Annotated in this window: 30 protein-coding genes; 14 read left to right on the forward strand and 16 right to left on the reverse strand. The window is 69.6% G+C overall.

The window, feature by feature from the left end; translation table 11 throughout:
• The first annotated feature begins 111 nt into the window (after positions 1-111).
• Entirely contained in the window at positions 112-1,758 is a 1,647-nt protein-coding gene (gene ffh / locus D7V80_RS14620) for a signal recognition particle protein (protein ID WP_014395398.1), read from the forward strand.
• Positions 1,759-1,923: 165 nt separating this feature from the next.
• A complete protein-coding gene (locus tag D7V80_RS14625; protein ID WP_120588744.1) occupies positions 1,924-4,047 on the forward strand; it encodes an Ig-like domain-containing protein in 2,124 nt (707 codons plus the stop codon).
• Between the two features lie 87 nt (positions 4,048-4,134).
• Here D7V80_RS14625 and D7V80_RS14630 read toward each other — a convergent pair whose 3' ends face one another.
• The 12 genes from D7V80_RS14630 to D7V80_RS14680 form a co-directional block, all read right to left on the reverse strand.
• Positions 4,135-5,235 (reverse strand): TIGR04552 family protein, encoded by a 1,101-nt coding sequence (locus tag D7V80_RS14630; protein ID WP_120588745.1) that lies wholly within the window; start codon positions 5,233-5,235, stop codon positions 4,135-4,137.
• A gap of 102 nt (positions 5,236-5,337) precedes the next feature.
• A complete protein-coding gene (locus D7V80_RS14635; RefSeq protein ID WP_120588746.1) occupies positions 5,338-5,820 on the reverse strand; it encodes a toxin-antitoxin system YwqK family antitoxin in 483 nt (160 codons plus the stop codon).
• Positions 5,821-6,047: 227 nt separating this feature from the next.
• Positions 6,048-6,932 carry a hypothetical protein gene (locus D7V80_RS14640; protein WP_120588747.1) on the reverse strand — a complete coding sequence of 295 codons (885 nt, stop codon included), beginning with the start codon at positions 6,930-6,932 and terminating at the stop codon, positions 6,048-6,050.
• A gap of 236 nt (positions 6,933-7,168) precedes the next feature.
• Complete coding sequence (gene gltJ, locus D7V80_RS14645; protein WP_120588748.1) at positions 7,169-9,289, reverse strand: adventurous gliding motility protein GltJ; 2,121 nt, start codon at positions 9,287-9,289, stop codon at positions 7,169-7,171.
• Between the two features lie 136 nt (positions 9,290-9,425).
• Entirely contained in the window at positions 9,426-21,701 is a 12,276-nt protein-coding gene (locus tag D7V80_RS14650; RefSeq protein WP_120588749.1) for a tetratricopeptide repeat protein, read from the reverse strand.
• 106 nt (positions 21,702-21,807) lie between these two features.
• The gene (locus D7V80_RS14655; protein ID WP_199738630.1) at positions 21,808-23,541 is read right to left on the reverse strand and encodes a DEAD/DEAH box helicase; all 1,734 of its coding nucleotides are present in this window, start codon (positions 23,539-23,541) and stop codon (positions 21,808-21,810) included.
• Positions 23,508-23,705 (reverse strand): hypothetical protein, encoded by a 198-nt coding sequence (locus D7V80_RS42240; RefSeq protein ID WP_199738633.1) that lies wholly within the window; start codon positions 23,703-23,705, stop codon positions 23,508-23,510. The genes D7V80_RS14655 and D7V80_RS42240 overlap by 34 nt, the downstream gene beginning before the upstream one ends.
• Positions 23,706-23,739: 34 nt before the next feature.
• Positions 23,740-24,378: an adventurous gliding motility protein CglE gene (gene cglE, locus D7V80_RS14660; RefSeq protein WP_120588751.1), complete on the reverse strand. Its 639-nt coding sequence runs from the start codon at positions 24,376-24,378 to the stop codon at positions 23,740-23,742.
• Between the two features lie 115 nt (positions 24,379-24,493).
• Positions 24,494-26,479, reverse strand: coding sequence for an adventurous gliding motility protein GltG (gltG, locus tag D7V80_RS14665; RefSeq protein ID WP_120588765.1), 1,986 nt, complete (start codon positions 26,477-26,479; stop codon positions 24,494-24,496).
• Between the two features lie 84 nt (positions 26,480-26,563).
• Complete coding sequence (cglF, locus tag D7V80_RS14670) at positions 26,564-26,824, reverse strand: adventurous gliding motility protein CglF (protein WP_014395388.1); 261 nt, start codon at positions 26,822-26,824, stop codon at positions 26,564-26,566.
• Positions 26,825-26,966: 142 nt separating this feature from the next.
• Positions 26,967-28,406: an adventurous gliding motility TPR repeat lipoprotein GltE gene (gltE, locus tag D7V80_RS14675; RefSeq protein ID WP_120588752.1), complete on the reverse strand. Its 1,440-nt coding sequence runs from the start codon at positions 28,404-28,406 to the stop codon at positions 26,967-26,969.
• Positions 28,406-31,993 carry a tetratricopeptide repeat protein gene (locus tag D7V80_RS14680; RefSeq protein ID WP_199738641.1) on the reverse strand — a complete coding sequence of 1,196 codons (3,588 nt, stop codon included), beginning with the start codon at positions 31,991-31,993 and terminating at the stop codon, positions 28,406-28,408. Before D7V80_RS14680 ends, gltE begins: the two co-directional genes overlap by 1 nt.
• Positions 31,994-32,287: 294 nt before the next feature.
• Here D7V80_RS14680 and D7V80_RS14685 point away from each other — a divergent pair, with 294 nt between their 5' ends.
• Both D7V80_RS14685 and D7V80_RS14690 read left to right on the forward strand, forming a co-directional pair.
• Positions 32,288-32,941 carry a hypothetical protein gene (locus tag D7V80_RS14685; RefSeq protein WP_120588754.1) on the forward strand — a complete coding sequence of 218 codons (654 nt, stop codon included), beginning with the start codon at positions 32,288-32,290 and terminating at the stop codon, positions 32,939-32,941.
• Between the two features lie 80 nt (positions 32,942-33,021).
• Positions 33,022-33,963: an ATP-binding protein gene (locus D7V80_RS14690; RefSeq protein ID WP_120588755.1), complete on the forward strand. Its 942-nt coding sequence runs from the start codon at positions 33,022-33,024 to the stop codon at positions 33,961-33,963.
• Here the strand turns inward: D7V80_RS14690 and D7V80_RS14695 are convergent, their stop codons facing one another.
• Together D7V80_RS14695 and D7V80_RS14700 are read right to left on the reverse strand one after the other, a co-directional pair.
• Positions 33,964-36,549: a N,N-dimethylformamidase beta subunit family domain-containing protein gene (locus D7V80_RS14695; RefSeq protein ID WP_120588756.1), complete on the reverse strand. Its 2,586-nt coding sequence runs from the start codon at positions 36,547-36,549 to the stop codon at positions 33,964-33,966.
• Between the two features lie 165 nt (positions 36,550-36,714).
• Positions 36,715-37,908, reverse strand: coding sequence for an aspartate kinase (locus D7V80_RS14700; RefSeq protein WP_120588757.1), 1,194 nt, complete (start codon positions 37,906-37,908; stop codon positions 36,715-36,717).
• A 42-nt stretch (positions 37,909-37,950) separates the two neighbouring features.
• Here D7V80_RS14700 and D7V80_RS14705 point away from each other — a divergent pair, with 42 nt between their 5' ends.
• The 4 genes from D7V80_RS14705 to D7V80_RS14720 are packed head-to-tail and all read left to right on the forward strand — an operon-like array spanning position 37,951 to position 42,529.
• Entirely contained in the window at positions 37,951-38,694 is a 744-nt protein-coding gene (locus tag D7V80_RS14705) for an ABC transporter ATP-binding protein (protein WP_199738642.1), read from the forward strand.
• A gap of 18 nt (positions 38,695-38,712) precedes the next feature.
• Positions 38,713-39,516 carry an ABC transporter permease gene (locus tag D7V80_RS14710; protein ID WP_120588758.1) on the forward strand — a complete coding sequence of 268 codons (804 nt, stop codon included), beginning with the start codon at positions 38,713-38,715 and terminating at the stop codon, positions 39,514-39,516.
• A 2-nt stretch (positions 39,517-39,518) separates the two neighbouring features.
• Complete coding sequence (locus D7V80_RS14715) at positions 39,519-41,072, forward strand: GldG family protein (RefSeq protein ID WP_120588767.1); 1,554 nt, start codon at positions 39,519-39,521, stop codon at positions 41,070-41,072.
• Positions 41,069-42,529, forward strand: a complete 1,461-nt coding sequence (locus D7V80_RS14720) for a DUF4340 domain-containing protein (RefSeq protein ID WP_120588759.1) — start codon at positions 41,069-41,071, stop codon at positions 42,527-42,529. The genes D7V80_RS14715 and D7V80_RS14720 overlap by 4 nt, the downstream gene beginning before the upstream one ends.
• Positions 42,530-42,536: 7 nt before the next feature.
• Here D7V80_RS14720 and D7V80_RS14725 read toward each other — a convergent pair whose 3' ends face one another.
• Complete coding sequence (locus D7V80_RS14725) at positions 42,537-43,241, reverse strand: metallophosphoesterase (protein ID WP_043322966.1); 705 nt, start codon at positions 43,239-43,241, stop codon at positions 42,537-42,539.
• Positions 43,225-44,049, reverse strand: a complete 825-nt coding sequence (locus D7V80_RS14730; RefSeq protein WP_199738643.1) for a nucleotidyltransferase — start codon at positions 44,047-44,049, stop codon at positions 43,225-43,227. Before D7V80_RS14730 ends, D7V80_RS14725 begins: the two co-directional genes overlap by 17 nt.
• Before the next feature lie 243 nt (positions 44,050-44,292).
• Between D7V80_RS14730 and D7V80_RS14735 the strand changes: the two genes are divergently transcribed.
• The 6 genes from D7V80_RS14735 to D7V80_RS14760 all read left to right on the forward strand — a co-directional run.
• A complete protein-coding gene (locus D7V80_RS14735; RefSeq protein WP_120588761.1) occupies positions 44,293-45,288 on the forward strand; it encodes a hypothetical protein in 996 nt (331 codons plus the stop codon).
• Positions 45,289-45,316: 28 nt separating this feature from the next.
• Positions 45,317-45,859, forward strand: coding sequence for an RNA polymerase sigma factor (locus D7V80_RS14740; RefSeq protein ID WP_233585363.1), 543 nt, complete (start codon positions 45,317-45,319; stop codon positions 45,857-45,859).
• On the forward strand, positions 45,856-46,647 hold the full coding sequence (locus tag D7V80_RS14745) for a DUF4384 domain-containing protein (protein WP_120588762.1): 792 nt from the start codon (positions 45,856-45,858) through the stop codon (positions 46,645-46,647). Before D7V80_RS14740 ends, D7V80_RS14745 begins: the two co-directional genes overlap by 4 nt.
• On the forward strand, positions 46,644-48,287 hold the full coding sequence (locus tag D7V80_RS14750; protein WP_233585364.1) for a caspase family protein: 1,644 nt from the start codon (positions 46,644-46,646) through the stop codon (positions 48,285-48,287). Before D7V80_RS14745 ends, D7V80_RS14750 begins: the two co-directional genes overlap by 4 nt.
• 11 nt (positions 48,288-48,298) lie before the next feature.
• The gene (locus tag D7V80_RS14755; RefSeq protein WP_199738644.1) at positions 48,299-49,267 is read left to right on the forward strand and encodes a hypothetical protein; all 969 of its coding nucleotides are present in this window, start codon (positions 48,299-48,301) and stop codon (positions 49,265-49,267) included.
• Between the two features lie 111 nt (positions 49,268-49,378).
• The coding region (locus tag D7V80_RS14760) for an AmpG family muropeptide MFS transporter (protein ID WP_120588764.1) at positions 49,379-50,609 on the forward strand (1,231 nt) is incomplete at its 3' end.

Here is a 50,609-nt window from a genome sequence, read left to right on the forward strand (position 1 = left end):
GGGCGGAGGCATCCCGGGTGGTGGGGAAAGCCCCTCGATTCCTCCACTGCTGGACGACCGGGGCTTCCGTGACCGTCGCATCCGGCGGGACGCTGTTATAAAGCGCCCCCCATGCTTGAGACCGTCACCAAGGGCTTCCGGGCCGCCAAGAACCGCCTCGCCGGCAAGAGCGAACTCACCCCCGAGCTGGTGGACGAGTCGCTGCGAGACATCCGCGTCTCCCTGTTGGAGGCCGACGTCGCCTTCGACGTGGTGAAGAAGTTCGTCGCCCGCGTCCGCGAGAAGGCCGTGGGCGAGGTCGTGCAGACGTCCGTCACGGACGCGGGGGGCCAGAAGCGCAAGGTCAGCGCGATGGACCACTTCATCAAGATCTGCCACGACGAGCTGGAGGCCCTGATGGGCCCGGTGGACACGAGCCTCCACCTGAAGCCCAAGGGCCAGCTGTCCGGCATCATGATGGTGGGCCTCCAGGGCTCCGGTAAGACGACGACCACGGGCAAGCTCGCCAGCCGGCTCCTCGCGGAGGGGCGCAAGCCGCTGCTGGTCGCGGCGGACATCTACCGTCCGGCCGCCGTGGATCAGCTCAAGGTCCTGGGCGAGCGCCTGAAGGTCCCCGTCTACCACGAGCCCGGCGTGCAGCCGCCCGAGCTGGCGAAGCGGGGCTACGCGGCCGCGCGCGAGCAGAAGTGCGACGTGGTGCTCATCGACACGGCGGGCCGGCTCGCCATCGACGAGACGCTGATGACGGAGCTGGAGTCCATCAAGTCCAACGTGCAGCCGGACACCATCCTGCTGGTGTGCGACGCGATGATCGGCCAGGACTCGGTGCGCACGGCGGCCGAGTTCGACCGGCGCCTGACGCTGGACGGCTTCATCCTGACGAAGCTGGACGGTGACGCGCGCGGCGGCGCGGCGCTGTCCATCAAGGAAGTGACGGGCAAGCCCATCAAGTTCCTCGGCATGGGCGAGTCGATGGACAAGCTGGAGGAGTTCCGTCCGGAGGGCCTCGCGGGCCGCATCCTGGGCTTCGGCGACATCGTCGGCCTGATGAAGGACTTCGAGAAGGTCGTCGACGAGAAGAAGGCCGAGGACGACGCGCGCAAGCTGCTCTCCGGCCAGTTCTCGATGAAGGACTTCGTCGAGCAGATCCGCATGGTCCGCAAGATGGGCCCGCTGAAGGACCTGCTGGAGAAGTTCCCCCTCTTCGGCGACCTCACCGAGCACCTGAACCCGGACGAGAAGGAGCTCACGAAGATCGAGGCGATGTACGACTCGATGACGCAGAAGGAGCGCCTGCGTCCAGACATCATCAACGCCAGCCGCATCAACCGCATCTCCAAGGGCAGTGGCCGCAAGCCGGAGGAGGTGCGCGAGCTCCTGCAGAAGTTCGGGATGATGCAGCAGGTGATGGGCACCATCGGCCAGAACCCGGGCCTGTTGGGCCGCATCCCCGGCTTCAAGCAGCTGGGGCAGCTGGGCCAGATGAAGAACATGGACCTGGGCAGCATGTTCGGGAAGGACCCGAAGGCGCTGGAGAAGGCCATGTCCGCGATGGGCGGAGGCATGGGAGGCATGCCCATGCAGCTGCCGCAGATCGCCCCGGGCTACACGCCGCCCATGGGCCAGGCAGCGATGGCCAAGGCCCGCCTGATGGGCTACGCGCCCCCGTCCGTGAGCAAGCCGGACGACCGCGACGCCATCAAGGAGCGGCGCAAGAAGGAGAAGGAGAACAAGAAGAAGAACCGCAAGAAGAAGTAGTCCGCGGCCTTCTGAAGTCCCTCCCCTGCCCGCGCGTCCCCACCTGAACCCGGGGGCGGCGGGCAGGCGTGTTTCCGGAGCCGGACGCCTGTCCTGTTCCGCGGATGGGCATGGCACTGTTCTCCCTCGGCACCGTCTGGTCCCGACCTTGCTGAACACGCCCCCATGCCCAACCTGAAACACCTGTTGCTGCTCAGCTGCATCGGCCTGAGCCCCGCATGCATCGACGTCCCCCCGCTGGATGACCCGCCCAAGGAGGACCCGGCGGACCCCAACGCGGACTTCACCTTCACGGCGACCGCCGCCCAGGAGCAGATACTCCCAGGGGGAACCCTGGACTGCGACGTCCGGCTCGCGTGGGCTGACACCGCGGGAGGCGCCGTCACCTGGAGCCTCCTCTCCCCGCCCACGGGCATCGAGCTCCAGTCGTTCACCCTGCCCAAGGGAGAAACGCGAGCGACCCTGAGCATCCGCGTGGGAGCGGGCACGGTGCCCGGGGCCTACACGCTGACGCTCCAAGGCAGGAGCGGCTCGGTCACGAAGCAGGCCACGCTGACGGTGACAGTGGGGAAGCCCGGCGACCTGGTGGTGAACTGGGTCGTGCCCACGCCCGGCAAGGCGTACACGCGAGGTCCCCTGCTCCTGCAGTTCACGGTGGAAGGAGGCGCGGCGGAGCAGGTGGAGATCCTGAAGGACGCCACGGTGCTCGTGAAGCCCACCGGGAGCCCCTATTCGTTCACCTGGGACACCACGTCGGAGGCCGAGGGCACCTACCAGCTGTCCATCCGCGCGACCCGGGGTGGATCGGTCTTCACCAGCGCGGCCCGCACGATCATCGTGGACCGGACCGCGCCCACCGTGGCCTCCTTCCTGCCGGCAAAGGACGCGGCGACCGTGGGGGTCCGCGAAGCCATCCAGGTCACCTTCAGTGAGCCCATGAACCCGCTCTCGGTGACGGAGGCGGCGGTGGGGCTCAAGACGGGTACTGGGGAGACCATCGCGAAGTCCGTGGCACTCTCCGCAGACGGCAAGACGCTGACCGTGACGCCCCTGAGCGCCCTGAGCGCACCGAGCACCGTCCAGGTCGACTTCACTGCCGCTGCGAGCGCGCTGACGGATCTCGCGGGCAATGGGGTGGCAAGCGCTCCGACGTGGTCGTTTTCGGTGCCAACCTGGCTACCTGTGGGAGGAGCCATCAGCGCGGAGGCAGGAGCAACGTCCGCGAACGAAGTCGTACTGAAGCTCGACCTTGAAGATCAGCCCGTCATTGCATGGACGGAATCCGATGGCGTAGCCCGAAACGTCTACGTCGCTCGATGGACAGGCACCGCATGGAACATTCTGGGGGGCGCGCTGAATGGTTTGGGCACCACAGGGACAGACGCGGGGCATCCCACCCTGGTCATTGACAAATCAAACCAGCCCATTGTCGCATGGCATGAAAACTCGGGCGACGGCCAGATCAACAGCATTTTTTCCCGCAGATGGACTGGAACAACCTGGGAGACGCTGCCCTCTCTGATTCTTCCCTACTATGAAGGCTACGACTTCCTGGGCACGCCAACCCTTGGTCTTGAGGAAACAGGCACCCTGAGCCTGTACGCCAACTACGCCAATGAAGGCGAGGCCACTGTCAGACATTATCAACTCACCAGCGGGGCTGCCTCCTGGTCGCTATCGACGCTGCCAACCCTCGGGTATTCCCGAGCGCAAGACCCCATCGCCTTGATTTCGGGCACCAAGACCTTCTCTGCCTACAGCATTTTCGACTTCAATGGCGTAGGCGATGGCACTCGCGGAATCGCTGTCAGTGAGAACGATGGACCTCCCCTTGGCAGTCGACTTCTAGGGACAGCAGCAATGTCACCGACCGTTTCCATCGATGGAAACGGGCGCCCTTGGGTCGCCTGGGTTGAATCATCTTCCAACCAGCCATCATCCGATGGGCAGATCTACTGGGCGCGATGGGAAGGCAACGCCTGGAGTGCTACGGCTCTCATCAGCAACTCCACAACAGGTAACAGCAAGCCAGTCCTGAGCATGAAGAAAGGCGCACCCCATGCGCTTGCATGGAGCGGAATTCTCGCTTCAGAGCGAAGCATTTTCATCAGCCGCTGGATTTCCAATCAATGGCAGCAGTTTGGATATCCGCTCACTGCGCTGACCAGCACCAGCACGCCCGCCACATCGCCCTCAATTGAATTGAATGTCGCGGGCACGCCCATCGTTGCATTTGTCGAGGAGGCGGCATCCTCCGCAAGCGTCTACACGTTCAAGCTCAACGATTGATCTTCGGAACGCCCTACTCGCGCGTCACATCGCGACGCGCGAGTAACCCAATACCTCCGAGCCACTTCATCCCTGCGTGAACTCACTTCACCCCTGACGCTTGGGAACAACCAGGCCTCGACTCAGCCGATTGAGGACGCGCCGCTTCTGCCGACGCTTGTAGCTTTCATGAGCGTTGTCACCGAGCTCATTGCGGCGCGCCGTCTCCTCATCCGCCATTTGAAACTCGACAAGCGCGAAGGTGACCCGCCCCTTTCGAGGGCGGGCATCACTTTCGGGCGGGGGCAGGTAGGGGTCCATCCGCAGGGGAAGGTCCACGACGAAGTTGAGGACCCGATAGGAATCCCCAGAGAAGGCGTTCCCCGTCCGATCCTCGCGGTCCTCGAAGTCCCGGTCCAGGTGGAGCTGCGGGATGAACTGCTCGAAGTGTGGGTTCTCCTCCAGCAGTCCCTTGAACGGCAGCAACGTGTTCTCCGTCTGCCCCGGGACGACGAAGTTGAAGGGGAACAGGCGCTGCGTCAGGAAGTAGAGGACCGGCAGCAGGTCCTCCCGCTTGCGGGTGATGACGCGAAACCGCGTGCGGTCATAGACCTGCGCCGCCACGGTCTCCTTCTTCGCGATCAGCTTCGTGACCAGGGAGTCCCGCGTCTTGATGGAGTGGGCGAACTCCACGATGGGCAGGCCCATCTCCTTCATTTCACGAGCAACACCCAGCACCTTCTCCGTGACCATCTCTCCCAGTTCGGCCTCGGAGGCGGCCAGCCGGAAGAGCAGGTCACGCCCTTCGATGTGCTGGATGACGTGCATCACCTTCAGAACGATGCAGGCGATCCGCCGGTAGCGAGCAAGGCCCTTCGCCCCTGAAGCAAAGAGGAAGAGGTCATGGAGCTCTTCCGGCTGGGCCACAGCGTCCGCGACCCGGTAGTCGAAGGTCTTGCGCAGGTACTCCACGGCATCAGCGAGCACCGTCCGGCCCCAGGCATCGTCATAGGGACGCGACACGTCCAACTGGCAGAGGCGCAGGAACCGGTCCACCTCATCCCGCGTCTGGAAGTGCATCCGCCGCCAGTCGATGACCGAACCACCCCTCAGGATGAGCCGGATGCGCTCAAGTTCACGCAGTCCCATCTGCGACACCGCGCGGACAGGGACAGCGGGGAGGACTGGAACGAGAGAGGGGGCCTTCACAGCCTTGTTCCTATCTGGCTGGAGCCCCAAGGGAAAGCCCCGCAATGCGAAGGGCCCCGGCCTGTAAAGCAGGCTGGGGCCCTCGTGACCACGACCGCCTGGCTACTTGGCGGCGACTTCCTTGCCCTTCTCGAAGCGGCTCTCGCGGACAACCTTGCCGTCTTCACTCAGTTCCTGCACCACTCCGTCCTTCAGGCCATTCTGGTACTGCTCGATGAAGTGGGGCTTGCCGCTGGCGAAGTAGAGCGTCCGGGTGCCGTGGTAGTTGTTCTCGCGGAACTCCGTCTTGCCGTACTGGTTACCGGCCTCGTCGTAGAAGTACCAGGTCCCGGTCTTGAAACCATTCGCGTACTGCCCGACTGCGGCCTTCTTGCCGTTAGCGTGGAACGAGCGATAAGGCCCCTCCGCCACGAAGCTCCCACCAGAGAGCGCGCTCTTACGGCAGAACAGCCCGTCCTCTTTGGAACCTGACTGTTTGGTGCCTTGCGGGCAGGTCAATTGGGTCTCTGCATCGCCAGCGAAAGCGACCGGAGCCACCAGAGCCAACCCCAGGGTGAACGTCTGCATCAGCTTCTTTGACTGCATGGAGTCTCCTTTTCGAAGCCGCCGGGATGCCCGTGCGCGCAACCGACAAGACGAAGAGGCGCTACCTGAAATTCATATGCCTCTCGCGCCCCGAGAAGGCCTCGCCGAAGCGTCAGAAATCCTGGCGCGGTTAGAAACGAAGAGCCCCGCCCCTGGATTCCTGGACGGGGCTCCGAACTTGTTCGACGGAAAGGGCCCCTCAACATCAGGGCCCCATCAACCCAGGCTTAGTAGTTGGCCTGGTGGCAGGCGAAGTTGCCGCCCGTGAAGTAGTAACCCAGGGAGACCGTGCTGGACGTCGACGCCACGCAGAGGTTGGCAACGATGTCCGCACGATTGCCGGAGACCGTGTAGTTACCGGTAGAAGAGCTGATGGACGGAGCCCTCGGGGTCCCGTTGACGAGCACATAGAAGAACCCGCTGAGCTCAGCCGACGTGGCCGGCCAGGCAGTGTCGGAGTACGCGGAGATCGTGATCTTCACGCGCTTGGGCTCGCTGGCGGGGCAGAAGTTGGTGTCATTGGCGGCGCTCGTGGTCGCGACCTTGAAGATGATCGGGCCCGTGGTGCCCAGCGCGGCCTTGTTGCCGAAGTTCTGGTAGTTCTCGCAGGTCGGGGTCGGAGGCGCCGAGCAGGTGCCGCTGTAGCAGGCATTGCCGTACGAGCAGGTGGCCTTGCCCTCACCGGTGCAGGTCGTCGCGGCCGGGCTGCACTCACCCGTGGTGGTGTTGCAGGTGTTGCCGGCGCCGCAGTCAGCGTCCTTGGTGCAGGCCGCAGGACCGGAGCCGGGCTCCTCGCAGCGCTTGGACACGGTGCCGCAGACCAGGGTCGAGGAGTCGTCCGTCTTGCACAGCTCGTCGGTCTTGCACTGGCAGACCTTCTGCGTCTTGCTGGAACCGGCCAGCACGGCGCACTCCTTCTCGCTGTCCGGGCAATCCGCGGCGCTCTCGCAGGTCTCCATGCACACACCGGCGGTCGTGTTGCAGAAACCGGAGGAGCAGTCGGTGTCCGACGTACAGGAATCAACCGTCGTCGCATCATCGCCACAGGCCGTCAGGGCCAGGCTCATCGAGCTCAAAGCGGCGAGCATCACCATCATCTTGCGCAGCTGCATTCGGAACATCCTCCTGGATGGGTTACGTCACCCGGTGTCTCCGGCCACCTGACTCCAGACACCGGGTTTGAAGTCGAGCGGCTTTAGTCCTCTCGCTCCAGACGTGTCAACGAGTGTCGACCGACCTTTCCACGGCTCCCACCCGAGGAAATTCACCGCTCGCGAAAGCGCACACCCCTGACGTACGTCACAGCGACATTGCCGTCATATGTGACGGCGATGTCGCTGCTGAATTTTCAGAACGTGAACGGGAAGTCGATGGGCTCGCCCTGCTTCTGGTGCTTCGGGAACGACCAGCTCTTGATGAGGCCCGTGATGCACGTGGCCATGTGGCTCGAGCGGAACTCATCCGTGCGGCACGACACGGCGGTCGTCTTGCCGCTCGTCTGGACCGTCCAGCGCATCACCAGCTTGCCGCTGAGCGACGGGTCCTTCTGCTTCTGCTCGTTCACGCACTTCACGATGGCCGGCTTGTTGTTCAGCACCACCTGCATGATGTCCGACTGCTGCAGGCGATCCAGCGTGCCGCCTCCCGGCTCGGGCGGGATGTACGCCGTCGCCGTCGGCTTGCTCGCGGGCTTCGCGGCCGGCGTCTTCTTCGTGCCGAACAGCTCGTCGAAGTCGTCATCCCCGCCACCGGAGCTCGATGACGAAGACGACGACGCAGCGGAAGGCTTCGACACGGTGATTGCATCGCCCTCGTCGTCATCCCGCGAGGAGCCTCGGCTCCCGCTGGAGCCCGACTTGCGATGGTTGCGCGAGTCCACGCGCGCCACCGCCGTCCCCATGTTGGGCGTCGCGGAGGCAGGCTTCACCTCCGCCGCGGGAGGAGGAGGCGTCGGCGTGGCGGCCGGAGCCGTGGCCACGGCGGGCGGCGTCGCCCCCGCTGCCGGAGTGCCAGCGGCGGCAGGCGTCCCCGCTGCAGCGGTCGCCGCGCCTTCCGCCGGCGTTCCGGCAGGAGGGGGCGGCGTCGCCGCAGGCTGCACCGCCGCCGGAGGAGGCGTCTGCACCGCCGCGGGAGGCGGCGGCATGGGCGGCATCTCCGCCTTGGGGGTCGGCGCGGCCGCGACCTGGACCGGCTGCTCCGCGGGCCGCTCGGACGAATTGCCGCGCGCGACGAAGACGACCGCGGCGCCCGCCATCACCAGCACGCCCGCCGTCACCGCGACCATCATCCCCGTGCGGCCCTTGCCGCCCGCCGGTGCCGCCGCGGGAGGAGGATAGGCCGCCGGATACCCCGGAGGCGGATAGCCCTGCGGCTGCTGCCCGTAAGGCATCTGGGGCTGCTGAGGCGCATAGGCCGCGGGCGGCTGCGGCGCGTACTGCTGCTGCACCGGCGGCTGCGGCGCGTAGCCCTGCGGCTGCGGCGGCGCGTAGGCCTGGGGCGCGGCGGCCATCATGGCTCCGGGCATCGCCGGAGAGGACACCGGCTCCGGCGGCGGCACGGGCACGTCCAGGAGGCGCGACTGTGACAACGGCTCGCGATCCAGCGACGGCGCCGGACGCGGCGGCGGCTTGCTGAGGGCGTCGTTCTCCTCCTTCACCAGCGAGGCCAGCACGCTCGCGGCCGAAGGCTTCCAGCCCACCGGCTCCTCGGCCACGGCCGAGCTGCCACCCGCGCCCGGACGGGAGGCGCCCGCGCTGAACGCGGACTCCACCGGACCGGCGGGAAGCGTGGGCGACGACGTGGACACCGGCGCGGGCGCGACGATGACCGGCTTGGCCGGGCGCGGCGCCAGCACCGACGCCAGCTCAGCCGTCTCCGACAGGGGAATCCAGTCGCTGAAGCCCGAACGCCAGCAGAGGTTGTCCGGGCCCACCTCGCCGCGGTCCCAGGCGTCCTTCACCTTCTCCACCGTCCAGGGGCCCACCTGCTTCTCGTCGATGGCGACGTACCACTCGTGCGACGCGGTGGCGGCCTTCTCCTCCGCGGTCGGCTCGGCGGATTCGGCCTCGGCGAGCTTGCGCACGGCCTCCGCCTTCGCGGCCTTGGCCTCCGCTTCCGCCTCCGCGGCCTTGAGCTTCTGCGAGCCCGTGCTCAGGACCTGGTCGAAGACCGCGCCAATCTCATCCTCTTCCACGTCCGTGAAGAGGCCGCCCTCCGGCGGCGTGCCCAGCGTGGCGGGCAGCCCCGTGCCGGACGACTCCACGATGCGTGGCGCGTTCGCATCCGCGCTGCTCTTGGTCTCGGTGGACGAGGAGGCCTCCGCCCCGCCCTCCTTGGCCGCCGATGCACCGGCGGGCCTCACCAGGATGGTGTGACCGCACTTCTTGCAACGAAGCTTGACCCCCTTGGGGCCAACCTTGTCGTCGCTGATCATGTACTGCGCGCGGCAGCTGTCGCAGACGAAACGCATCGTTCCCGTAAGCCTCAGAAATGACGGGCGAAATCCCGTCTGAATCGTAGAAGTGGCTGCAGGCGGAGATCAAGGACACCTGCCTTGAACGCCTGCCTGCTTTCAACGCGTGAACCCTCGTTGAGGTCTGAGGGCCCTACTTTCTCACCTGGACCTCGACGTGTGTGCCAACGGCCACACGCAGCTCGTGCAGGTCCTCGGAGGTGGCGAACACCAGCAACTCCCGCAGCTTGGTGCGCGGGGCGACGCGGAAGGCGGACCCCGTCTCGCCCTGCACCATGCGGCGTACGGGCTCCAGCTCGCCCGCGGCGAAGAGGCCCGCGCGCGACGCGGTGAGCTCCGCGCCCTCCAGCCACGTGCGAACGTCCTGCGGCGTCGCCGTGGGCAGGTAGGCCCTCGCCACCTTCGCCAGGGCGGCCCGGTCCGGCTCGCTCAGGCTCTTCTGGAGCAGCTGCCGCTCCACGTCCACCAGCCGCGGATCCACCGTATAGCGCACGTTGCCCACCACCAGGCTGAGCGCCGCCTGCACCACGGCCTCCAACCGCTCGGGCGCGACACGCTGGCTGAACGCCAGCTCCGGACGCGCCAGCGCCAGGGTGCGACCCAGGAGGTAGTACACCTCCTTCTGTCCCTGCTCCGCGAAGTACTTGCCGCCCACACGCACACACGCGGGATGCGTCTGGAGCAGATCCACGTTCACGAGCGGCTCGGGGGCCGGTTCGTTGGAGCGCTTCGCCAGCCGCTCGCGCGTGGCCACGAGGAAGGGCGAGTACAGCTCCACCGCCTCCATGCCGAAGAGCCGCGCGACGTAGCGGTAGTGGTTGACGTGGTACTCCTGCGCCGTCGCCACGTCGATGCGGTGGCGCTTGGGCACCAGCTGGTACTGCGGGAAGGGCACCGCGTACAGGTGGCCGGCTTTCTCGAAGAGCAGGCCCAGCAGCTCCGACAGCGGCCCGCGCACCTTCGGGTGGAAGAGCGCGGTCTGCCACAGCCGGTCCGTCAGCGGACGCTGCGCCAGTTCCTTCTTCTTCGCGTAGGGCCCCAGCTTGGTGAGGATCTCCTGCTCGTCCTCGCCCGCCTCGCCCAAGAGGCCCGACACCGCCTGCGCGGCGAGCCACGCGGCGTCGTAGTCCTTGCGCACCGCGGACAGCCGCACCAGGTGGCCCACCACCTTGCGCGGGTTCTCCGTGTTCGGCAGCGCGCGGCGCAGCGCCACGATGGCCTCTTCCTCGCGACCCGGCATCTGGCCCGCGACCTCCGCGAACGTCTCCTGCATGGAGGCGTCATCCGGCAGGCCCTTCGCCGCGACGCCGTAGGCGGCCACCGCGCCTTCCGGATGCTTGAGCACCTGGAGGTACAGGTCGCCCAGCGCGCGCCACAGCGTCATGCGCGCGGGGTGCGTGTCCGGCGTCTTGGGCAGACGCGCGAGCATGCGGGTGTAGTTCTCCTCCAGCACCTTCCACTGGCGCGCGCCGCCGAGCATCGCCTCCAGCGCGCTGAAGGCCTCCACGAAGCGGTGGTCCAGGTCGAGCGCGGCGTTGAAGGCCTGCGTCGCGCCCTCCACGTCCTTCAGCTCGTCGCGGCGGATCTCTCCGAGCGCGAACCACACGCGCTTGGCCTTGTGCGGCTCCAGGGCGAGCGCGGGCAGCGCCAGCATGCGGCCCAGGATGTCCGCGGCCTTCTGGCCCTGGCGCGTCTCGCGCAGCAGCCGGTAGAGCGCGTCCATCACCTCCGGCGCGTCCGGCTGCGTCTTGAGGGCGCCGGTGAAGGCGTCGATGGCCATGTACGGGTCGTGCAGCTCGTCGCGCGCGATGCGGCCCAGCTCCAGGTAGACCTTGACCTTGGCCTCGCCCTCCAGGCTGTTGACGAGCTCCTGGCGCAGCTCCGCGGACTTGTCGTAGTTGCCCGCCTTGTCCATCAGCGTCACCAGCGCGCGCAGCGTCTGCTCGTGCTGCGGGTCGATGGCGAGCGCCTTCTCGAAGTGGTTCTGCGCGCGGTCCGTCTGGCCGAGCGCGGCGTGCACGTCACCCAGCTGCCAGTAGACCTCCACGACCTCCAGGTCCGTCAGCTCCTCGCGGTGGTGGATGAGGATGGTCTGGAAGACCTTGAGCGCGTCCTCGTACCGCCTCGCCTGCACCAGCAGGTTGCCGTAGCCCTCGAGCGCGGGCAGGTACGTGGCGTCCAGGCCGTAGGCCTTCTCGTACGAGGACAGGGCCTTGTCGCGGCGGCCCAGCTTCTCCGTCACGTAGCCCAGCCGGTAGAGCTGGCGGCAGAGGTCCTGCGCGATGGCGGGGTCCTTCTCCGCCATGGCCTTCTCCGCCATCTTGCGCGTGACGATGTCCAGCATCCGCTCCGCGGACGACCAGTCCTCGCGCGCGATGTAGACGTCCGCCAGCGGGCGCGCCGCCTCCAGGCTGTCCGGGACGTGCTTGAGCGTCTCCTCCCAGTAGGGCGTGGCCGTGTCGCGGTCCTCGCGCGTCTCCGCGTGGTAGCGCGCGACGTCCAGCAGGGCCTTGCCCTTGGCGGCCGGATCATCCGTCTGCTGCGCCTCCTGCAGCAGCGTCTGCTCGTAGCCGCTCCAGTCCTGCTCCTGCTCCTGGATGCCCTTGAGGGCGCGAATGGTGGGCAGGTGGCCCGGGTCGATGGCGAGCGCCTGCTGGTACGCGTTCCGCGCGCTCGACATGTCCGAGAGCATGTCCTCGTTGATCTTCCCCAGGCGGTGCCACAGCTCCACCGCCGCCGGGTCGCTGCCCACGACCTGCGCTTCCTTCTGGAGCATCTCCAGCGCGAAGGGCCAGTTGCCGCTGCGCTCGTAGAGGTTGCCCAGGGCGTGCAGCGCCTGACGGGACTCGGGGTCCGTGGCGAGCGCCGCGTGGTAGCTGTTCACCGCGCGGTCCACGGCCTTGAGGTTCTGGTACAGGACGTTGCCCATCTCCACGTACAGCTCCGCCTGCTCCTGCGGGCTGGTGGCGAGCGCGAGCTGCCGCTCGTACGCGAGGAGGAGGTCCTCCCACCGGGACTGCGCGCGGCGCAGCCGGATGAGCGACTTGATGGCCGACACGTTCTGCGGGTCGATGGAGAGCACGCCCTCCACGCACGCGTCGGCGTTGGCCGGGTTCTGGTACGTGTCCTCCCAGATGGTCGCGCTGCGGAAGAGGACGCGGACCTTCTCGCGGTAGTCCTGCGACAGCTCCAGCATCCGCTCGTAGATGGCGAGCAGGTCCGCCGGCTGGTCCAACCGCGTGTGCAGCCGCTCCAGCGCCTCCAGCGCCTCGCGGTTGTAGGGGTCGAACTCCAGCGCCATGCGGAACGCGGAGACCGCGGACTCGTCGTCCTTGAGGTCGCGCTCGTAGACGGTCGACACCTCCACCTGGATGCGCGCACGCTCCTCGTTGGACGCCGCGAGGTCGCGGGCCCGGAGCAGCGTGGTGGCCACGTCGCGGAACGCGTTCCCGCGCCGGTAGAGGTTGGTGAGGACGCCGAGCGTCTCCAGGTCCGGCTCCAGCTCCAGCGCGCGCAACAGGGCGCTGGCGGCCTCGGTGGGGTCGTCCAGCGTCTCGTCCCAGACGCGGGCGATCTCCTTGAGGATGCCCTTGCGCGCCTCGATGGAGCCCGCCGCCTCCAGCTTCTGCTCCAGCGCGACGACGTACTCGCGGTCGCGGCCGCGCCGCTGGAACACCGCCGCCAGCCCGTCCAGCGCGGTGGCGTTGGTGGGGTCGAACTCCAGGATCTTCCGGAACGCGGCCTCCGCGGCCTGCGGATCATCCAGCCGCGAGTCCTGGATGCGCGCGAGCGTGGCGTAGATGCGCTCCGCGAGCGGGCCGCGCGGCAGCTCGTCCGCGACCTCCTCGTAGACCGCCGCCAGCTCCTCGTGGCTGCCCGTCTCGTCCGCGAGGCGCTCCACCTCTTCGCGCAGCGCGTCCTCGGCCGCGTCCAGCTGCAGCGCGCGGCAGAGCGCCAGGAAGGCCACGTCCTTCTGGCCCAGCCGCTCCTCCTGCACCCGGGCGATCTCCCGCAGCGCCGCCATCTTCTCCTCGTCCGTGACGAGGTGGGGCATGTAGCGGTCCATCACCGTGGCGTAGGCGCGCCAGTCGTTGTTCGCGCGGTACAGCGTGCACACGCGCTCGTAGGCGGTGCGGTTGGCGGGGTCGAGCTCCAGCACCTTCTCCAGCGCGCCGGCGGACAGCTCCGGCTTGCCGCCCTGCCCTTCCCACAGGTCCGCGACCGTGAAGTACGCGGCGATGGCCGGGTCGCGCTCTTCGGCCGCCAGGTGCACCTGGACCTTGAGCTCCAGGGCGCGCACGGCGTCGTTCCACGCGCGCAGCGACACGGACAGCGCGTACACGCGCTCCAGGTCGGAGACAGAGTGCGGCTCCACCTCCAGCGCGCGGCGGGCCGCGTCCAGCGACTCCTCCCGCCGGCCCATGCCCGCGAGCACCTCCGCCATCCGCAGGCGGAGCGCCTTCACGCCGTCGCTGCTGTCCTGCAGCGGGATGAGGCGGCGCAGCACGCCCACCAGCTCCTCGCGCTGGCCCGTCTCGTCGTACAGCTCCCGCAGCGTGTCCAGCACGCCGCGGTGGCGCGCGTCGCGGTCCAGCGCCGCCTTGAAGTACGGCACCGCCGCATCCGGCTGCTTGAGCAGGCGGTACACCACGCGGCCCAGGCGCTCGTTGAGGCGCACCACCTCACGCGGATCCAGCGTGATGGCCAGGCGGCCCTCGAGCATCTCGCGCAGCTCCTGCGGACGGTCCGCGCGCTCGTACAGCGACTCCAGCGCGTTGAAGACCTGCTCGTTGCGCGGGTTCTTCGCCAGCAGCTCGCGGTACAGGTCGATGGAGCGGCCCAGGTCCGACAGCCCCTCGGCCGACACCTGCGCCATCTTGCCCAGGACGCGGTCCCGCTCGCTGCCGGTGACCTTGTCCGCCTGGAGCTTCAGGATGGCGTAGAGCTTCTCGGACGCGCCCGCGCCCTCGTAGATGCCCTCCAGCAGCCGTGCCGAGGCGAGGTGCGACGGATCCAACGCGAGGATGGCCTCGTAGGCCCCCGCGGCGCGGTCCGGGCTGTCCATCCGCTCCTGGTAGAGCTGCCCCAGGCGGAAGAGGAAGCCGATCTTGTCCGCGGGCTGGGTCGCTCCGGTGGCCAGCGCCTCCAGCACGCCGGCCAGCTCCGGCCACGCCTCCAGGTGCAGGTAGAGGCGGTCCAACGCGACGAGCGAGCTCTGCTGCACCGACGTGTGCAGCGTGCGCGCACGCTCGAAGTAGGACACCGCGCGGTCCGGGTCGCGCAGGCGCGTCTCCAGCACCTGGCCCAGCTTGAGGCACACCTGGGCCGCGTCGGCGGCCTCGGCGATGCGCGGCAGGGCCTCCTCGTAGAGCACCACCAGCTCGTCGTAGCTGCCCGCGACGTCGGTGGCGTTCTCCAGGCGGCGGCGGACCTCGCTGTCGTTCGGGTCTTCCTTGAAACCGCGGTAGAGCGCGAGGAAGGCCAGCTCGCCTTCGCCCTGCGTCTCGCGCAGCGTGGCCAGCTCGCCGAGCAACTGCTTGCGCTCGATGGCATCCGGCGACACGCCCACGCGCGTCTCAATCAGCTGCGCCAGCCGCGCGACGTCGCCGCTCGCGCGGAAGGCGCGCAGCAGCGTCTCCACCGCGAGCAGGTTCTGCGGCTCGCGCGCCACGATGGCTTCCATGCGGCCCACCGCGCCCGGGTGATTGGGCTGCATGGACAGCACCTCGCCGAACAGCGACAGCGCGCCCGCCTTGTCGAGCAGCTTGGACTCGCGCACCGTCGCCAGGCGGAACTTCAGCTCCAGGCCTTCCTCCGGCGGCATCAGCGCGATGCGCCGCGCGAGGACGTCCGCGAGCTCCGGCCAGCGCTCCTGCTTCTGGCAGAGGCTGTCCATGCGCGCGAGCGCGACAGCGTCGTCCGGCTGCAGCTCCAGGAGCCGCCGGAACGTGGCCAGCGCGCCCAGCGGATCCTTGAGCTGCTCCTCCTGCAACGCGCCAATCTGGTGGAGCACCGCCGCGCGCCGCGCCGGTTCCTCCGACAGCGCGAGCTGACGGCGCAGCACCTCCAGCAGCTCCGAGGGACGGCCCGTCGAGGCCACCAGCCGCGCGGTACCGTCCAATGCCTCGTTGTCCGTGGGCTTGAGTTCCAGCACGCGCTTCCACGACTGGAGCGCTTCCGCCGGCTCACCCAGGTCCACCTGCATGCGGGCGAGCGCGCGGTACAGCTCCGCGCGGGCCGCGTCGCTGGCCTTGGGGGCCACCTCGGTCAGCACCGCGCACAGCTCCTCGGGCGCCTCCGCCTTGTCCACCAGCTGGATGCACAGCTCCAGCGAGCGCGGGTCCTCCGGCAGCTCGCGCAGCGCGCGCGTGGCGGAGAGGAACCCCATCTCCGCGTTCTCCAGCGCGTTGGCGTAGATCTCCGCGATGCGGCGCAGGAGCGCGGCCCGCTCCTGCGGCACGGCCTCCGCGGAGGCGCGCGACTCCAGCATCTCCACCTGCTTCAGGTGGTTGCCCACCGAAGCGAAGATGGGCTCCAGGGCGCTCGCCGCGGCACCACGCAGCGGGCTCTCCGAACGCGCCAGCTCCTCCAGCGCGCCCACCGCGCCCGGGTGACCCGCGCGCCGCGCGAGCACCGCCTGGTACAGCTCCAGCGCGCCGCGCGGATCATCCAGGCGCGACACCTTGAGCCGGCCCAGGCGCACGCGCAGGTCGGACGCCTCTTCCTGCGCGTCGCGCGCGTCCGCCATCTGGATTTCGCGCTCGACGTGCTGCGCGAGCTCCGCCCAGCGCTCCATGTCCGCGAGCACGCGGCCCAGCAGCTTCAGCGCGTTGGCGTTCTCCGGCCGGCGCTCCAGCACCTCTCGGTACGCCTGCGCCGCCAGCGACTTGTCCGCAAGCGTCTCCTCGGCCAGGTGCGCCAGCTCGAAGAGCAGGTTGATCTGCGAAGACGCACTCGGCTCCGCGGCCACCTGCCGGCGCATGACGAGCGCCAGCTCCCGGTGCGCGCCCGTGCGGCGGTGCACGCGGGCGATGGCCTCCAGCACCGGCTTGTTCATCGGGTCGCGCCGGCTCACCTGCTCCAGCGCGCGCACCGCCAGGTCGTAGCGCTTCAGGCGGTTGTCGTAGATGGCCGCCAGCCGCCGCCACAGGTCGCCCGCCAGGGGCTCCGCGGGGTCGCGCTCCAGCTGATCCTCGTAGGCCGCCGCCACCTCCTCGAAGGAGCCCGAGTCCGCCGCGAGCCGCTCCAGCTCGTCGCGCACGCCGGCTTCCGCGGGCAGCTCATTGAACGCGCGCAGGCGCGCGACGAAGGCCAGCGACGTCTGGCCCAGGCCCTCGCGCAGGACGGCGATCTCCTGCAGCCGCTCCAGGCGATTCTCCGGCGGAACGCCCGGCAGGAGCACCTCCAGCACGTCCACCAGCTTCCGCGTGTCGTTGAGGCCGCGGTAGACGGGCTCCAGCAACCGCGCCGCCTCCAGGCGGGGCCCGTCGTGCGCGAGCAGGCGCTCCAGGCCCGCCACCACCTGGCCGTCGCCCGGCGACAGCTCCAGCAGCCGGCGGTACACCGGCAGCGCTTCCGTGGGGCCGACCTCCTTCTCCAGCAACTGCGCGCGGCGCAGCAGGTACGCGCGGCGCCCGGGCTCGTCCGGCGCGAGCTCCGCGAGCTGATCCAGCACGTCCGCCTGCTCCACGAAGTGGCGCGTCTTCGCGTACAGCTTGTCGAGCGCCAGCAGCCCCTCGGGCACCTTGCGGATCGCCAGCGCGGAGCGCAGGACCTCGATGGCCTTCGCGTCCTCGCCCGCGCTCGCGTAGGCCTCGCCGGCCTTGAGCAGCAGGCCCAGACGCGCCTCCGGGTCGGTGGAGAGCTGCGCCTGTCGGGCGTAGACCTCCGACAGGCTCTTGGCGTTCTGGCCCTTCTCGTAGAGCCGGGACAGCGCCTCCAGCGCCTGACGGTCCTGCGGCGCGTCCGCCAGCAGGTTCTTCCAGAGGCGCGTCGCCTCCTCGGGCTGATCCAGGCTCTCGCGCAGCTCCGCCGCGCGGCGCAGCAGGTCCAGCGTCGCCGGGTCTCCCGCGGTGAGCTCCACCGCGGTGCTCTCGTAGATCTCCGCCAGCACCTCGTGGCTGCCCGTGTCGCGGGCCAGCCGCTCCAGGTCCGGACGCACGCCTTCGCGGTCCAGGTCGTTGGCGAACGCCTTCACCGCCGACATGAACGCGAGCGACGGCTGCTGCATGTCGCGCTCGTAGATGCGGCGGACCTCTCCGGCGAGGATGATCTTCTCCACCGTGAGCGCGGACTCCATCCGCGTCTCGCGCAGCGCCACGCGGCGGGCATGGTCGCCCACCTGCTCGAGCACCTTGTCCAGCACCTCCAGCGCCGCGCCGCTCATGGGCACGGCCGCCTTCACCCAGGCCTCCAGCGCGGCCCTCGCGCCCGGGTGGCCGGGGTCCTCGGTGAGGATGCGCTTGTAGAGGCCCAGCGCCGCGTTGGCGTCGTCCAGCACCGTGCGCAGCAGCTCCGCCAGGCGGAAGGACACCTCACGCCCCTGCGGGCTCTGGCCCTCCTGGTTGCGCCGCAGCGTGAGCGTCCACGCCAGGTCCTTGGGACGGTTGAGGTCCGTGTAGAGGCGATCCAGCGCCGTGGCGGCTTCGCGCTGCGCCGGGTCGCGCTCCGCGATGGCGCGCCACGCGGCCGCCGCGCTCTCCTTGTCGGTGAGCTTCGCCTCGTGCAGCAGCGCGGCCTCGCGCAGGCACACGAGCTGATCCGCGGGCTCCTGGATGGCCGCCGCCAGCTTCTCCAGCACCTCCGCCAGCGCCGCCCACTCCTCGCCCGCGCGGTGCAACCGCTGCAACGCCCGCAGGCTGTCGAGGTTGCCCGGCTCCAGCTCCAACAGCGCGCGCAGCGCCTTCACCGCGCCGGGCCGGTCGTCGAGCTTCTTCTCCTGCACCTCCGCCAGCTCGCGCAGCAGCGCCGCGCGCGCGGGGCCCACGTCGCCCTCCTCCGTCAGCTCGGAGAGGATCTCCGCGAAGCTGTCGAGCGCGTCCGCGTCCTCCGCGGCCTGACGCGCGGCGGCCCGCAGGCCCCCGTCCGCCGGGGCCAGGCGCATCGCCCTCGCGAGCGACGCGAACGCCAGCTCTGGCTGCCGCAGGTGCGCCAGGTGCACCTGGGCCGCGTGACGCAGCGCCTGCACCCGCCCGGCGTCGTCGCGAGCCACCTCCGCGAGCACGTCCAGCGTCGCCACCAGCTTGCGGTGCTCCTTCGTGCGCTCGTACGCCGGAATCAGCGCGCGCGCCGCCGCCTCGCGCGACGGGCCCGAGGCCAGCATCGCCTCCAGCGCCGAGAGCGCGTCTGGATCCGACGGACGCTGCCGCAGCAGGTCCGCGTAGCTCTGCACCGCCTCCGCGCTGCCGTCCTGCGAGCCCTGCAGCAGCTGCGCACGGCGCAGCTTCAGCCGGGACACGTGGTCCGCGTCACCGGCCGTCTCCGCCAGACCGATCATCCGCGCCAGGGTGTCCCCCAGCTCGCGCTGCATGCCGGCCTTCTCGTAGAGCTCCGCGAGGCGCGGCAGGTGCCGGCCCTCCTCGCCACCATGCGAGATGGCGGACTGGAGCGCTTCGGCGGCCTGCTGCGGACGGCCCAGCTCCACGTTCAGGTCCACGAGCCGCAGGAGCAGGTCCAACCGCTCCGGCCCGCGCGTGGCGTGGATGCGCTTGCGCAGCAGCGTCTCCGCGTCCGCGGAGCGGCCCGCGCGCCCGTACAGCCGCACGAGGCGCTGGAGCACCTGCGGCGACTCGGGCGAGCGCGACACCGCGGCCTCCAGCGCCGTGATGGCCTCCGCCGCCATCCCGCCCTCTTCCGCCAGCACCGACGCCTCGGAGAGCAGCTGCACGGCGAGGATGGGGTCCTCGGACTCCGTCGCGAGCGTGCGCAGCACGCGGCCCAGCTCCGCGTGCGCGGACAGGTCGCGCGCCAGACGCGCCGTCTCCGAGCGCCCCGCCTCGTCCTTCGGCTCCTCGCGCACCATGCGCAGCCGCGTATCGAAGGCGGCGCGGCTGTCCGCGAGCTGCTTCTCGTGGATGCCGGCCAGCACCGTCAGCAGCCGCTTGCGCGCGGGCGCGTCCGTCGTGGCTTCCAGCTGCTGCTGGAGCGCCGCCACCTGCCGCTGGTGGTCACCCGTGCGGCCGTAGTGGTTCGCCAGGGCCTCGGTCAGCGCGACCGTGCGCACGCCTCCGGCAGCAAGGCGCTCCAGGCCACCCACCACCACGCCCGTGGACACGTTCTCCGCCAAGAGCGCGAGGAACAGGTCCGCCGCGTCCTCCTGGCGGTTCAGCCGCTCCGCGTACAGCTTCGCCTGCCGCGCGGTCCACTCGTTGCGCTCCAGCTGCGACTCGGAGAGCGTCGCCAGCTTCCCTGCCAGCGCCGCCGCCTCCTCGAACTTCGACAGCGCCACGCACAGCGCCTGCAGCCGCTGCACCGCCTGCGCGTCCTCGGGCGCCAGCTGCACCCACTGACGCACGAGCGGCTCCAGCTCCACGGGCGAGGCACCCGCCGCCTCGCGCCGGGCGATGTCCGTCTCCAGCCGCGTCTTCGGATCATCCGCCAGCGCCGCGGCCGCCTGCAGCGACTTCACCGCCTCGCTCGCCGCGGTGTCGCCCGGCGCGCGCGCGAGCACCTCGCGCCATGCCGCCTCCGCCCGCACGGGGTCCGCCAGCGGGCCCTGGAGCAGCTGCGCCAGGTGCCGCCACAGCGCCACCGCCACGGCCGGAGGCGTCGCGCCCTGCGCCGCGCGCAAGAGCGCGTGCGCCAGCGCGGGCTGCGCGTTGGCCTTCTCCGCGTGCTCCACCACCGTGTTGAGCAGGAGCGGCCGCCCCGGCTCCAGCTCCAGCGCGCGCGCCAGCACCTCGAAGGCGCCTCGCGCGTTCTCCTGCTCCTCGAACATCAGCGCCAGCGCTTCGCAGAACGCCACGCGCTCGCCGCGCGGACGCGGGGCGAGCATGGCCAGCTCCAGGAGCGGCAGCACCTCGTCCAGCTTCTCGTCCTCCGCCAGCAGGCGCGACAACTGGAAGGCCGCGAGCGCGTTGGTGGGCTCCAGCTTGAGCGCCGCCTCCAGGTGCTCGCGCGCCGCGTCCGCGTCCTGCAGCTGCTGCATGCACAGGTCCGCCAGGCGCAGACGCAGGCTGGCCTGCTGCGCGCGGTCCTTCACCGTGCCCAGGTAGCGCTCCAGCGTGGCCACCGCGTCCGCGTAGCGCTCCTGGCCCAGCATCAGCTCCGCCGCCAGGCTGGCGGCGTCCGCGCGCGACGCATCCGCCGCCACGGCCTTCTCGAAGGCGGCCAGCGCTCCGGCCGCGTCGTTCATCCGGCCCAGCTTCAGCGTGCCCACGCGCAGCCACAGGTCCACCTGCGCCGTGCGGTCGCGCGCCTCGCCCGCCATCGCCTCCAGCTGCGCGAGCGCCGGTCCGTAATCGCCCGCGCGCCCCGCCATCCGCTCGATGAGCGTGAGCGCTTCCGGCATGCCCGGCCACAGGAGGAAGCAGCGGTCCAGCGCCTCCTTCACCTTGGCGGCGGAGCCCGGGTCGTACCAGGCGAACAGCTTCGCCACGAGCAGCGACAGGCGTGCGGCGCTCTTGCGGTCGCGCTCCTCCAGCGACATGCCGCGCAGCATCCGCACCTTGTCGCGCCACACCTGCTCGAAGCGCTGCATCGCGCGGATGGCCTTGTCCGCGCGCGCGTTCTGCGGATCCAGCTCCCGCGCCACGTCCAGCACCTGCTGCGCCAGCGTGTGCTCGGTGGGGTCGTCCACCAGCCGCTCCGCGAGCGCGGCGTACTCCTCCGCCATGCCCGCGTCGCCCAGCGCGGCGCGCTCGCGCTGCAGCGCCTCGAACGCCGGCTGGAAACGCTCTTCGGACAGGAGCAGCTGACGCACGCGCCGGAACGTCGCGCGGTCCGGCTTCACCCGCGCCGCGCGCTGCAGGCACAGCACCGCGCGGTCGCGGCGGAAGAGCTTCTGCTCGTAGAGGTCCGCGGCCTTCAGGTAGTGGCCCGCGCTCTCCTCGCCCTGCGTCGCGGCGCCCAGCCGCTCCAGCACGTCCACCAACGACGACGAGTCCTGGCGGATCTCATGCAGGCGCTTGAGACCGCGCAGCGCGGGCATCGGGTCCTTGGCGACCAGCAGCGCGCGCTTGAGCAGGTCCTCCGCGCGCGGCGCGTTGCGCTGACGCTCGTGGGCCAGCTCCGCCGCACGGCACAGGAGGCGCGCCGCCTCCTCCGTGGGAACGTCCCGCGAGCGCCCTTCGTACAGGCGGATCAGCTCCTCGACACGGCCCGTCTTCTCCAGGGCCGCTTCGGTTTCAACGAAGGAGCGGTCGTCGGTCACACGCAGCGTGGGACGCGCAGGGGCGGAAGGCTGTTCCATGATGCTCGTTGGCCAAAGGGGGAATGAAACGAGGGCGCCAGCGGCCGGAGTGTACCGGCCGCGGGCGCCCCCGGGCAATCATGCAAAACCCGTCAACCGGCGGGAATTATTGGCTTTCTTGCTCGCCAGCCGAGGAAGCATTTTCCGTCGGCGACGCTGCGGATTCGGCGTCGTCAGCGGCTTCCGGCTGGCTGCCGGCGGGGGGCGTCGCGGGGGCCTCGGGGAGGGCCTTCGCGCGCTCCAGGCCAGCGCTGTCGTTGAGCTGCGTGTACAGGGCGATGGCCTTGTCACGCTGCTGCAGCTCCTCCGCGAGCTGCGCGGCGCGGGGCAGGTGTTCCCCACCGAGCTTCTCGTAGAGGGGCAGCGCCTTGTCCTTGCGGCCCGCCTGCGTCCACGTCTCCGCGGCGGCGGTGATGTCACCCAGCAGCTCCAGCCACCGGGCGCGGCCGGCGGGCTTCTGCTCCTGTTCGGCGCGGGCCAGCTCGCGCTGCGCGAGCTCCTTGGCCTCGTCCTCCAGGGTGAGCCGCTGCATGAAGTGGAACGCCTTCGGAGGAGGCAGGGGGCTCAGCACCTCCACTGCTTCCCGCCGCTGGCCCACGGCCACCAGCAGGGTCGCCGCGCCCAGACGGTCGCCGCGCTCCACCAGGGCCTTCACCTCCAGGCCGCGGATGCGGTTGGCGCTGACCAGGTCCCGGGCGCGCTCGTACGCCTTGCGCGCCAGGGTCAGCTTGTTCGCGCGCTCGTACGCGAGGCCCGCCTGGTCGAACTGCCGCGCGCGCTCGTAGAGGCGGGCGACGTTCTCGAAGTCGGCCTTGGCGACGTAGTGCTCCATGAGCAGCTCGTACGCACCGGCCTTCTCCAGCGTGGGGCCGATCTGCTCCGCGGGCAGCGTGCCCACGAGGCGACGGACCGCGTCGTTGTCCTGGCCGGACAGCGCCGTGCGCAGCGCGCTCTTCAGGTCACCGCCCGCCTCGAACAGCCGGGTGGCATCCGCGAAGCTGTTGTTGCGCTCGTGCAGACGCGCCGCGTCGCGCGTGCGACCCATGCCTTCCAGCTGGGTCGCCTGCTCCTTCCAGTCGCCCGTCAGCTCCGGCATCGGCGCGCGCTCGGGGCGCTCACCGCGCGGAGGACGCTCGCCACGCTCGGGGCGCTCGCCCCGGGGAGGACGGTCGCGCCGCTCACCGGCCGCGCCGCGCTCCGGGCGCTCGCCGCGAGGAGGACGCTCACCGCGCTCACCCCGGTCCCGGCGCTCGCCGCGCTCCGGACGGTCGCCGCGCGGAGGACGCTCGGCGCGCTCCTCCCGGGCAGGGGCCGCGGGCTCCGGCGTCGGCTCACGGCCGCTGAGCGCGAAGGCCGCCTGGGAACGGTCCGCGTCGCCCGCGGCGCGCCAGACACGACCCACCAGCGACATCACGTCCACCCAGCCGTCGTACTTCTCCTTCGCGGGGTCCACGGCCGGCTTCGCGGGGGCGGCCTCGGCGGGCGCGCTCCCTTCAGCCGGCGCGGCACCCTCGGCCGGAGCAGCACCCTCGGCCGGAGCAGCACCCTCGGCGGCCGGAGCCTCCGTGGGGGCGGCCTCGGTGGAAGCGCCTGCTTCCGGCGCCGCGGCTTCCGCGCCCGCTTCCGGCAGGGCCGGCTTGGACTGGCGCTGCACGCGCAGGAGCGTGGTGATGAGGCGGCCACGCGTGTTGAGGTCCAGGTCCTCCAGCGACTTGAGGTTCATGGTCCGCAGCGAGCGGACGATGGCCTCCAGCGGACCCTTCTCCGCCGTGAAGTCGTTCTTGGAGAGCGCCTTCTCCAGGACGCTCAGCTCGGCGATGACACGCTGGCCGGGCCCCACCGGGCCGGCGTCGCGATCACGGCCACGGCCTTCACCCCGGCCGCGCCCTTCACCCCGGCCACCGCCAGGACCGCCACGACCGCCGAAGCCTCCCGGTCCGTCACGACGGGGCCCCTGGCCCGGCGCGCCCCCGTTCGGACCGCGTCCACCCGGACGCGATCCACCGCTTCCATTCTCCTGAGCCACGTGAATCTCCCGCTAGAACGCGTAGCGAATGTTGGGCGCCACCGCGAACCCGAAGGCGCCCTTGGAGGCGAGGTAGTTCCCCACGACCTCCAGCCCCACCGAGAAGTGGCGCAGCCGCGTGTAGTACTCCACTCCGGGCCCGGCAAACACAAGAATGTCGGAATCAGGGAGGAGCTTCTTGGGAGAGAACATCGCGTAGCCCACGCCAGCGCGGGCGTAGATCCAGGTGCGCTTGACCTCCTGGCTGTCGGCTAAGCCCACCAGGCGGGCGCGCAGCACGGCGCCGGGCACCAGCATGGTGAAGTCACCGGACGCGGCGCCCTGCGAGTAGCCCACGTATTCGGCGCCCGCGCGGTTGGCGGAGCCCATGAAGAAGACGCCCAGGGACAGCCGCTCGCCCAGGTCCACGCCCAGCTCCACCTGGGCCATCTGGCCCGAGGAGAAGGGCCGCGGGCCGGAGTCCGCGGGCGGGTTGGTGATCCACGACGGACCACCGTACACGCCGAAGTACACACCGCGCTCGACCTCGTTGAAGGTCACCGCGGGCCGGTCCTGCATCGCGGAACCGGCGCTGGGGGTGTCCTGGGCGCCCGCCATCGCGGGAAGGAGGAGCGCGGCGCTCAGGGCAAGAGGAGCAAGGACTTTCTGCATGGAGGGCAGCCTGGTGGGGGGCAGTCCTCCCGCGGGGGCGGGAGGTTGAAGTGAAGAAGCGGGCAGCCCTGGAAACAGGACCGCCCGCGCGGGAAACGGATGTGTTGATTCTACGTCAGTCACCGGCCTGCTTGAAGATGAACGGGTAGGTGACGATCACGGAGCCTCCACCCTTGGGCTCCGGGAACTTCCAGGTGCGCACGCGGCCTGCCACGCAGGTCTCCAGGTCCGAGTTGCCCGCCGTGGACTGCGCGACGTTGGACGTGGCCACCGAGCCATTGGCGCTGATGACGAACTTCACGGAGACCTTGCCGCCCAGTTTGGGGAAGCGGTTGAGCAGGCTCTCGTAGCAGTAGCGGATCTGCCCGCGGTTGCGCTGGATGACCTGGCGGATGAGCTCCTTGTCCAGCGAGCCCATCACTTCCGGATCCGACGAGGTGATGCCCACGTCCACGCTCTGCTTGCCGCCGAGCGTGCCCACGCCGGTGCCGTAGCTGCCGCTGCCGCCGCCACGGCCCTTGGTGCCGATGCCGCCGATGCCGATGCTGTCACCGGTGCCGCCGCCGCCACCGCCGCTGCCGCGCAGACCCATGCCGCCGAAGCCGCCCGCGTCGCCCGCCTTGGCGCCGAACATGTTGCCCATGGCGCTCTTGAGCTCGCCGCCCAGGCCCGCCTTGCCGAAGATGGTGGAGATGCCGCCCTTGCCACCGCCGAAGATCTTCGCGGTGAGGGCGCGCGCCTCGTCCTTCTTGTTCGGGTCGCCCTTGGGCGCGGCGCGGTTGTTGGTCTTGGGCGCGTCCTTCTTGCCCATCTGACCTTCGTCGCCGCGCTGCTTCTGGGCCATCTCGCCCGACTTCTTCTCCTTCTGCTGGTTCAGCTTCTCCAGGAACTTGTTCTTCTGGGTCTCCGGAGCCTTGATGATCAGCTTCGCGATGCGCGCGTCGTTGCCCGCGAGCTCATCCGCGTACTCGTCCCCTTCCCCACTCTGGTTCATGGAGTGGATGACGAACGCGGTGCCGATGAAGAACATCACCAGGAAGATGTTGAGCGCCGTGTAGTCGATGTTCTCGCCCATCGGCACGACGACGCGCTTGGGCACCGGCTGGAACTGCGCCTCCAGAGTGAGGCCGCCCAGGTCCACCCAGACGAAGTCGTCCGCTTCCAGCGTGAGGCCGTAGGCGTCGCCGTCCTGGGAGGCCTTGCCGGACTCCATCACCGCTTCCAGGTCCAGCGTCTCGCCCTTGCGGGTGAGCTCGCCCTTCATCTTGCGCGCGAAGCGCAGGGTGAAGGACTGACCGTCGGTGCGCAGCACCTCGAAGGAGGGGGCGCCCAGCTTGGCGTCGCCCATCACGAAGTCCACGCCCTTGGCGCTGCCCACCGTGATGCCCTTCTTCGCGCCGGGGGGCACGAAGAACTCGCCCACGCGCTGGTCACCCCAGAGCAGGCGCAGCGACACGCCCTGCGGGCCGTTGGACTTCGTCTTGCGCACGGTGCGCACGCGCGGCGCGGCTTCCTGCTCCTCGTGCGCGTCGTCGTCCGCCGCCACGGGGGCCTTGGGGGCCCGCGCGGGCGCCACGGCGTTCTTCTGCGTGGGGGCGACGGACGCATCCAGCGCGGCGGCGGCGGGAGCCGGCGTCGCGGCGGGCGCGGGCGTCGCGGCCACCGGAGCCGGCGCGGCGACAGGCGCGGCCACGGCCTGCGCGATGGCGGCGGCGGGGGCCACCGGCGCGACGGTGGGGTTCTTGTCCGTGGGCGCGTCCGCCTGCGCGACGGCGGCGGCCAGGTTCACCGCGGCGACAGCGGCCGGGTTCTCCAGGCGGATGGTGGTGCCACCCACGCGGACCTCGTCACCGAAGGAGACCTGCCCCTTGTTGACGCGCTTGCCGTTGACGTAGGTGCCCTCGACGCTGCCCATGTCGATGATGGACATGGAGCCGTCTGCGGCAACTTCGATGACGGAGTGGATGCGGCTGACCTTGTCGTCCTCAAGGCACAGGTGCGCGGAAGAAAGACGACCAATCTTGATGATGTCGCGCTCGTAGTCCTTGGAGGCGACCAGCGTGTCGCCCTTGAAGACCTTGAGTGTCAGGGGTACGGCCATGGAGGGCTCCCGGTAGGCTTTGGCGCTCTTGGACAACGGTGCCGGCGGAAGGTTCCCGCCGCCGGTTCAATCCGTGGTGGGGGGTTACAGCTCGCCCACGGACTGCATCACCTTGTCCTCGAAGTCTTCGCGGATGCGGATGAGGTTGGAGTGCTTCACGGTCTTGCGCGCCTCGACGTACTCGCCGTCCGGCTTCGTGAGGTCACCCTCGATGGTGTCGTCCTCGAAGTCGACGCTGGTCGTCTTCTGCATCCTGGCGCCGCCACCCTCACTCTTGCCGCCTTCATCCTGGGCGAAGGCCGGGGCCACCGACAACGTCATGCACAGCATCAGCCACTTCCGCATCCTGCCTCCACGTGGGGCCTTCCCAAGGCCCACTGGTGTTTCCGCATGGTGGGCCCCCGCCATGGAAAGCGAGGGGCTCACAAGGTTCGCATCTTCCCGAGCCGCGCCGCCAGCGTGAAGCCACTGGCGGGCGTCTCCCACATCACAGCAGGTCGTCCGTAGGCTCGTCGGAGTCCACCGGGGCTGCATTCTTCTGGGCAGGGGCCGTCTGCGTGCCGCCCGCCGGGGTGGCGGCCGGCTGCTGCGCGCCCGTGCCGGAGGCCGGTGTGGCCTGCGGAGCGGTGCCGGTGCCGGACGCGGGCGTCGCTGCACCCGGGGGCGTCTGGCCCTTCTGCTTCGCCTCTTCCGCCTTCATCGCGGCCTGCTGCTGGGCCTGGAGCGCCTCCAGCTGCTTGGCCTGGGCCTCCGCGGCCGACGCCTCGCGCTTGGCCTGCACGATGCTCTCCGCCTCGCGCAGGAGGCCGAAGACAGGCGCTTCGGCGTTGAGCGCGACCTCGCCGCCGGCCAGCGCGACGTACTTCTTGTAGAGCTCCACCGCGCGCTCGGGAGCGTCCTTCACCTTGTGCAGGATGATGCCGCGGTTGAGGTACGTGGCGCCCAGGTCGGGGTTGAGCTTCTCCGCCTCGTCGTACTCCTGCATGGCCTTGTCGTACTGGCCCTGGCCCTTGAGCGCGATGCCCAGGTCCACGTGCGCGGCGGCGTTCTTGCCGTCCGACTGCAGGATGCGGCGCAGGTGCTCCTCCGCGCCGGGGAAGTCCTCCGCGTTGAGCGCCAGCTGGGCCAGCTCCACGTGCGCCGGCACGTAGTCCGCCTTGGCCTCCAGGGCGCTCTTGAACTGCAGGCGCGCGCCCTCCGTGTCCCCTTCCTTCAGGAGGATGAGGCCCACGGCCTGGTGCAGCTCCGGATCCGTGCTGTCCAGCTTCACCGCGCGCAGCGCGACGAGCTTCGCCATGGCCAGCTGCTTGCGGTCCAGGTAGCTGCGGATCATCACCTTGAGGGCGTTGGTGTTCATCGGGTCGCGCATGAGCGCGGCGCGAGACAGCTCCATCGCCTTGTCGTGGTCGTTGTTCTGCCGGTAGATCTCCGCGAGCCGCGCGCGCGAGCCCGCGTCGTCCGGGTAGCGCGTGAGCACGTCCTGGTAGAGCGCCACGGCGCCGGCCACGTCGCCGCCGTTCTGCTTCATGATGGCCAGGTTGTCGGACGCCTGCCGCAGGGACGGCTTCTTGGTGAGCGCGGCCGCGTAGCGGGCCTTGGCCTCGTCGGGCTTGCCCATGCGCTCGGCGATGACGCCCAGGTTGTACTCGGCCTCCGCCAGGTTCTGGTCCGCCTCCAGGGCGGCCTTGAACTTGCGCTCAAGCCCCGGGTAGTCGAACGCCTTGGCCTTCTTCTGCGCGTCGAAGGACTTCACCGCGTCATCGAACAGCAGCATGGCGCGGTTGGAGATGGAGACCGGGCCCGAGGCGGCGGCCACGGGCTTGGCGGCGGGCGCCGGGGCGTTGGTCTGCGTGGTGGAGCAGCCGACAACGGTCAGCGCCAGCGTGGCCAGCAGGAGGGGGCGGAACGGGTGCATGCGGCGATTCATTAGAGGAAGTCCTCCGGCTCCTGATCATCAACGGTCTTCTTGGGGGCGCCGTCCTTGGACGCGGCGGCGGGCTTGGCGACCTCGGACTCGGTCTGCTGGCGAAGCGCGTTCGTCAGCGCGGACAGGTCCTCGTTGAGCGCCTCGCTCTTGGCCTGCTTCTCCGGTTCCACCTTGGTGACCGGGGGCGGGATGTCCTGCACGGCGGCCAGGAGGTCGCCGCCCAGCACCAGCTCCTTGTTCTTCAGCGCGAGCTTCTCCTCCAGCACCTCCGGGTAGCGGTCCGGGGCGTAGGTGGTGCGGAGGATCTTCAGGCTCGCCGCGGCGCAGTCGTTGAACACGCCCAGCTCGCGGCTCTTGGCCACCGCGCCGGAGAAGGCCTCCGTGGCCTTGTCCTTGAGCGGCTGGGCCTGGTTGGCGAACTCGTCGCGCAGGGCCTGCTGCGACTCCTCGTCCAGGCCGCGCGGCATGGGCGCGTTCACGACGAGCTCCGCCATGTGGTCATACGCCAGGCCAATGCGCTGCAGCGCGCAGATGGCCGGCTCCGGGGCGCCCAGGGCCACGGTCTGCACGTACTTCTTCTGCACGACCTCCAGCGCGCGGCCCTTGTCGGCCAGCGAGCCCTTGAAGCGCTCCGGCGACGGCGGCACGCCCCAGTACAGCTTCAGGCGCTTGAACTCGTTCCAGTCCGGCTCGATGGCCAGCAGGTTCGCCTGCGCGGCGGCGGCGAGCGCCGGCTTCTCCAGCGCGGTCTGCTGACGGCGGGGCAGCTGGTCGAAGTACTCGAAGATGCGCTTGTTCATGCGGCGCACGTCGTTCGTCTTCTTCATCTTCGTGTAGATGTCGACGATGCGGCCCTCGGCCATGAGGAACTTGCTCTGGGAGCGCATGTTGTCGCGCTCGTACTCCTCCAGGAGCTTGATGGCCTTCATGTACGCGCCCTGCTTCACGTGCAGGTCCACGACGGACAGGAAGGCGGCCTCGGCGTCCTTCGACTTGGGCCACAGCTCGATGTAGCGCTCGCGGTTCTTGAGCGCGGCCTTCAGCTGGCCCAGGCCCTCGCGGTAGGTGGCAGCGTTGAACAGGGCGATCTGCGCCTTGGACTCGTCCCACTTCTGCACCACCGCGGGCTTCGCGGGGCCGTTGTCGTTGGAGGCCTGCTTCGCCTTGCCCCTGGCCTTGCTCTTCGCCTTCGCGGCCGGGGCGCCGCCCTTCTCGTTCAGGTTGCGCTCGTAGCCCTTCACGTAGAGCTCGTAGGTGCCCGCGGCCTCCTCGAAGTCACCGATGGCCTCCAGCGCCTCCGCGTTCGCGTAGATGGAGTCCGGCACGTACTTGGACCGGGGGTACTCCGCGAACAGGCGCTTGCGGACCTCGATGGCCTTATCCAGGCTCTTCGCCTTGTAGTAGTCGACGGACGCGTTGTAGAGCGCCAGGTCCGCGATCTCCGTCTGCGGGAAGTCGTGGACGAAGTTCAGGTACGCCTCGGCCGCCTTGGAGAACTCCTTCTTCTCCTCCAGCTGGCTGACCAGCTTGAACGACGACTGCTCGATCAGCTTCGCCAGGTCGTCGCGGAACTTGCCGGTGGCCAGCTTGTCGTTGGCGTAGAAGCGGCGGGCCCACTCGTTGACCTTCGCGAAGTCGCCCAGCAGGTTGTACGAGTCCAGGATGAGGTTGGCGGCGATTTCGGCCGCGCGCTGCCCGTCCTCGAACTTGTACTCGGGGTAGCCGAGCGCGATTTCGGAGAAGCGCAGCACCGCTTCGTCGAAGTGGTTGTGGCGGTAGTAGATGTTCGCCGCCTTGAAGGCGATCTCCACGCGCTTGTCGCCCTTGGGGACGTACTTGAGGTAGCGCTCGCACGCGTCGAGCAGCGACTTCTTCAGCGTGGGGATGGCGATCTTCTTCTGGATGTCCGTGCCGGCGGACTCGGACTTGGCCTCGCCGCGCGCTTCAGCGGCCTTCACGACCTCGTCGTATGCGAGCACGGCGTTGTAGGAGGCGTTGGTCAGCCACTTGCCCGGCTTGCCCGGCTTGGGCTTGCCCTTGTCGTCCTTGGCCTCCAGCACCTTGGCGTCCTGGAGGACGACGAGCGTGTAGTTGGCGGCGGCCTTGTCGAAGTTCTGGAGGTTGTCGTTGAGGAGTTCCGCCCAGAAGAAGCGCAGGTCGTACGCCTTGGGGTTCTCCGGGAAGAGCGTGAGGTAGTCGCTGTACACGGCGTCCGCGTACTTGAAGGTCTCCTCGCTGCGCGTCTTCTTGCCCTCGTTGTGCCAGGTGACGGCGAGGTTGGAGAGCGTGCGCTCGGACAGCTCCTTCGCCTCCGCGAGCGCCTTCTTGTCCTTGTCGTCCTTGATGACGCCGGAGGACTCGACGTCCTTCATGATCTTCACGAGCCGGCGCACCTGGGCCACGGTGCGCTCCTTGTTGCCCATGCGCAGGATGCAGTCGACGATCTTGCCCTGGAAGCCGGGGGCCTCCGGAGACAGCGGCTTCTCCTTGATCAGCGCGTTGAAGGTGATGGCCGCTTCGCGGTCCTTGCCGTCGCCGTAGTACAGGTTCGCGAGCTGCTTCATCATCGCGAAGCGGTCTTCCGGATTGGTGGCGACCTTGCCGAAGTCCGCGCGGGCCTGCGTCACGTCACCCTCGCGGGCGAAGGCGCGCACGTAGTCGCCGCGCGCTTCACGCACCAGCGAGCCCTTCGCCTTGGACTTGCCGTCCTTCTCCACGGCGGCGGCGCCCGCCAGCTCACCGTAGAGGACCACGGTCTTGTACTTGTCCTTCGCGGACTCGTACTCGCCCATGTTGAAGTAGCACCAGCCCTGCTTGTAGAGGGCGAAGGCGTAGACCTGGTTCTCCGGGAACTCGGCGGCCTTCTTGTACGCGGCCAGCGCCTTCTCCAGCTCCGGGCGCTTGCCCTTGGAGTTGTTGAAGTAGTACTCGCCGAAGGCGAAGTACGCGTCCGGGATGTACTTGGACTGCGGGTACTTCTCGATCAGGCGCTTGAACGCGACGAGCGCCTTCTTGTCCTGGCCGTCCTCCATCAGGTACTGGCCGAGGAAGAAGAGCACTTCGTCCGTGCGCTCGAACTTCGGGTACTCCTGGACGATCTTCGTGTACTGCTCGACGGCGTACTTGCCGTTCTCCTTCACCTTCGCCATCAGCTCCGCCTTCTCCGCCTTGGCCCTCTGCTGGGCCGCGGCGTCGTTGCGGTTCATGGCGACGATGAGCTCGTCGTCCTTCCGGTTGGCTTCGAAGAAGAAGAACTTCGACTCCTCCCAGTAGAGCTCACCCAGGCGGAACAGCAGGCTGGGGGCCTCCTTCTGATCAGGAGACAGCGAGATGATCTTCCTCAGCGATTCGATCTGTTCGCGGCGCTTGGAAGCGACCTGCACTTCCACGCCCAGGCGGAACTGATCATATTGAAGCGCGGGAGCGGCCTGCTGGGCTTCCTTCGGGCGCGTGATGTCGCCTGCGAGGGACTTGTCCACGGTGGTGGTGGACTTCTTGCCCAGGTCAGCGTCGCGCAGTGCTTTCTTCTCCTGGGCCGAAGCCATGGAAGTCAGGAGAACGAGGCAAACGAGTAGCGAGCGGCGCATGGTCTTCCTAGGAGCGGGGAACCGGCGTCCACGGATGCCTGCTTGCTTGGCAAGTGTCCGGGAATCTTCGGGAATTTCCATGAGGGGACTCGTACTATGCGCGGTTTGCGCAAGGCGGGTCAACTCAGACGACGGGACGTCCGCTCCGTCGGATAGCAGGCGGGAAAACTTCAATTTCGCTGTGCGCCGACACCGTTCCAGACAGCGACAGGAAGGTTGCACGGCAGGCCGCAACAGGTATGGGAAGCTGGCGGCTGTTCGTCTGGCCGCCCTGCCTGGAGTGGTTGTCGGATCATGAGTCTTCTGCCGGAGAGCGCCAGCTTCGAGGAACTGGTGCAGGACTACTTCCTCGCGGTGCGCGGCGCGGGCCTGATGTTGTCCGCGCTGGACACGGAGCTCGTCACCGCGTGGGCGCGGGAGGGCGTGCCCTTCGAGGTCGTGGCGCGTGGCATCTCGCGCTCGGCGGAGAAGGCGCTGTGGGACGCGCGGCCCGGGGAGCCGGTGCTGCGCTCGCTGCGCGCGTGCCGGCGCCAGGTGGAGACGGAGATCCGCAAGTACCGCGACCTGTCCGCGGGCCAGGGAGAGGAGGCCCCCCCGGCCACGTCGAAGAAGCGCCCTGCCCGTTCATGGGAGGAGGTGCGGCACGCGCGGTTGTGCTCGGCGCTGCGGGCGCTGACGGAGCGAGAGTCCGCGCTGGCGCCGCGGGTGCACCGGCTGCTGGACACGGTGCTCGCGTGCGTGCCGCGCGAGCCCGCCGCCATGGATCAGCAGGAGGCCTGGGCGCTGATGGTGCTGCTGCGCGCCCTGCCCTTCGCGGAGCGACGCACGGTGTGGCGAGCTGCGCGCACCGGTGAACAACAGCTGATGACCGCCCGCGCGCGGCGTGTGTCCCGGCGCTTCCGGCTCCAGGCGGCCGTCAGACGGCGGCTGGACATGAAGGAAACATGAAGGGTTGTCCTTCCCCTGCACGCCTGAACGGAGGTTCAGCAGGCTGACGGGCAGGGGGGACGGTGTTATGGCTGGGCGCGATGGCTGCCAAGGCGAACGGCGAGGCGTGTGGGCTGTGCGGCGGGCGGACGTACCTCATCGAGCGGCGCGGAGAGCTCGCGACCGCGCGGGTGTGTACGTGCTCGGTGGACTGCCCGATGTGCGGTGGACGCGGGCACAGGCTGGTGCAGAAGGAAGGCACCTTCAGCGCGAAGGTGGGCCCCCGGACGTATGAGGTCCTGGAGCCCTGCGTGTGCACGCTCCGGCGCACGCGCGTGGCGCTCTACAACGACGTGCAGATGCCGGGCGTCATGGCGCACGCGTCGTTCGACAACTACCGGCCCTTCAACGAGGCGCAGGACCGGGGCCGCGGCGTGGCGATGCACTTCGCCCATCAGTACGTGAAGGGCGCCACCAACAAGGGCTTCGTGCTGAGCGGGCCGGTGGGCACGGGCAAGACGCACCTCATCGCCGCGACGCTCGGGCACCTGGTGCTGGAGATGGGCGTGAAGACCCGCTACGTCGAAATCTCCCTCCTCTACGCGACCATCCGGCGCGGCTTCCAGGACGGCAAGAGCGGCGGGGAGATCATCGGGCCCCTGTCGGAGGTGGAGGTCCTCGCCATCGACGAGCTGGGCAAGGGGCGCGGCAGCCCCTTCGAGATGGAGACGCTCGATGAGCTGATCGCCCGGCGCTACAACGCGGGGCGCACGACGCTCTTCGCCACGAACTACTCGCTGGAGCCGGAGCGCAAGGGCGCCCGGAGCAGCGCGCCTTCGGGCTACCGCACCACCGACGACGCCCGCTCCGCCATGAAGGACGCGGAGCTTTTGCGCGAGCGCGTGGGCGAGCGCATCTACAGCCGCCTCTGCGAGATGTGCACCTTCGTGGAGCTGCCGCGCGACACCCCGGACCGGCGGCGCACGCGGCAGGAGATGGACGCGCCGCCGCCCATGGGTGGCATGCGCAACCCGGGCCGGTGATCAGCGCTTGATGGCGCGCACCAGCGAGTTGCCCGCGTCCGCCACGTAGAGGGTGCCATCCGGCCCCAGCGCGAGCCCGGCGGGCAGCACCAGCTGGGCCTCCCTGCCCGTGCCGTCGTCCGCGCCATAGCGGCCGCTGCCCGCGAGCGTGGTCAGCTTCTCCGGTTCGCCGGACGCGTTGAAGGTCAGCCGGCGCACGCGGTAGTTGCCGGGGTCGGAGATGGCGAGCGAGCCGTCCGGCAGCAGCGCCAGTCCCAGGTACGGCAGCAGCTGGCCCTCCTTCGGGTCACCGTCGCGGAAGCCGGGCGTGGAGCCCGCCACCACGGTGGTGACGCCGTCGCGCACGCGCACCACGCGCGCCATGCCGCTCTCCACCACGTAGGTGGTGCCGTCCACCGCCTGGACCACCGCGGAGGGACGATAGAGCCAGTCGCCCTGGAGCGTCGTCACCGGGTTGCCGGGCGTCACCATGTCGATGCGGCGGATGACGCTGTTGTTCAGGTCCGCCACGAGCAGCGCCGTGCCGTCCGGCGTGAAGGACAGGCCCGCGGGCTGGTTGAAGGCCGCCGACAGCGCGGGGCCATCCTGGTAGCCCCACGTGGTGCCCGCGAACACCTCCGCCTTGCCCTCCGGAGAGATGCGCCGGATGACGGCGTTCTCGGTGTCGGACACATAGACATTGCCCAGCGCGTCCGCGGCGATGCCCATGGGGCCGGAGAGCTTGGTGAGCACCGTCTGGATCTTCCCGTCCAGTGACACGCGCTTCACCGCGTTGCCCAGCGAGTCCGCCACCGCCCAGCCGCCATCCGGCAGCACGGCGACGGCGAGCGGCGCGCCCAGCTCATCCGGTGCCACCTTGGTCCCCGCATGGCAGCGCTTGCCGGGCTGTCCCGCCACCGTCGTCACGGACGCGGCGAACGGCCCCATGGGCGTGGCCGCCGCCGGGGGCTGGAACTTCACCAGGTCGCCCGGCAGCTTCCGGCCCAGCGCCTTGTAGAGCACGTTGGCCACGATGCGGCCCGCGCGCGGATCCGCCACGCGGTCCGCCACCCCGGCCAGCTTGTGCACGAAGTCGATGCCGCCCGAGGAGAAGACGTACGCGTCCCCCTGCTTGCGCACCACCATGTGCGCGAAGCCGAAGCCGCCCTGGAGCGACAGCGAGGGGGACTCCGCGAGCACCTCCACGCCGGAGGGCTGGCGGCCGTTGGACACCAGCTGATCCACCTCGTAGCCGTTCGCCATCCACAGCGTGTCACCGGCCTTGAAGCCCGTGCCGTTGAAGACCCAGTGCTCCGGGTTGGTGATGACGGTCGGGAAGGGCCACTGGTGCCAGCGCGAGGCGAACTGCACGCCCAGGAGCGCGTTCTCCGGACGGGGCGCGGGCAGGTCGCGGAACTTCACCGTCCTGCGCTGATCCTTGTACGGATCCTGCGGCGCGCCCTTGTAGCAGGTCACGATGCGGCGCGGGCGGCCGTCCGCGGAGGGCTCCATCCGCACCTGCCAGTACGCGTTGTTCGCGCCCAGGTTGATGATGGAGCGCCCTTCCGACAGCGCGCGGTCCGCATGGTCGCGCTGCTTGGAGGACCAGTACTCGTCGTGGCCGGACATCACGAGCACCTTCGCGCCACGCAGGAAGTCGTAGCTTTCGTCCATGTCCTCGTCGGTGAAGTAGCCCACGTCCAGGTCCTGCGACTCCAGCCACGTGACCAGGCTCAGGTCGTCCAGCATCAGGTGCCCGGAGCCCTGGCCCCGGTAGTAGGGCCGGTCATAGGAGGACTGGAAGGCGCGCGCGACGCCGTGCGCCTTCATCACGCCCTTCTGATCATCGTAGAGGCTGGTGCCGCCCCAGGTGTTGTACGCCGCCCAGTTCGAGGTGGGCATGAGCACCGCGACCTCCGCGCGCGGATTCGCGTCCCGCACGAAGAAGGGCACGTAGCGCGACGGCCGGTCGTCGCGCACGAGCTTCACCACGTACACGCCGCGCACCCAGTCCTCGCCGATGGGGATCTCCAGCGTGGGGGACCAGGAACAGGCGATGACGCCCGTCGTCGGATCCGCCGGACAGTCCGCCTGCCGCGTGCCCTGCACCGGGCCGCCGCGCGCGATCTCGCGGGCACCCACGCCGCCGTAGTAGCCCAGGCGGTAGACGAACCAGCTGAACTTGCGCTCCTCGGACAGGGACACCGCCACGCGCAGCGACTCGCCCTGCGTCAGGGTGGCCTTGAGGGGGTAGCCTTCAATCTCGCGGCTGTTGGCGTTCTTGTCGATGCGCCAGCCGTTGGTGCCCTTCTTCTGGTTCTCCTTGTGGACGGCGTCCGGGTCGCGCTCGGGCAGCGCGCTGCCGCCGTCGGGCAGCGTGCCCGCGTCCGGCTCTTCTTCCGGCGTGCCCGCGTCATATTCGGGGACGACGATGCCGCCGTCCGGACCGATGACGCCCGCGTCGTCGTTGCTCAGCGGCGGATCATCATGGCGGTCGCCCGGGGGAGGCGTGCCGGGTGCCGGACCGGAGTCCTTGCAGCCCGAGGCCCCCGTCACCAGGAGCGCCAGCACCACCCCCAGTCCCATCCAGCGCCGCCCCTGAGCCATGCCCAACCCTCCAAGGTATTCAGGGGAGGAGGGTAGGCATCGACTTCTCAGAGGGAAGCGCCCTGCCCCCACTGAGTAAGAAAGTTCGACGGAGGATGTCGACTCGTCTCCAGGAACGGCCCGCAAGTCCTCGGATCAACGAAGGTTGCGCGGATGAGGCGCGTGTCAGCTACCGAGCAGTTCGCGGTGCAACCGGGCCGTGAGGGTCTTCAGATGCGCCTTGTCCACCAGGAGGGTCACTTGAAGGGGCGAGGTGCTCACCGCATGAACCCGAGCGGACAGGGCTTCCGCGGCGGAGAGGGCCTTGCGCAGCGGCACCCAGTCCGCGTTGAGGCCCACGCCCACACAGGTGACCGTGCCCCAGCCGTCCTGCCAGTACACGCCCCCGCCAAAGCGCGTGGCCAGCTCGCGCTGGAGCGCCTCCGGGCCGTGAATGTCCGCGAGAGGGACCGCCAGGTACGTGCGCCCCGGGGCGCCCGGCAGTCCGTCGTGGGCAAGCGTGCGGCCTCGGACGGCGCGTGCGTCCAGGAACTCCAGCAGCTCCTGGAGGGGCACGCTGGCGTGGGCGACGAGCACGGCCATCTCCGCGTCCGCCGTCACGCCCTTCACGCGGCTGTCGGTGGGCACGGCGAGCTCCTGCACGCTGGTGCCGGTCCCCTGCCCGTGCGCGGTGCGCGCGAGGATGGTGATGCCGCGCGCCTTGGCCCACTCCACGGCCTGGGCGTTGAGCACCTTGGCGCCGGCGCTCGCCAGCTCCTGCATCTCGTCGTAGCTCAGCGACTCCAGCTTGCGCGCGTCCGGCACCACGCGCGGATCCGCGCTGAAGACGCCGTCCACGTCCGAGTAGATTTCACACGCCTCCGCGTCCAGCGCCGCCGCCAGCGCGACCGCGGTCGTATCCGAACCGCCGCGTCCCAGTGTCGTCACTTCCTTCTTGTAGGAGACGCCCTGGTAGCCCGCGACGATGACGACCTTGCCGTGCGCCAGCTCGTCCTGGATGCGGTAGGGCCGCACCTCCACGATGCGCGCCTGGGCGTGGGCGTCGTTGGTGATGATGCCGCTCTGGCTGCCGGTGAAGCTGATGGCCGGGACGCCCTGCTCCTGGAGCGCCATGGACAGGAGCGCCATGGAGATGCGCTCGCCGCAGGTGAGGAGCATGTCCAGCTCGCGCCGGGGCGGGTCCTGGGACACGCTCTTGGCCAGCGACAGCAGGTCATCCGTGGTGTCGCCCATGGCGCTCACGACGACGACGACCTGATAGCCCGCGTCCCGCTTCTGCTTCACGCGCCGCGCGACCTTGCCGAGCTTCTCCGCGTCAGCGACCGATGAGCCGCCGTACTTCTGCACCACGATTGGCATCCACGCCTCGCTTCCGGGGCAGTGTAGAGTTCGCCCCCGCGCATGCCAATCACCGAGAAGCCCATCATCGAGGTGCGCAACCTCACCCGGCGCTACCGCGAGCGCCTGGCCATTGAAGACCTGTCCTTCACGGTCGGTGAGGGCGAGCTCCTGGGCTTCCTGGGCCCCAACGGCGCGGGCAAGTCCACCACGATGAAGATCCTCACCGGCTTCCTGCCCCCGTCCGAGGGCAGCGCGAAGGTGGCGGGCTTCGACGTGACCACGCACCCCATGGAGGTCAAACGGCGCATCGGCTACCTGCCGGAGACGCCGCCGCTGTACCCGGAGCTGACGGTGCACGGCTACCTGGCGTTCGTCGCGGCGCTCAAGCAGGTGCCCGGCCGCGCGGTGAAGGCGGAGGTGGAGCGGGTGGCGGGGCTCACGGGCGTGAGCGACGTGATGGGCCGCGTGCTCCAGAACCTGTCCAAGGGCTACCAGCAGCGCGTGGGCATCGCGCAGGCGCTCCTCGGTTCGCCGCCGGTGCTCATCCTGGACGAGCCCACCGAAGGCCTGGACCCCGCGCAGCGCGCGGACCTGCGCGCGTTGATCCGGAGCCTCTCCGGGAAGCACACGGTGCTGTTGTCCACGCACATCCTCCCGGAGGTCACGGTGACGTGCGAGAAGGTGCTCATCCTCCACCAGGGCCGCGTGGTGGCCCATGACGCCATCGACCAGTTGGCGAAGGCCCATGGCCAGGCTGAGCACGCGTCGTTGGAAGAAGTCTTCATCAAGCTGACCGCCGCCTGAACAGGAACCCATAAGCGCATGCGCACTGCCCTGGCCATTGCCCGCAAGGAGCTGGCCGTCGCCTTCACCACCCCGTGGGCCTACGCCGTGTTCACGGCGATGGCGGCGCTCTCGTCGTTCTTCTTCGTCAGCCTGCTGGAGCAGTTCCAGCAGGTGCAGGCCCTGGCGCGTGAGAACGGCTGGAGCAAGCTGCCGCCGGACTCCATCGTCTACCGCAACCTCACGGACGGCGTGGTGGTGCAGCTGTGGGGCGTGGTGTTGATCCTCACGCTCTTCGTCGCGCCCTTCCTGTCCATGCGGCTGTTCGCGGAGGAGAAGCGCCAGAAGACGTTCGCGCTGCTGCTCACGACGCCGGTGCGGCCGGTGGACATCGTGCTGGGCAAGTACCTGGGCGGCCTGGGCCTCATCTTCGTCACGCTGGGGCTGACGCTGGTGTTCCCGGTGCTGCTGTCGGTGGTGGGCACGGGCCCGTCCGGCTCCGCGCTGGAGTGGCCCACGGTGCTGCTGGGCTACGGCGCGGTGCTCATCTGGGGCGCGACGTGCATGGCGGTGGGGCTGTTCATCTCCGCGTTGACGGAGAGTCAGATGCTGGCGGCGTTCCTCACCTTCACGGTGCTGCTGCCGTGGATGCTCCTGCGCGGCGTGGCCCAGTCCACCGCGGAGCCGCTGCGCTCGTTCCTGAACTACCTGTCCTTCGATACGCAGTTGCAGGGGATGATCCAGGGCGTCCTGGAGGTGCAGGCGCTGGTGTTCTTCGCGTCCGTCATCCTGTTCTCGCTGCTGCTCACCCACCGCGCGGTGGAAGCGCAGCGCTACGCATGACCATGAGAGCGACCCACGTCACCCGCGTGCTGGGGGCCTTCGGCCTGCTGCTGCTCGCGTCCAGCCCCTTCACGCTGTTCCTCACCTCCGGCAGCGTGGTGCTCGCCGCGGGCAAGGCGGTGCTGGGCGCGGCGATGCTCGCGGCCTACTTCGTCATGCACCGCCAGGAGCTGGCGCGCGCGGGCACCCGCCGCACGGGACGGTTCCTCGCGTCCTCGGTGCTCACCACGCTGGCGGTGCTGGGCGTGCTGGTGGCGCTCAACGTGCTCGCCTTCCGCAAGAACAAGCGCTGGGATTTGACGCAGGAGCGCATCTTCTCGCTCGCGCCGCAGACGGTGCAGACGCTGGCGGGGTTGAAGGAGAAGGCCCACGCGCTGGCGCTCATCCCGCCCACGCACCCGTCCTATGGCGAGCTGGAGGAGCTGTTCCGGCGCTACCACGAGGCAGCACCGGAGGCGTTCGACTACGCCTTCGTGGATCCGCGCCGCGAGCCGGCCCTGGCCGCGAAGTACCAGCTCAAGGACGGGCAGACGCTGGTCGTCATCTCCCGAGGCGAGGGCGATGCGGCGCCCCACACCACCCTGCCCGTCCCAGCCGAGCAGGAGCTGACCAACGCCCTGCTCCAGCTGAGCGCGACGGGCGCGCAGAAGGTGTACGTCCTCGAAGGGCACGGCGAGTGGTCGCTGGAGGCGGCTGGCGAGGGGCTGACGGAGCTGCGGCGCCAGCTGCTGCGCGAGGGCTACCGCCCCGAGCCGCTCAACCTCCTGGGCCGGAAGGAAGTGCCTCGCGACGCGGGCCTGTTGATCATCGCTGGCGCGAAGCAGGCGTACACGGCGCCAGAGGTGGCGGCGCTGCGCACCTACCTGGGCGAAGGCGGCCGGCTGCTCTACTTCACCGACGCGAACACGGATGACGGGCTGGGCCTGTTCCTCGCGGACTACGGCGTGCAGGTGGACGACGGCGTGGCGGCGGACCCGCAGTTCAACTCGGGCAACCCGTTCGTCCTGGTGTCGAACTTCTACGGCAAGCACCCCATCACGCGTCCGTTGCAGGAGCGCGGCTTCAACATCCAGCTGCCCACGCCGCGCAGCTTCACGCTCGTCCGCGAGGGCTTCCTGCTGCCCGGCGTGACGGTGGAGCCCGTGCTGCTGAGCTCCCCCTATGCGTGGGTGGAGTCGCGGCCCCTGGAGGACACCACCCCGTCCAGCGGCGAGAAGATGGGGCAGCTCACGCTGGTGGCCGCCGCTTCCCGGGACACGCGTGCGGCGGAGCACAAGCGCTACGACGAGGCCCGACTGGTGGCCGTGGGCGACTCGGAGCTGCTGCTGGATCCGAACTGGGGCTACGAGGCCAACCGCAACCTGGTGATGAACGCCATGGGCTGGGCATCCCATCAGGCGGAGAAGGTCACCCTGCGTCCTCCCGACCGTGAGACGTCCACCCTGGAGCTTGGCGAGGACCAGATGCGGACCCTGCGCTTCGTTTCCACCGACCTGTTTCCGCTGTCGCTGCTGGGTGTGGGACTCGCGGTCTGGTTGTCACGGAGGAACCGGTGAGGACGTCCACCGTCGTGATGCTGGGGCTTCTGGCCGTGGGCTGTTCGCGCGACGCGGAGAAGCCCCCTGCTCCGCCGAAGCTCTTCGCGACGGAAGCCGCCGAGCCAACCCGTGGCGCGGCTCCGGACCCGGCGCCCATCTTCACGCACCTGACGGTGAAGGCTCGCGGCGCCACCACGGAGCTGGAGCGGACGCAGGAGGGCTGGCGGATTGTCTCGCCCGTGGAGGCGAAGGCGGATCCGTACGCGGTGGAGGCCCTGGTGCAGCAGCTGACCTCGGCGAAGTTCAAGGCCACCGTGAACGCGTCGCCGACGGACGCGGACCTGAAGAAGTACGGGCTCACGTCCCCGACGTTCACCGTGACGGCGCGGGCCTTTCTTCCGGATGCCAACGGTGAGGGCTCGGAGGATCCGTCCCGCCAGCGCACCGTGACGCTGGCTGGTGGGAATGAGAACCCCTTCGATGGCTCCGTCTACGTGCGCCGTGAAGGCGACACGACCGTGTACGCGGCGGACGGTGCCGTGCGGTACTCGCTGGACAAGGGCCCGTTCGAGCTGCGCGCCAAGGAGTTCCTGGGGCCGCTCGAGCTCGATTCGCTCCAGTCCATCGACGTCAAGGCGAAGGACCACGCGTACACGCTGACACGCGAGGCGGACCGCAAGTCGTGGCGGATGGAGAAGCCGGAGCCCACCCGCGCGAGTGACAGCCGGCTGATGGACCTGCTCGAGGCGTTCGAGGGCCATCAGGCCCTGTCCTTCCCGCAGGACACCGCCGCCTCGCGGAAGGCCCTGGGCCTGGACACGCCCGTCGTGGACGCGCGCTTCGTGCCGGCTTCTGGTGAGCCCATCCGCGTCAGGCTGGCGCAGGTGACCCGCGACGGAGCGACCGTCGTCCATGCCCTTCGCGAACAGGGTTCGCGGTCCACGCTGGCGGAGGTGGAAGCCCGTGCGCTGACGACACTGGACGTGGGCGTGCAGGAATTGAAGGACCGGCGCGTGCTCTCGTTCCAACGCGACGACGTCCGTCGCATGGAGTTCCTCCCCGGTGGCAAGGCCGCTCCGGTAGTGGTGGCGCGTGGCCCCGGCCCCCACGACCCGTGGGAGCTGGAGGGTCCCCACGGGGGACGCACCCTCTACTTTCGCGTGGCGAAGGTCCTGAGCCGTTTGGAGTCGCTGAAAGCCACGGGGGACGGCGAGCCCAAGGTGAAGCACTGGGAGCGCTACGGCATCAGTGACGCGTCGCGGAGCGTCGTGCTGCGCGATGGGAAGGGACGCGAACTGGCACGGCTGTGGCTGGGCGACGCCGTGCCAGACACGGAGGACCGGCTCTATGCACGGGGCTCCGGGCCGGACCTGGTGGAGGTGTCCATGGGCGCGGTGGCGGACCTGCCCACGCGCGCCTCGGACCTCCAGCAGGCACCGCCCGACGATTCGGACGGCGGTCTTCCCGAGCACTGAGGCAGCGCTACACCTCCATCAGGGCGAAGCGCTGCTCGGGCGTGAACTTGGTGAGCAGCGGCATGGCGACGTTGAACACCGGGATGCCGCTCTTCGTCTTGCCCTCGAGCGCGCCGTGGTGCGCGTGACCGTGGAAGACGTAGGCCGCGCCGTAGTGGTCGATGGGCATCGACAAGCGGCTCGTCCCCAGGAAGGGGCGGATCTCGATGTTCTCCCCCTCCAGCGTCTCCGGGATGGGGGCGTAGTGCATGATCACGACCTTCTTGGGCGTGTCCAGGTGGCTGAGCGCGGCCTCCAGCTTGAGCGACTCGGTGACGGCCTCCTGCACGAAGGACTTCGTCTGGCCCTCGCCGAACGCCTGCAACGTCGCGTTGCCGAAGCCGCCCCCGAAGCCCTTCACCCCCGCGACACCCAGCGTCTTCTCGAAGATGAAGTGGTCCCCGTCGAGGATGTGCACGCCGACCTTGGAGAGCTCCGAGCAGATGTCCTTCACCTGCCCGTGCTCGTAGTCGTGATTGCCCAGCACCGCGGCGCACGGGACGCGCAAGGCCGAGAGCTCCTCGGCCAGCACCTTGCCCTCTTCAATCATCCCGCGGTCCGTCAAGTCCCCGCACAGGAGCAGCAGGTCCGCCGAGGCATTCACCTGTTTGACGAGCTGCCGGAAGCGCCCGTGCTGGTCCTCGCGGCAGTGCAGGTCACCGACCGCTGCCAGCCGAATCTTCGAGCTCGGATCTCGCGCCACGGGTTCCCCCCTCGGGTCTGTCCTGTTCGTCCCACGCCCTGCCGTCCCCAAAGCCCCAGTGGTGGATGTCCACGTGATAGTTCACCTTGGACACCAGGTTGCCCCGGCACAGCTTCTCGTCCCAGCTGCCGTCGCGCACCGTCTGGAGCGTGCGGCTCATCAACTCCGTCATCACGTAGTTGGGCACGATGTCGCGCTCGCTCGGATAGGCGAAGCGGAACATCATCAGGTGGCTGAGCAGCACCTCCCAGTAGCGGTCGAAGCGCCGGAGGATGCGGTCCCAGTCCATCTCCCGCCCCGCCTTGAGGATGAGGTGGTTGATGTCCGCGCCGTCATAGCGCTCGCGCTCGGTGACGAAGGCCTTGGACCAGATCATCTCCTCGGCCGGCGCGATGAGGCACTCGTAGCCGAAGATGGTGGCCTTCCTGGCGTTGGTGAACCACTCGTCGTCCACCGTCGCCACGCCGTTGCCGGAGGAGAAGATGAAGTCGACGAAGTAGTCGCCCTTGTACGCCTTGTAGAGCCAGACCTCGTCGGGCCGCTCCGTGCGCCAGCCATCCTTCTCCAGCACCTCCAGGGCGCGGATGGCGTCCTGCTTGCGCGGGAACAGGTCCAGGTCCTTGGTGTCGCGGTAGATGCCGGTATAGGTGGCGTAGGCATACGCACCACCCACGACGAACGGCACCCCGGCCTCATGCAGCAGACCGACGGCTCTGGCGCGGGCGTTGATCTCGTCCGGCGCACGCTCCCGCTCGGCCAGCGTGGCGTCCGTACCCATCTCCCCGGGATGGTTCGGGTGTCGTTTTTCCATGGGCGAAAGGTAGGGATGGCCCATTTCAACCGTCGGGCAGGCGGCCGCGGGCGGCCGGAGAGCAGGCAGCCAGACGCCAAGCGCCTGGTTTCACTGTGCTTTTCCGCCCCTAGCGAGCGCTTTTTCTGTTTTTCGGCCGGGCTGTGTCCATAGGGGCGAATTCACTGCCGCACGGCCCGCACAAGACGGGCCCTGAAAGGACGCTCGACCATGCTGCGCAAGAGCCTGCTGTGTGCCTCCCTGCTGTTCGCCGGTTGCGACGCGGACCAGCCCGACGAGGCGACGTTCCGCGACGGCCTGCCCTCCAAGGAGATGCTGGAGGTGAACGCGCCGAAGCAGAACGGCCAGGGATTGACGGCCGAGGGCCCGTCCGTAGCGGCGATCCAGGGTCTGACGGCTGACTATTTCAAGGCCACCGTGGCGGCCACGGTGGTGGTGAACGGCGGCACGCTCTGGGTGCTGAACCTCATTGAGCAGATCACCCAGTACCCGCCGACGACGCTGGAAGGGAACAAGGCCGTGTGGGGTCCGAGCACGGGCCCCCTGGAGCTCACGACGTGGCGCCTGACGGTGACGAAGTCGGGGGATGCGTCGTTCTCCTGGGTGCTGGAGGGCAAGCCGAGGACGGCGGAGGACAGCGCGTTCCGGGCGGTGCTGTCCGGCACGCAGACGGTGGAGGTGAACGCGGACGGAGAGCGCATGAGGGGCTTCGGCTCCGGAGAGCTGCTCATCGACTGGGACGCGGCGTTCGCCCTGCCGGGCGCGGATGACAAGCTGGGCACGGTGGACATCCGCTACGCGCGAGCCAGCGCCACGTCGCAGGTCACGGTGGACGCGGACTTCCACCAGATGCGTGACGAGGAGGAGGCCGGCCAGCGCGTGGACGCGAAGTACCACTACAAGGCGTCGCCCACGGCGGGGGGCGAGTTCGACTTCGTGACGTACAAGAACATCGACATCGGAGACCTGCTGCGCCTGAAGCGGGAGAAGCTGACCATCAAGAGCCGCTGGACGGCGTCGGGGGTGGGGCGCTCGGACGTCAAGGTGTCGGGCGGCGACCTGGTGGGAGAGGCGACGGCGAACGAGTGCTGGGACGCGAACTTCCTCAGCACCTACTTCCGCGTCAGCCTGGACCCGCGCCAGGGCTACGGTGAGGAGGGGACCGCCTGCGGCGGGTTCACGGCGGCGGTGTACTCGTCGCTGTGAGCCGGGTCGCGGTAGGCTTGCGCCGCGCGTGACCGGACCGACCCCGCTGGCCCTGAAGGTGGTGCCTCCCCGTCCCAACGAGGACCGGCGGGCCGTCCTGCGCGAGCTGTACGTGAAGTATGGCGGCAGCGTGCGTGAGCGCTGCCGCTACCTGCTGAAGGACGCGAGCCGGGCGGAGGACGCGATGCATGACGTCTTCGCCCGCGCGCTCGTGCACGGGGAGTCGTTCCGGGCGGAGGCGTCCCCGCTGACGTGGCTGATGAAGATCGCCACGCACCACTGCCTCAACCAGCTGCGTTCGGAAGGGGCGGCGTGGCGGAAGTGGTTCGCGAGGGACGAGGCGGCCCGTTCGCAGGGCCATGGCGGCGCGGAGGCGATGGAGACGCGTGACCTGGTGCGCAAGCTGCTGGCCCGGGTGGACCCGGAGACACAGGCGGCGGCCATCCACTACCACGTGGACGGGATGACGCTGGAAGAGGTGGCCGCGGTGCTGGGGCGTTCGGTGCCCACGGTGCGCAAGCGGCTGGAGCATTTCGCGGAGCTGGGTGGAGAGGAGCTGAGCGTCCGATGAGCGCGCACGAGTCGAGCTGGACATTGCGCCGCCTGCACGCTGGCGAACTTCCCGCCCCGGAGGCCCAGCGCGTCCAGGCGCATGCGGAGGCGTGCGAGGCGTGTGGCGCGACGCTGAGGTCCTTCGCGGACGCGCAGGCCGCGTTCGAGGCGGAGGTTCCCTTCGAACGTTTCGAGGCCGCCGTGGAGCGGGCCCGTGCGAGGCAGGCCTCTTCGCAGGAGCCGGCGACGCGCGCGCAGTGGGTCCGGCCGCTGATGGCGGTGGCGGCGTCCGTGCTGGTGCTGGTGCTGGCGCGTCCGCTGCTGGAGACCGGCGGGAGGACGGATCCGGTCCAGCCATCCGTCGCGGGCAATCGCATCAAGGGCGGCGCGGGCGCGGAGCTGCGAATCGGTGGAGGCGCGGAGCCGCAGCGGGTGGCGAGCACGGAGGCGCCGGAGGCGTTGCAAGCCGGGGAGCGCGTGCGGTTGGGCTACACGGCGGATGCGTACCGCTACGTGGCGGCGCTGTCGGTGGATGCACAGGGCGAGGTGACGCCGCTGTATCCGGAGTCCGGGGACAGCCTCGCGGTGGAGCCGGGCGCGGGGCAGCACTGGCTGCCGGAGAGCGTGGAGTTCACCGGCGCGGGTGCGGAGCGCGTGGTGCTGGTGCTGACGGACGCCCCCGTCTCCATGGACGCGCTGAGCGACGCGGCCCGGAAGGCCTTCGTCGCGGCGGGCCGGGACGTCACGCGCATGCCCCCGCTGGACGTCGCGGGTGCGCAGACGCAGTGGATTCTGCTGAAGCCATGAGCGACGGCCCCGTGAAACAGGTGCTCGCTCCCGTGGCGGCCCGGGCACGGGCCATGGGCCTGGCGATCCGGGCTTCGATTCCCGCGCTGGTGCTGCTCTCCACCGCCGCGCATGCGGACACGCTGCACCGCTTCGCGCTCATCGCGGGCAACGACACGGGCGGCGCGGACACGCGGCCCTTGAGCTACGCGCGCGACGATGCGCGCAAGATGCACGACCTGCTCACGCGGCTGGGCGGCGTGTCCCCGGCCGACGCGAAGCTCCTCCTGGATGACGACGCGAAGGACTTCCTCGCCGCCCTGTCGGAGCTGGAGCAGCGGGCCCGCGCGGCCCAGGCTCGCGGCGAACGCACTGCCCTGTTCGTCTACTACTCCGGCCACGCGAAGGACGGCGCGCTGCGGCTGGGTGATTCGCGGCTCGCCTTCGATGCGCTCAAGCGCCGGCTGGCCGACGCGCCCGTGGACATCCGCATCGCCATCCTCGACTCCTGCCGCTCCGGCGCGCTCACCCGCACCAAGGGCGCTCGCAAGGCCCCGGCCTTCGACGTGGAGTCCGGCGCGGCACGCGATGCCCGGGGCGTCGTCATCCTCACCTCCAGCGCCGCGGACGAGGACTCGCAGGAGTCGGACGCGCTGGGCGGCAGCTACTTCTCCCATCACCTGGCCAGCGGCCTTCTGGGAGACGCGGACCGCAGCGGCGACGGTCGCGTGACGCTCTTCGAGGCGTACTCACACGCCTACGCCCGCACGGTCGCGGACACGGCCGACAGCAGCGCGGGCCCGCAGCACCCCACGTTCAGCTACGACCTCGCGGGCAACGGCGACCTGGTCCTCACCGACCTGCGCGCGAGCGCCGAAGGCCTGGTCGTCCCCGGCAGCGCCCCCGCGGGTTCGTACTACTTCGTGGATCCGGGCGGACTCGTGGTCGCGGAGCTGGACAAGGCCGCGGACACCGAGCGCCGCGTGGCCCTGGCCCCCGGCACCTACCGCGTGAAGCGCCGGCTCAGCGACCGGCTGCGCATCGGTGAAGTGGAGGTCGCTCGCGGACGCACGACCATCCTGCAGGAGCCGCGCTTCAAGGACGCGCCCTTCACCGACGACCCCGTGAAGGGCGCCATGCGGGACAAGGGCGCGTGGTGGGCGTTCGGTCTCACCGGCGGCTTCCAGTCCTTCTTCGACCCGCGGACGCGCCAGTCCCTCTTCCTCTCCGTGCCCCTCTTCGGCGCGGAGGCCGAGCTGCACGACTACTTCCGCCGCGACTGGGTCTGGGGCTTCGACGCGGCGGTGGGCGGCACGAACGGCGTGCTGTCACTGCCCACGCTGGCGGGACCGGCGTACCGCTACTCCGTGGTGAACGTGGGCACCAGCCTCACCGCCGAGTGGCCCATGGGCCGCGTCGCCCCGTTCGTGGGCGTGCGCGTCGCGTACCTCATCATGGGCCGCAAGTTCGACGACGCGGCGCTCCCGGATCAACGCTTCGCCATGGTGTCTCCGGGCCTGGCGACGGGCGCGCGCTTCCAGCTGACGCGGAAGTTGAACCTCACCGCGCGCAGCCGCCTGCAGTACCTCCAATACACCGTCGACGCGCAGCGCTCCCTGGGGTTCTGGGAGCTGGCCGCGCTCCTCACGTACGAGCCATGAGGGAGCACGTGATGCGAACCTTTGCCCTGGCCCTCTGCTGCCTCCTCACGGTCGCGTGCGGCGGCGACTTCTCCAACGACGACCTGGAGTTCCAGAACGCCCTGCCCCAGCGCGAGGACCTGGCCGCGATGCTGCCGGACTCCGCCGCGCGCGCCGGCCAGGGCGCGCTCCCCCGGGGCCAGGCGTTGCGCCGGGCGCAGGTGCTGGGCGGGACGTCCGAGCTCGCCCTCCAGGCCTACGCCGCGGGCACGCGGTTCAACACCGACGTGGACGGTCTGCTCGCCCTGCTGGAGGTGTTCCGCCACGCCCCCCCCACCACGCGGGAGCCGGACCGGCGCGTCTGGGGTCCCTTCCCCGCGGACGGCCACCCGGGCCACGAGCTGCGCTTCGTGATGGAGCGCCAGGGCAGCGACTTCGGCTACCTCCTCCAGGTCCGGCCCACGGGCGGAGGCGAGTCCGCGTGGTGGACCTACGTGCCTGGCACCTTCAAGGCGGGCGGCGGCATCCGCAAGGGGGAGGGCACGCTCGCCATGGACCTCAAGGAGGCCCGCGCGCGCGGGTTCGAGCCGCAAGAGGTGAACCTCGTGGAGCGGCTGGACATCCGCTACCAGACGAAGGCGCTGCCCACGAGCGTGGAGCTGCTCGTCTCCGGCCTGGGAGGCGCGCTGCCGCTGGCGCGCTACGCGTCACGCCGGACACCGGAGGGGTTGGGGGAGATGTCGTTCCGGCTGCCGGGGGAGGACCTGGTTCCCGGCGGGCTGCTGGAGACGCTGGACATCCTGGCGCGCTGGACGCCGGATGGCCGGGGCGTGCTGGTGCTCAACATCCTGGACGGGGACGCGAAGGGCGCGCAGTACACGGAGTGCTGGGACTCCCGGACGCGCATCACGTTCATGCAGCGCAACTGGGACTTCATCACCCCCACCGAGGGCGACCGCCGCACCTGTCCGGACGTGTCCGCGCTGGACCCGAAGCCCTGAAGAGGCCGCCCGGGCTCAGGGCCGGACAGCAGCCGGGCGGACAGTCCCTGGCCGTTGGAAGGTGACGCGCGGGGTGGATTCTCTATGCTGGCGGCTGTTTCCCGCGCCCCCATGCCCAACTCCTCGCTTCTCACCGTCTTGAAGAGCCGGCGCATCTGGCTCCTGATCGCCGTCGGCTTCGCGTCCGGCCTCCCCCTGTGGCTGACCGGCGTCACGCTGTCCGCGTGGATGAAGAACGAGGGGGTCAATCTCAAGACGATTGGCATCTTCAGCCTGGTGGCGCTGCCCTACACCTTCAAGGTGCTGTGGGCGCCGCTGATGGACCGCTACACCCTGCCCTTCCTGGGTCGGCGGCGCGGCTGGATGCTGCTCACGCAGGTGCTGCTCATGGGCGCCATCGCCGCCATGGGCCTGGTGAACCCGAAGGACACCCCGCTGGCCATGGCGTGCATGGCGGTGGTGGTGACGTTCCTGTCCGCCAGCCAGGACATCGTCGCGGACGCGTGGCGCACGGACATCCTCCCCATGGAGGAGCGTGGGCTGGGCAACTCGATGTACGTCACCGGCTACCGGCTGGGGATGCTCGTGGCGGGCGGGCTCGCGTTCGTCCTGTCGGATCACCTGGGCTGGTCCCAGACGTACTACGTGATGGGCCTGCTCATGGGCGTGGGCGTGGTGGCCACGCTGCTGGCCCCGGAGCCCCAGAGCGTGCGGCCTCCTCGCAACCTGGCGGATGCCGTGGTGCGGCCCTTCGTGGACTACTTCCGCCGCAAGTACGCGCTGGGGGTGCTGGCGTTCCTGGTGCTCTACAAGCTGGGGGATGGCATCGCCGCCAGCATGGTGACGCCCTTCTACATCGAGCTGGGGTTCTCCAACACGGAGATTGGCGCGCTCAGCAAGACGCTGGGCATGGTGGCCACCATCAGCGGCGGCCTGTTGGGCGGCGTGCTGATGGTGAAGCTCAGCATGCGCCGCGCGCTGTTCATCTTCGGCGCCGCGCAGGGCATCACCAACCTGGCCTTCATGGCGCTGGCGCTGGTGGGCAAGAACGACCTGATGCTCGCGGGCACCATCGCCGTGGACAACGTGTGCACGGGCCTGGGCGTGACGGCGTTCGCGGCCTTCATCATGTCGCTGTGCCACAAGAGCTTCAGCGCCACGCAGTACGCGCTCCTGTCCGCGCTGGGCACCATCGCCAACCGGCTCATCGGCTCCCTGTCCGGCTTCCTGGCCACGTGGATGGGCTGGCCCACGTTCTTCGCCTTCACCGCCGCGGCGGCCATCCCCGCGCTGGTGCTGCTGATGTTCCTGCCGGAGCACGCCGCCCAGCCCCAGGAGGACG

This window comes from Corallococcus sp. CA054B (assembly GCF_003611625.1).
In the GTDB taxonomy this organism is placed as follows: domain Bacteria; phylum Myxococcota; class Myxococcia; order Myxococcales; family Myxococcaceae; genus Corallococcus; species Corallococcus coralloides.

Coding starts and splice junctions, on each gene's coding strand:
- D7V80_RS14650 (WP_120588749.1), bottom strand. CDS start 21,701: ATGGAACAGCCTTCCGCCCCTGCGCGTCCCACGCTGCGTGTGACCGAC.
- D7V80_RS14680 (WP_199738641.1), bottom strand. CDS start 31,993: ATGCGCCGCTCGCTACTCGTTTGCCTCGTTCTCCTGACTTCCATGGCT.
- gltE (WP_120588752.1), bottom strand. CDS start 28,406: ATGAATCGCCGCATGCACCCGTTCCGCCCCCTCCTGCTGGCCACGCTG.
- D7V80_RS14685 (WP_120588754.1), top strand. CDS start 32,288: ATGAGTCTTCTGCCGGAGAGCGCCAGCTTCGAGGAACTGGTGCAGGAC.
- D7V80_RS14635 (WP_120588746.1), bottom strand. CDS start 5,820: ATGCAGTCAAAGAAGCTGATGCAGACGTTCACCCTGGGGTTGGCTCTG.
- D7V80_RS14705 (WP_199738642.1), top strand. CDS start 37,951: ATGCCAATCACCGAGAAGCCCATCATCGAGGTGCGCAACCTCACCCGG.
- D7V80_RS14640 (WP_120588747.1), bottom strand. CDS start 6,932: ATGCAGCTGCGCAAGATGATGGTGATGCTCGCCGCTTTGAGCTCGATG.
- D7V80_RS14755 (WP_199738644.1), top strand. CDS start 48,299: ATGCGAACCTTTGCCCTGGCCCTCTGCTGCCTCCTCACGGTCGCGTGC.
- D7V80_RS14735 (WP_120588761.1), top strand. CDS start 44,293: ATGCTGCGCAAGAGCCTGCTGTGTGCCTCCCTGCTGTTCGCCGGTTGC.
- D7V80_RS14690 (WP_120588755.1), top strand. CDS start 33,022: ATGGCTGCCAAGGCGAACGGCGAGGCGTGTGGGCTGTGCGGCGGGCGG.
- D7V80_RS14750 (WP_233585364.1), top strand. CDS start 46,644: ATGAGCGACGGCCCCGTGAAACAGGTGCTCGCTCCCGTGGCGGCCCGG.
- gltJ (WP_120588748.1), bottom strand. CDS start 9,289: ATGCGTTTCGTCTGCGACAGCTGCCGCGCGCAGTACATGATCAGCGAC.
- cglE (WP_120588751.1), bottom strand. CDS start 24,378: ATGCAGAAAGTCCTTGCTCCTCTTGCCCTGAGCGCCGCGCTCCTCCTT.
- D7V80_RS14710 (WP_120588758.1), top strand. CDS start 38,713: ATGCGCACTGCCCTGGCCATTGCCCGCAAGGAGCTGGCCGTCGCCTTC.
- D7V80_RS14700 (WP_120588757.1), bottom strand. CDS start 37,908: ATGCCAATCGTGGTGCAGAAGTACGGCGGCTCATCGGTCGCTGACGCG.
- ffh (WP_014395398.1), top strand. CDS start 112: ATGCTTGAGACCGTCACCAAGGGCTTCCGGGCCGCCAAGAACCGCCTC.
- D7V80_RS14730 (WP_199738643.1), bottom strand. CDS start 44,049: ATGGGTACGGACGCCACGCTGGCCGAGCGGGAGCGTGCGCCGGACGAG.
- cglF (WP_014395388.1), bottom strand. CDS start 26,824: ATGCGGAAGTGGCTGATGCTGTGCATGACGTTGTCGGTGGCCCCGGCC.
- D7V80_RS14715 (WP_120588767.1), top strand. CDS start 39,519: ATGAGAGCGACCCACGTCACCCGCGTGCTGGGGGCCTTCGGCCTGCTG.
- gltG (WP_120588765.1), bottom strand. CDS start 26,479: ATGGCCGTACCCCTGACACTCAAGGTCTTCAAGGGCGACACGCTGGTC.
- D7V80_RS14745 (WP_120588762.1), top strand. CDS start 45,856: ATGAGCGCGCACGAGTCGAGCTGGACATTGCGCCGCCTGCACGCTGGC.
- D7V80_RS14695 (WP_120588756.1), bottom strand. CDS start 36,549: ATGGCTCAGGGGCGGCGCTGGATGGGACTGGGGGTGGTGCTGGCGCTC.
- D7V80_RS14625 (WP_120588744.1), top strand. CDS start 1,924: ATGCCCAACCTGAAACACCTGTTGCTGCTCAGCTGCATCGGCCTGAGC.